The sequence below is a fragment of the Pseudarthrobacter sp. CCNWLW207 genome, from assembly GCF_037203945.1.
GTDB lineage: Bacteria > Actinomycetota > Actinomycetes > Actinomycetales > Micrococcaceae > Arthrobacter.
In genome coordinates this window covers 285,206-339,782 of sequence record NZ_JBBCBS010000002.1, presented here as the reverse complement: position 1 = coordinate 339,782, position 54,577 = coordinate 285,206, and the positions used below count along the sequence as shown (strand labels likewise).

The 54,577-nt window shown below is 65.2% G+C and carries 56 protein-coding genes (1 of these 56 only partly in view); 29 read left to right on the top strand and 27 right to left on the bottom strand.

The genetic code is table 11. The features are described from left to right. Positions 1-76: 76 nt before the first annotated feature. The 7 genes from V9L17_RS04625 to V9L17_RS04595 all read left to right on the top strand — a co-directional run bounded on the left by V9L17_RS04625 (position 77) and on the right by V9L17_RS04595 (position 7,028). Positions 77-661, top strand: a complete 585-nt coding sequence (locus tag V9L17_RS04625; protein WP_337350641.1) for a histidine phosphatase family protein — start codon at positions 77-79, stop codon at positions 659-661. A gap of 143 nt (positions 662-804) precedes the next feature. Next, positions 805-1,803 carry a LacI family DNA-binding transcriptional regulator gene (locus V9L17_RS04620; protein WP_337350640.1) on the top strand — a complete coding sequence of 333 codons (999 nt, stop codon included), beginning with the start codon at positions 805-807 and terminating at the stop codon, positions 1,801-1,803. A gap of 142 nt (positions 1,804-1,945) precedes the next feature. After that, on the top strand, positions 1,946-3,235 hold the full coding sequence (locus V9L17_RS04615; RefSeq protein ID WP_337350639.1) for an ABC transporter substrate-binding protein: 1,290 nt from the start codon (positions 1,946-1,948) through the stop codon (positions 3,233-3,235). A gap of 2 nt (positions 3,236-3,237) precedes the next feature. Continuing rightward, complete coding sequence (locus V9L17_RS04610) at positions 3,238-4,185, top strand: carbohydrate ABC transporter permease (RefSeq protein ID WP_337350773.1); 948 nt, start codon at positions 3,238-3,240, stop codon at positions 4,183-4,185. Next, the gene (locus V9L17_RS04605; RefSeq protein ID WP_337350638.1) at positions 4,182-5,096 is read left to right on the top strand and encodes a carbohydrate ABC transporter permease; all 915 of its coding nucleotides are present in this window, start codon (positions 4,182-4,184) and stop codon (positions 5,094-5,096) included. The genes V9L17_RS04610 and V9L17_RS04605 overlap by 4 nt, the downstream gene beginning before the upstream one ends. Positions 5,097-5,184: 88 nt before the next feature. Next, positions 5,185-6,279, top strand: a complete 1,095-nt coding sequence (locus tag V9L17_RS04600) for a Gfo/Idh/MocA family protein (protein WP_337350772.1) — start codon at positions 5,185-5,187, stop codon at positions 6,277-6,279. Continuing rightward, positions 6,279-7,028, top strand: coding sequence for a ThuA domain-containing protein (locus V9L17_RS04595; RefSeq protein ID WP_337345412.1), 750 nt, complete (start codon positions 6,279-6,281; stop codon positions 7,026-7,028). Before V9L17_RS04600 ends, V9L17_RS04595 begins: the two co-directional genes overlap by 1 nt. A gap of 103 nt (positions 7,029-7,131) precedes the next feature. Here the strand turns inward: V9L17_RS04595 and V9L17_RS04590 are convergent, their stop codons facing one another. Next, positions 7,132-7,992 (bottom strand): HAD family hydrolase, encoded by an 861-nt coding sequence (locus V9L17_RS04590; RefSeq protein WP_337350637.1) that lies wholly within the window; start codon positions 7,990-7,992, stop codon positions 7,132-7,134. Positions 7,993-8,252: 260 nt separating this feature from the next. Here V9L17_RS04590 and V9L17_RS04585 point away from each other — a divergent pair, with 260 nt between their 5' ends. Further along, a complete protein-coding gene (locus tag V9L17_RS04585; RefSeq protein ID WP_337350636.1) occupies positions 8,253-9,275 on the top strand; it encodes a hypothetical protein in 1,023 nt (340 codons plus the stop codon). Between the two features lie 38 nt (positions 9,276-9,313). Here the strand turns inward: V9L17_RS04585 and serS are convergent, their stop codons facing one another. Further along, the gene (serS, locus tag V9L17_RS04580; RefSeq protein WP_337345409.1) at positions 9,314-10,594 is read right to left on the bottom strand and encodes a serine--tRNA ligase; all 1,281 of its coding nucleotides are present in this window, start codon (positions 10,592-10,594) and stop codon (positions 9,314-9,316) included. 89 nt (positions 10,595-10,683) lie between these two features. On the opposite strand from serS, the gene V9L17_RS04575 reads away from it, so the two are divergent. Beyond that, positions 10,684-11,745, top strand: coding sequence for a diacylglycerol/lipid kinase family protein (locus V9L17_RS04575; RefSeq protein WP_337350635.1), 1,062 nt, complete (start codon positions 10,684-10,686; stop codon positions 11,743-11,745). Positions 11,746-11,778: 33 nt separating this feature from the next. Here the strand turns inward: V9L17_RS04575 and V9L17_RS04570 are convergent, their stop codons facing one another. The 3 genes from V9L17_RS04570 to V9L17_RS04560 all read right to left on the bottom strand — a co-directional run bounded on the left by V9L17_RS04570 (position 11,779) and on the right by V9L17_RS04560 (position 13,453). Beyond that, complete coding sequence (locus V9L17_RS04570; protein ID WP_337345407.1) at positions 11,779-11,979, bottom strand: hypothetical protein; 201 nt, start codon at positions 11,977-11,979, stop codon at positions 11,779-11,781. Positions 11,980-12,064: 85 nt separating this feature from the next. Then, positions 12,065-13,045, bottom strand: a complete 981-nt coding sequence (gene pheA, locus V9L17_RS04565) for a prephenate dehydratase (protein WP_337350634.1) — start codon at positions 13,043-13,045, stop codon at positions 12,065-12,067. An 81-nt stretch (positions 13,046-13,126) separates the two neighbouring features. Beyond that, positions 13,127-13,453: a rhodanese-like domain-containing protein gene (locus tag V9L17_RS04560; protein WP_337345405.1), complete on the bottom strand. Its 327-nt coding sequence runs from the start codon at positions 13,451-13,453 to the stop codon at positions 13,127-13,129. A gap of 110 nt (positions 13,454-13,563) precedes the next feature. Here V9L17_RS04560 and V9L17_RS04555 point away from each other — a divergent pair, with 110 nt between their 5' ends. The 5 genes from V9L17_RS04555 to V9L17_RS04535 all read left to right on the top strand — a co-directional run bounded on the left by V9L17_RS04555 (position 13,564) and on the right by V9L17_RS04535 (position 16,905). Further along, a complete protein-coding gene (locus tag V9L17_RS04555; protein ID WP_337350633.1) occupies positions 13,564-14,307 on the top strand; it encodes a peptidase E in 744 nt (247 codons plus the stop codon). After that, entirely contained in the window at positions 14,300-15,748 is a 1,449-nt protein-coding gene (locus tag V9L17_RS04550; protein WP_337350632.1) for an amidase, read from the top strand. The genes V9L17_RS04555 and V9L17_RS04550 overlap by 8 nt, the downstream gene beginning before the upstream one ends. Positions 15,749-15,901: 153 nt before the next feature. Continuing rightward, positions 15,902-16,120: a hypothetical protein gene (locus V9L17_RS04545; RefSeq protein ID WP_337345402.1), complete on the top strand. Its 219-nt coding sequence runs from the start codon at positions 15,902-15,904 to the stop codon at positions 16,118-16,120. A gap of 96 nt (positions 16,121-16,216) precedes the next feature. Next, entirely contained in the window at positions 16,217-16,420 is a 204-nt protein-coding gene (locus V9L17_RS04540; protein WP_337345401.1) for a hypothetical protein, read from the top strand. Positions 16,421-16,545: 125 nt separating this feature from the next. After that, positions 16,546-16,905, top strand: a complete 360-nt coding sequence (locus tag V9L17_RS04535) for a hypothetical protein (protein WP_337350631.1) — start codon at positions 16,546-16,548, stop codon at positions 16,903-16,905. 19 nt (positions 16,906-16,924) lie between these two features. Here the strand turns inward: V9L17_RS04535 and V9L17_RS04530 are convergent, their stop codons facing one another. Then, positions 16,925-17,557, bottom strand: a complete 633-nt coding sequence (locus V9L17_RS04530) for a DUF4190 domain-containing protein (RefSeq protein ID WP_337345399.1) — start codon at positions 17,555-17,557, stop codon at positions 16,925-16,927. Positions 17,558-17,628: 71 nt separating this feature from the next. Continuing rightward, a complete protein-coding gene (locus V9L17_RS04525; RefSeq protein WP_337350630.1) occupies positions 17,629-18,516 on the bottom strand; it encodes a nuclease-related domain-containing protein in 888 nt (295 codons plus the stop codon). A 238-nt stretch (positions 18,517-18,754) separates the two neighbouring features. Here V9L17_RS04525 and pgm point away from each other — a divergent pair, with 238 nt between their 5' ends. After that, positions 18,755-20,413: a phosphoglucomutase (alpha-D-glucose-1,6-bisphosphate-dependent) gene (gene pgm, locus V9L17_RS04520; protein ID WP_337345397.1), complete on the top strand. Its 1,659-nt coding sequence runs from the start codon at positions 18,755-18,757 to the stop codon at positions 20,411-20,413. Positions 20,414-20,487: 74 nt separating this feature from the next. Here pgm and V9L17_RS04515 read toward each other — a convergent pair whose 3' ends face one another. After that, positions 20,488-21,162, bottom strand: coding sequence for a metal-dependent transcriptional regulator (locus V9L17_RS04515; RefSeq protein ID WP_337345396.1), 675 nt, complete (start codon positions 21,160-21,162; stop codon positions 20,488-20,490). Positions 21,163-21,453: 291 nt separating this feature from the next. Between V9L17_RS04515 and V9L17_RS04510 the strand changes: the two genes are divergently transcribed. Next, positions 21,454-21,876 (top strand): response regulator transcription factor, encoded by a 423-nt coding sequence (locus V9L17_RS04510; RefSeq protein ID WP_337345395.1) that lies wholly within the window; start codon positions 21,454-21,456, stop codon positions 21,874-21,876. Between the two features lie 28 nt (positions 21,877-21,904). Here the strand turns inward: V9L17_RS04510 and V9L17_RS04505 are convergent, their stop codons facing one another. Beyond that, complete coding sequence (locus tag V9L17_RS04505) at positions 21,905-22,510, bottom strand: malonic semialdehyde reductase (RefSeq protein WP_337345394.1); 606 nt, start codon at positions 22,508-22,510, stop codon at positions 21,905-21,907. A 272-nt stretch (positions 22,511-22,782) separates the two neighbouring features. On the opposite strand from V9L17_RS04505, the gene V9L17_RS04500 reads away from it, so the two are divergent. Beyond that, positions 22,783-24,135 (top strand): uracil-xanthine permease family protein, encoded by a 1,353-nt coding sequence (locus tag V9L17_RS04500; protein ID WP_337345393.1) that lies wholly within the window; start codon positions 22,783-22,785, stop codon positions 24,133-24,135. Positions 24,136-24,152: 17 nt separating this feature from the next. On the opposite strand, the gene V9L17_RS04495 is transcribed toward V9L17_RS04500, so the two are convergent. From V9L17_RS04495 to V9L17_RS04480, 4 genes are all read right to left on the bottom strand, one after another. After that, positions 24,153-25,022: an SGNH/GDSL hydrolase family protein gene (locus tag V9L17_RS04495; RefSeq protein ID WP_337345392.1), complete on the bottom strand. Its 870-nt coding sequence runs from the start codon at positions 25,020-25,022 to the stop codon at positions 24,153-24,155. Beyond that, positions 25,019-25,837, bottom strand: coding sequence for a GAF and ANTAR domain-containing protein (locus tag V9L17_RS04490; protein ID WP_337345391.1), 819 nt, complete (start codon positions 25,835-25,837; stop codon positions 25,019-25,021). The genes V9L17_RS04495 and V9L17_RS04490 overlap by 4 nt, the downstream gene beginning before the upstream one ends. Positions 25,838-26,016: 179 nt before the next feature. After that, positions 26,017-26,523 carry a hypothetical protein gene (locus V9L17_RS04485; RefSeq protein ID WP_337345390.1) on the bottom strand — a complete coding sequence of 169 codons (507 nt, stop codon included), beginning with the start codon at positions 26,521-26,523 and terminating at the stop codon, positions 26,017-26,019. Positions 26,524-26,572: 49 nt separating this feature from the next. Beyond that, positions 26,573-27,472, bottom strand: coding sequence for an SDR family oxidoreductase (locus V9L17_RS04480; RefSeq protein WP_337350629.1), 900 nt, complete (start codon positions 27,470-27,472; stop codon positions 26,573-26,575). A 219-nt stretch (positions 27,473-27,691) separates the two neighbouring features. Here V9L17_RS04480 and V9L17_RS04475 point away from each other — a divergent pair, with 219 nt between their 5' ends. From V9L17_RS04475 to V9L17_RS04465, 3 genes are all read left to right on the top strand, one after another. Next, positions 27,692-28,186 (top strand): DUF6328 family protein, encoded by a 495-nt coding sequence (locus tag V9L17_RS04475; RefSeq protein ID WP_337350628.1) that lies wholly within the window; start codon positions 27,692-27,694, stop codon positions 28,184-28,186. Positions 28,187-28,259: 73 nt separating this feature from the next. Then, the gene (locus V9L17_RS04470) at positions 28,260-28,922 is read left to right on the top strand and encodes a DUF6766 family protein (protein ID WP_337350627.1); all 663 of its coding nucleotides are present in this window, start codon (positions 28,260-28,262) and stop codon (positions 28,920-28,922) included. A 60-nt stretch (positions 28,923-28,982) separates the two neighbouring features. Further along, a complete protein-coding gene (locus V9L17_RS04465; protein WP_337345386.1) occupies positions 28,983-29,309 on the top strand; it encodes a LuxR family transcriptional regulator in 327 nt (108 codons plus the stop codon). A gap of 30 nt (positions 29,310-29,339) precedes the next feature. Here the strand turns inward: V9L17_RS04465 and V9L17_RS04460 are convergent, their stop codons facing one another. Genes V9L17_RS04460 through V9L17_RS04410 form a run of 11 tightly spaced genes read right to left on the bottom strand, consistent with a single transcriptional unit; the run spans position 29,340 to position 40,914 of the window. Next, complete coding sequence (locus V9L17_RS04460; RefSeq protein ID WP_337350626.1) at positions 29,340-30,326, bottom strand: 3-hydroxyacyl-CoA dehydrogenase family protein; 987 nt, start codon at positions 30,324-30,326, stop codon at positions 29,340-29,342. Positions 30,327-30,328: 2 nt separating this feature from the next. Beyond that, complete coding sequence (locus V9L17_RS04455; protein ID WP_337350625.1) at positions 30,329-30,817, bottom strand: ribose-5-phosphate isomerase; 489 nt, start codon at positions 30,815-30,817, stop codon at positions 30,329-30,331. Continuing rightward, positions 30,814-32,583 carry a dihydroxyacetone kinase family protein gene (locus tag V9L17_RS04450; protein WP_337350624.1) on the bottom strand — a complete coding sequence of 590 codons (1,770 nt, stop codon included), beginning with the start codon at positions 32,581-32,583 and terminating at the stop codon, positions 30,814-30,816. Before V9L17_RS04450 ends, V9L17_RS04455 begins: the two co-directional genes overlap by 4 nt. Positions 32,584-32,629: 46 nt before the next feature. Then, on the bottom strand, positions 32,630-33,628 hold the full coding sequence (locus tag V9L17_RS04445) for a sugar phosphate isomerase/epimerase family protein (RefSeq protein ID WP_337350623.1): 999 nt from the start codon (positions 33,626-33,628) through the stop codon (positions 32,630-32,632). 2 nt (positions 33,629-33,630) lie between these two features. Then, a complete protein-coding gene (locus tag V9L17_RS04440; RefSeq protein WP_337350622.1) occupies positions 33,631-34,755 on the bottom strand; it encodes a Gfo/Idh/MocA family protein in 1,125 nt (374 codons plus the stop codon). After that, entirely contained in the window at positions 34,740-35,438 is a 699-nt protein-coding gene (locus V9L17_RS04435) for a ThuA domain-containing protein (protein WP_337350621.1), read from the bottom strand. The genes V9L17_RS04440 and V9L17_RS04435 overlap by 16 nt, the downstream gene beginning before the upstream one ends. A 49-nt stretch (positions 35,439-35,487) precedes the next feature. Next, complete coding sequence (locus V9L17_RS04430; protein ID WP_337350620.1) at positions 35,488-36,492, bottom strand: sugar phosphate isomerase/epimerase family protein; 1,005 nt, start codon at positions 36,490-36,492, stop codon at positions 35,488-35,490. A 27-nt stretch (positions 36,493-36,519) separates the two neighbouring features. After that, positions 36,520-37,710: a Gfo/Idh/MocA family protein gene (locus V9L17_RS04425; RefSeq protein WP_337350619.1), complete on the bottom strand. Its 1,191-nt coding sequence runs from the start codon at positions 37,708-37,710 to the stop codon at positions 36,520-36,522. Positions 37,711-37,740: 30 nt separating this feature from the next. Then, positions 37,741-38,646: a carbohydrate ABC transporter permease gene (locus V9L17_RS04420; protein ID WP_337345377.1), complete on the bottom strand. Its 906-nt coding sequence runs from the start codon at positions 38,644-38,646 to the stop codon at positions 37,741-37,743. Between the two features lies 1 nt (position 38,647). Then, entirely contained in the window at positions 38,648-39,586 is a 939-nt protein-coding gene (locus V9L17_RS04415) for a carbohydrate ABC transporter permease (RefSeq protein ID WP_337350618.1), read from the bottom strand. After that, positions 39,583-40,914 (bottom strand): extracellular solute-binding protein, encoded by a 1,332-nt coding sequence (locus tag V9L17_RS04410; RefSeq protein ID WP_337345375.1) that lies wholly within the window; start codon positions 40,912-40,914, stop codon positions 39,583-39,585. The genes V9L17_RS04415 and V9L17_RS04410 overlap by 4 nt, the downstream gene beginning before the upstream one ends. Positions 40,915-41,146: 232 nt before the next feature. On the opposite strand from V9L17_RS04410, the gene V9L17_RS04405 reads away from it, so the two are divergent. After that, positions 41,147-42,187, top strand: coding sequence for a LacI family DNA-binding transcriptional regulator (locus V9L17_RS04405; protein ID WP_337350617.1), 1,041 nt, complete (start codon positions 41,147-41,149; stop codon positions 42,185-42,187). A gap of 50 nt (positions 42,188-42,237) precedes the next feature. Here V9L17_RS04405 and V9L17_RS04400 read toward each other — a convergent pair whose 3' ends face one another. Continuing rightward, positions 42,238-42,981 carry a FadR/GntR family transcriptional regulator gene (locus V9L17_RS04400; protein WP_337350616.1) on the bottom strand — a complete coding sequence of 248 codons (744 nt, stop codon included), beginning with the start codon at positions 42,979-42,981 and terminating at the stop codon, positions 42,238-42,240. 111 nt (positions 42,982-43,092) lie between these two features. On the opposite strand from V9L17_RS04400, the gene V9L17_RS04395 reads away from it, so the two are divergent. The 6 genes from V9L17_RS04395 to V9L17_RS04370 are packed head-to-tail and all read left to right on the top strand — an operon-like array spanning position 43,093 to position 50,084. Further along, on the top strand, positions 43,093-44,355 hold the full coding sequence (locus V9L17_RS04395; RefSeq protein ID WP_337350615.1) for an ABC transporter substrate-binding protein: 1,263 nt from the start codon (positions 43,093-43,095) through the stop codon (positions 44,353-44,355). Next, a complete protein-coding gene (locus V9L17_RS04390) occupies positions 44,352-45,338 on the top strand; it encodes a carbohydrate ABC transporter permease (RefSeq protein ID WP_337350614.1) in 987 nt (328 codons plus the stop codon). The genes V9L17_RS04395 and V9L17_RS04390 overlap by 4 nt, the downstream gene beginning before the upstream one ends. Continuing rightward, on the top strand, positions 45,338-46,171 hold the full coding sequence (locus tag V9L17_RS04385; protein ID WP_337345370.1) for a carbohydrate ABC transporter permease: 834 nt from the start codon (positions 45,338-45,340) through the stop codon (positions 46,169-46,171). The genes V9L17_RS04390 and V9L17_RS04385 overlap by 1 nt, the downstream gene beginning before the upstream one ends. A gap of 7 nt (positions 46,172-46,178) precedes the next feature. Beyond that, the gene (locus V9L17_RS04380) at positions 46,179-47,366 is read left to right on the top strand and encodes a mandelate racemase/muconate lactonizing enzyme family protein (RefSeq protein ID WP_337350613.1); all 1,188 of its coding nucleotides are present in this window, start codon (positions 46,179-46,181) and stop codon (positions 47,364-47,366) included. Between the two features lie 31 nt (positions 47,367-47,397). Further along, positions 47,398-48,867: an aldehyde dehydrogenase (NADP(+)) gene (locus V9L17_RS04375; RefSeq protein WP_337350612.1), complete on the top strand. Its 1,470-nt coding sequence runs from the start codon at positions 47,398-47,400 to the stop codon at positions 48,865-48,867. Then, positions 48,864-50,084, top strand: a complete 1,221-nt coding sequence (locus tag V9L17_RS04370) for a fumarylacetoacetate hydrolase family protein (RefSeq protein ID WP_337350611.1) — start codon at positions 48,864-48,866, stop codon at positions 50,082-50,084. Before V9L17_RS04375 ends, V9L17_RS04370 begins: the two co-directional genes overlap by 4 nt. 49 nt (positions 50,085-50,133) lie before the next feature. Here the strand turns inward: V9L17_RS04370 and V9L17_RS04365 are convergent, their stop codons facing one another. Continuing rightward, a complete protein-coding gene (locus tag V9L17_RS04365) occupies positions 50,134-51,258 on the bottom strand; it encodes a glycerate kinase (protein ID WP_337350610.1) in 1,125 nt (374 codons plus the stop codon). Between the two features lie 153 nt (positions 51,259-51,411). After that, the gene (locus tag V9L17_RS04360) at positions 51,412-52,389 is read right to left on the bottom strand and encodes a LacI family DNA-binding transcriptional regulator (protein WP_337350771.1); all 978 of its coding nucleotides are present in this window, start codon (positions 52,387-52,389) and stop codon (positions 51,412-51,414) included. Positions 52,390-52,623: 234 nt separating this feature from the next. Here V9L17_RS04360 and uriH point away from each other — a divergent pair, with 234 nt between their 5' ends. Together uriH and uriT are read left to right on the top strand one after the other, a co-directional pair. Further along, a complete protein-coding gene (gene uriH, locus V9L17_RS04355; RefSeq protein WP_337350609.1) occupies positions 52,624-53,685 on the top strand; it encodes a uridine-preferring nucleoside hydrolase UriH in 1,062 nt (353 codons plus the stop codon). After that, positions 53,686-54,577, top strand: partial view of a uridine transporter UriT gene (gene uriT / locus V9L17_RS04350; protein WP_337350608.1) — the 5' portion only. Its footprint extends 536 nt past the window's final position; only the first 892 of its 1,428 coding nucleotides appear in the window; the start codon lies at positions 53,686-53,688; its stop codon lies beyond the right edge, outside the window.

Genomic DNA, 54,577 nt, shown 5'->3' with positions numbered 1-54,577 from the left:
CGGATGCCGGGCGGGAAGCACCGCCGAACATGAGGCAGTTTCCAGAGCCCGCACTTCGTCGGGGACAATGGAGGGCATGACCCTTACGACCTTCGCCCTCATCCGCCATGGCCAGACAGACTGGAATGCGCAGCGCAGGCTGCAGGGATCTACCGACATTCCGCTGAACGACGTCGGCCGCGGCCAGGCGCGTGACGCCGTCGCCGTTGTGTCCGGTCATGAATGGGACGCGATTGTGTCCTCGCCGCTGAGCCGCGCCGCAGAGACCGCAGACCTGATCGCCGCCGGACTTGGGCTCACCGTGGCCCGTCGGCTCCCCGAACTCAGCGAGCGCAGCTTTGGGCCCGCGGAGGGCCTGCAGGCGGGCCCGGAACTGGACGCATTGCGCATTGACGGCGGCTTCCGGGGCGCCGAAAGCGAGGACGAGGCAGCGAGCCGTGGACTGGCCGCCCTGGAAGCACTCGCCGAGGAGTTCCGCGGCGGCCTTGTGCTGGTGGTCGCCCACGGCACGCTCCTTCGCGTCAGCCTCAGCCGCGCTATCGGCCGCACCCTTCAAAGCGTGGACAACGCCGTACTCAATCTGGCCCACCACCACGCGGTTGACGGCTGGCAGCTCAAGTACTTCAACGGCGAACCGGTCATGGAAACCGCTGACGCCTGAGCGCGTGACCGGCTGAGGGCCATCGGCAGCAGGACGGCGCGCCGGCCGGGGTGCGGCTATGCTGAGGAAAACCTGGCCGCAGCACGGCCCGGTAGGGGCATGGCGGCAACGGCCATCAGCACTGGTCGCGGAAGGACAACCGAATGGCGCGAGCGACAGTCCAGGACGTCGCTAAGACAGCAGGAGTGTCCGTAGGGACAGTGTCCCGCGTCTTGAACAAGAGTCCGGCCGTCAGCGAGTCCAGCAAGGAAAAGGTCAACGCGGCCATCCGCCGCCTCAATTACCGTCCCCTGGCCTCTGCCCGCGACCTTCGGCGGGACCGGACCATGCGGATCCTGGCCCTAGCCAAGAACCTGAACTCGCCCGTCATCAGCGAGGCCTTCCGCGGCGTCGGCGACGCCGCGGCACTGTCAGGCTATGTCAGCCTCATCGCACCGACCGCCGGGGACCCGGAGCGGGAACAGCAGCTGGTGGATATGCTGCGCAACGGGTCCGTGGACGGGCTGATCATGTTTTCGCCGACGATGCCTGACGACGACGTCCAGGAAATGGCCGAGCAGCTCAGCGTTGTCCAGGTCTGCGAGATCGCCGACTCCGAGGCGGCGTTTGGCGTCTCCATCGATGACCGGCAGGCCGCATTCGACATCACTCGGCACCTCATTGAGACCGGCGGACGGCGGTTGGCGATGATCGGCAACCGGGCGGCCCGCTCTGGCAGGCTGCGCGAAAAAGGCTTTCGCGAGGCGGCCGACGAAGCGGGTTTGGCACCGGAGCAGATGCTGTTCGTTGAAGGTGAATTCGACTTCCACACCGGGCGAAGCCTCACCAGGAAACTGCTGGCGTCCGCCCCCCTCCCCGACGCCGTGTTCTGCGGCAGCGACACCGTCGCCGCCGGGTGTGTCCGCGAAATCACCGACGCCGGGCTGCGTGTGCCGGACGACATCGCCGTGGCAGGCTTTGACGACTCCGTGCAGGCGGAAATGTGCGTTCCGGAACTGACGACGATCAGGCAGCCGGCCTACGAGATGGGACGGTTGGCCTTTGAAGAGCTCCTGGCGCGGATGACAGTGCCGGGGGTACACCGCCGCGGCCGGACGTTCCTTCCCCACGAGCTCGTGGTGCGGGACTCGACGAGGAACTAACGCAGGGGGTTGACAGCTCCGTGTGGCGGCTGACACACTTTTGGAATCGATTCCAAACATTCCATCGCACTCATTTTGGGTCACATTTGGAATCGATTCCATCCGCACTCGAAAAGACGCCGGCAAGGCAAAGGAGCCACTTGTGGACTTAACTCGACGTACTTCACCACGACCCACTGCTATGGCGGCTGCGGCCATGGCCGCCGGCCTGCTCCTGAGTGGATGTGGTGGCGGCGCGGCCACCCAAGGCGCGGACAACGCCGCGGCTGCCGATCCGGCGTCGGCCGCCAACGCTGCCGGCAGCATCAACGTTTGCGGCGGCAAAGACGCCTCCGGCATCTACAAGGGCACGGCAGAGGCCTTCACCACAGCGAACGGCAAGGTCACCGCCAAGTACACCGAGATCGGAGCGACCACCGACGAGGCCCGCACGCAGGCCGTGCAGCGGCTCGAAGGCAAGTCCACTGAATGCGACATCTTCGTCACCGACGTCATCTGGACCTCAGAGTTCGCCTCCCAGGGCTGGCTGCTGGACCAGACCAAACTCGTTGAAGCCAACCGGGACCGTCTCATCCCCTCCACCGTAGAAACGGCAAAGTACGAGGAAAAGTACTGGGCTTCCCCGTTCTTCACCAACGCGGGACTCGTGTACTACCAGAAGGACAAGGTAGCCAGGCCGGAGACCTGGCAACAGCTCTACGCTGAAGCGGCCGAGGCGCCCGGCAACAGCTTCGTCTACCAGGGCAAACAGTACGAGGGCCTCACCGTCAACTTCCTGGAGATGCTCTACAGCGCCGGTGGAGAAGTACTGGACGAAACCGGCGAGATCGCGATCGACTCGCCAGAGACCCGTGAGGTGCTCGACTTCATGAGCAAGGGCCTCAAGGACGGCTCGGCAGACCGTGCGGTCCTGACCTACAACGAGGACCCGGCCCGGTTGGCCTACGAGTCCGGCAACTTTGGCTACCAGCGCAACTGGCCGCATGTCTACCGCCTGCTCAATGCCACCCCGCTTGCCGGCACCTTCGGCGTCGCTCCGCTTCCGGCCTGGGAAGGCGGCAAGGCCTCCGGCGTCCTGGGCGGCTGGAACTTGGCCATCTCTGCCCACTCCACGAACCAGGCCGGGGCTGTAGCCTTCATCGACTTCGCCACCACACCGGACTGGCAGAAGCACGTGGCCATGGACTTCTCGCAGGCCCCCGTCAACGAGGCCGCCTACGCCGACCCCGCTGTCCTGGCGAAGATGCCATTCGCGTCCGAACTGCTCGCTTCGGTCAAGGGCGCCAAGCCCCGCCCGATCTCCCCGGTCTACCCGCAGATCTCCCAGGCGATCTACAAAAACGTCTACGCTGTCCTTTCCGGCACCGCCTCCACCGAGGACGCGGTGAAGACAATGGCCGAAGAGATCGCCGCCGCAAAGGCGAGTTTCTGATGATGGCTATCAAGTCCCTTTCCCCTGGCCGCGGGGTGAAGAGACGCGGGGTGAACACTCGCGACCGGGCCGAGCGACGGCTGGCGTTCAGGATGACCGCCCCGTCCCTGGTCCTCATGGCCCTGGTGGCGGCCGTCCCCATCGGCTACGCGCTCTGGCTGTCGCTGAACCAGTACAGCGTCCGCACCGCAGGCCTGTCCCGCTTCGTCGGCCTGGAAAACTACATCACCGCTCTTAGCGGGCCGCACTGGTGGGCCGCTTTCGGCCAGACCTTCCTTTTCGCGGGGCTCTCGGTCTCACTCGAACTCGTGCTCGGCACCGCTATGGCGCTGTTGCTCAACCTCGCGTTCAAGGGCCGGGCGCTCCTGCGCACCGTGGTCCTGCTGCCCTATGCGGTGGTCACCGTGGTCAGCGCCATCACCTGGGAGACGATGTTCCAGCCCAACCTGGGCCTGGTCACCAATGTCCTCTCGACGCTGGGCCTGCCAGGTGGCGACGTGGTCTGGCTCGGCGAGCATGGCTACGCGATGGCCGTCATCGTCCTCGCCGATGTCTGGAAGACGACGCCGTTCGCAGCCCTGATCATCCTGGCCGGCCTCCAGGTCATCCCGGCCGAGACCTACGAAGCGGCGGAACTCGACGGCGCGAACAAGTGGCAGGCGTTCGTCAACATCACCCTGCCGTTGCTCCGTCCTGCCATTGTGCTCGCGGCGATTTTCCGAACCATGGATGCGCTTCGTGTGTTCGACCTGCCGTTCGTGCTCACCCGCGGGGCCAACGGCACAGAGTCCATGTCGATGCTTGCCTACACCCAGCTCCGCGAAAACCGGCTCGTGGGCGAAGGATCGGCCCTGTCCATCCTGACTTTCCTTACCGTCATGGCAGTTTCGGTGGTCTACATCCGCTTCGCCGGGGGCAACATTCGCGAAGTCGCCAAGGAGGAACAATGAGCACGCTGACTGCACAGCGTACGACGGCGGCACCCGCCGCCAGCGGCAGGGCACCGAAGCGTCGGTCACCCAAGCGCAGGCTCCGGGGGGAGGCCAAGCTGCACCCAGTGGTATGGGTGTTCGTGATTGCCGTCATGGGCTTTTCGCTCATTCCGTTCTACTGGCTGGTCAACACCTCCTTGAAGAAGGGCGTGAGCCTGTCCAAGGGCGAACTCTTCCCGAGCCAGCCCACGTTCGAGAACTACTTGGTGGTGTTCCAGAACCCCGAGTTCCTTCTGGCCCTGCGCAACTCGGTGATCATCGCCGTCGTCACCACGACGGTGGCGCTGGTGTTCGCTTCCTTCGCCGCCTACGCCCTGGCCAGGCTCAAGATGCGCCGCAAAGCCCTGATCCTGACGCTGATCCTCTCGGTCACCACGTTCCCGGCCATCGCCATCGCAGCCCCCATGTTCTCGATCTGGCGCGAAATCGGCCTCTATGACACGCTCCTGGGCCTCATCATCCCCAAACTGACTTTCGCCTTGCCGCTGGCCATCTACACGCTGACGTCCTTCTTCCGGGAGATCCCGCGTGAGCTTGAGGAATCGGCATATATGGACGGGGCCACGCCGTTCACTGCTTTCCGCAAGGTCATCCTGCCCCTGGCGGTCCCGGGCCTTGCCACGACGGCGATTCTCGTGTTCATCTCAGTGTGGAACGAATTTCTGCTTGCCGTCACACTGACCACCTCACCGGAGGCCCGTCCGGTCCCGGTTGCGATTGCGTTCTTCAGCGGAACCAGCGAGTTTGACCAGCCTTTGGGCACCATCAGTGCCGCGTCCGTGATCATCACGGTGCCGCTCGTCATTCTCGTGCTCGTCTGCCAGAAGCGCATCGTTTCCGGCATGACTGCCGGCGCCGTCAAGGGCTAACACTCAACCAAACCAACGAAGTCGCCAACCAAATGAAAAGGAAAAATCAGTGAGTAACGAGCAGTCCCCAGGCCAGCAGGCTTCCGCCTTGGAAAAACCACAAGCCGAGGAACTGAGGGTGGGCGTTGTCGGCATTGGCTGGGCGGGACAGCAGCACCTGAAGGCCTACGATTCCCTGGACGGCGTCCGCATTGTGTCGCTGGCAGGAATGGAACAGGACCTGCGTGACTCGCTGCAGGCCGAATACTCGATTCCGAACGCCTTTGCCGGCTGGGAAGAGATGCTGGAGCACGGCGGCCTGGACGCGATCAGCGTGGCAGTACCCACCTTCCTGCACGCACCCATCGCCATCGCCGCACTGGAGCTTGGGCTGCATGTGCTGAGCGAGAAGCCGATCGCGCGCAACGCCGTCGAAGGCCAGGCCATGGTGGACGCCGCCCGCGCGGCAGGACGGGTCCTGGACATCGCCTTCAACCACCGCCGGCGCGGTGACATCAAAGCGCTCAAGGAAGTAATCGATGCCGGCGGCGTGGGCCGCCCGTACTATGCCAAGGCATCCTGGCTCCGCCGCTCCGGCATCCCCATGCTGGGTAGCTGGTTCACCAACCCCGCCCTCGCCGGCGGGGGCCCGCTTGCCGACATCGGCGTTCACGCCCTCGACTACGCCCTGCACCTGCTCGGCGAACCGAAGGTGGTGGCTGTGTCCGCCACTACCCATTCGGAGCTGGGTCCCCGCGGCCGGGGCGGCAACGACCGCTACACCGCGATGGCCACCAGCCATGCGTTCGAGGTGGAGGACTTCGCCTCCGCCTTCCTGCGCCTGGAGGGCGGCGCCACGCTGCTGATCGAGGCAGGCTGGGCCACGTACCGGGAAACGGATGACTTGCTGGACTTCACGGTCTACGGGACCGACGGCGGCGCCGAGCTCAAGGTCCAGGGGGCACCGTTCGCGCCCGTTGGCCAGCTGAGGGTCTTCACGGAAAAGGACGGAGAAAATGCCGACTATGTGCCGTCGGCGCTGCCCGGCCGCGCGCACGATGGTGTGGTGGAAGACTTCGTGACGGCCGTTCGGGCCGGTGCGAGTGTCTGGGGCGAGCACGACGGATCGCTGGCGCTCTACCGCGCCCAAATTATCGATGCGTGCTACCTCTCGGCACGCGAACAGAGGGAGGTTCGTCTCTAATGAACGACAAGCTGAGAATCCGGGTCTGGAACGAGGGCGTCCATGAGGCACTCAATGAGCCTTCCCACATCGGGGAGATCTACCCTGACGGCATCCACGGTGCCATCGCGGCCGGCCTGCGCTCCTACTACCCGGACGCTGAGATCACGACGGCGGTCCTGGCCACGGACGACGACCACGGCCTTGACGAGGAGATCCTCGCCGACACCGACGTCCTGTTGTGGTGGGGCCACATGGCCCACGGCGAAGTGAGCGAAGCCGTCGTCGAACGCGTCCAGCGGCACGTCCTGGGCGGGATGGGGCTCATCGTGCTCCATTCGGGGCACTTCGCCAAGGTGTTCACCAGGCTGCTGGGCACGAGCTGCTCGCTGGCGTGGCGGAACGACGGCGAGCGCGAGCTCGTGTGGACCGTCAAGCCCTCGCACCCCATCGCCGAGGGTGTGGACAGCCCCATTGTCATTCCCGAGCAGGAAATGTACGGCGAGCTGTTCGACATCCCGGACCCGGACGACCTGATCTTTATCAGCTCCTTCGCCGGCGGTGAGGTGTTCCGGTCCGGTGTGACGTTCACCCGGGGCAAGGGCCGGATCTTCTACTTCAGCCCGGGTGACCAGGAATACCCTGTGTACCACCACCCGCAGATCCAACGGGTCCTCGCAAACGGCGTGCGCTGGGCGGCCCAGCCGGGCTTGCACCGTTCCGTTCCGGAGGTCAGCAATCCTTCACGGGGCTGGTTCGAGGACGCCTAGCCCAGGACCCTCGCGAGGTTTTGTCCGGATAATGCGCGTTTGAGGGCGCTTAGCCCGCATTATCTGGACAAAACTCCTGGCCGGGGAGGGGCGACAGCAGCCCCTACGACAGGAGGCTGCGCAGCACGTGCGCGGCGCCGTCGTCGTACACCGAGTGCGTGACCTCATCGGCTGCGGCGATGACCTCTTCCGGGGCCTGGCCCATGGCCACCCCGCGACCCGCCCAGCCGAGCATCTCGATGTCGTTCCGGCCGTCCCCCACCGCCACGGTGAGGTGCTGCGGCGTACCCAGCCTGCCCCGCAGCGCCTCCAGGGCGCTGGCCTTGGTGACGCCCGCGGCGGCGATATCCAGCCAGGCCGTCCAGCCCACGGAGTAGGTTACGCCGGCCAGGCCGATCTGGCGGATGGTGGTGGAGAATTCCTCCGGCGTGTTCTCGGTGCTGAACACCACCAGGCGGACGGCGGTGGACTCCAGCAGGGTCTGGAAGTCGACGCCAACCGCCTCTACGCCGAAGCTGGCGTCCTGGAAGCGCTCGGTGGACAGGAAGTTCCCTTCCTCGTCCTCGAGTGCGTATTTCGCGGTGGGGAGCTTTTCCCGCAGTGCGCGGAGGGCGGGGGCGGGGTCAAACGTAGCCTTGTGGATAACCTCGTACCCAGCAGAGAGGGCCGGGTCCAGGCGAAGGGTCACACCGCCGTTGCAGCACACGGCGTAACCACGGTCCAGCCCGATCTGCTCAATCACGGGCAGCGTGGCGTTGAGCGAACGCCCGGTGGCAATCAGGACGTCGTGGCCGTCGGAAACCACGGCGCGGGCGGCTTCACGGACTCCGGGGGACATGTGGCCGTCGTGGTCCACGAGCGTGCCGTCGACATCCAGGGCAACCATGAATTTGGTAGTGGCATCCGGGTTGTTGTTTCGCTGGTCATCGTTGCCAGCGACTGTGCGTTCAGTCAGTGTTGTCATTCATCCAGTAGAGCAGATGCCCCCGGACACCTGCTAGGACGCACGCCACAGCACTAGTGAACAAGCGGTAAATACTCACAGCGTTATCCCCGGTGTGAGTGTTAACCTTTCCGGCGGGCTGAGCCGTTCTCCCCGCCTGGTGGTCAATTCCCCTCCGCGTTTCACAGGGAATTGTCCACCCAAAGGGGAAATGCGTGGACTTATCCACACCCGGGCGGCCGCCTCTGGATACGCCCTGGGGAGCAGCCCAGCATGGACCTATGCAATCCGAACCCCTTGTCCTGATCCTTGCCAGCCGCAGACGTGTCCTCACCGGCAGCAGCCGCAGTCTGAGCCGCGCCTACGCCAACGGCGAGCTGGTCCGCGTCCGGGCGGGCGTCTACTGCAGCAAGCCTGCATGGCTGGCCGTCAAGGCCTGGAAACGCTACTCGGCGACAGTTGCAGCAGTTGCTGCGATGGAGCCCGCAGCAGGCTTCTGCTATCTGACCGCTTTGCGTCTATGGCGATTACCCTGCCCGGGCGTGCCGGACCACGTCCACATGATCACGTCGTCCCCGCACAAGGCAGGCAAACTCCCATCGACCACCCGGGCCGCAAAGGACCCCAAGACTGGCTTCACCGGCCTGGAAAACGTGCGCGGCTACGGAGTCGCCCGGCATCACTGGGAAGCCAACTTCGTCCAGGTCCGCGGGTTCGCCGTGACATCGCTCGTTCAGACGGTGATGGATTGTCTTGTCCGTCTGGAACTTCCTGAGGCTGTGGCCATTGCAGACAACGTGCTGGGGCGCCGGCGCATTGAAGGCGAGAGCCTCACCCGAGTTGACCTGGAGCAGGCATCGGCGGGCCTTGCGTCGGCTGCCAAACGCCGCCGGGTTTTGGAAGTATTGTCACTCGCTGACGAAGCAGCGGAGTCGGTTGGGGAATCCCGCAGCAGGGCACTCATCCATGTGTTGGGGTACCCGCCTCCGGTCCTGCAGCACTCCTTCTACGACCACGAAGGATTCATAGCGCGGACCGACTTCTTTTGGCCCGAATACGGCGTCGTTGGGGAGTTCGACGGCGACGCCAAGTATCTCGACGACGAACTTCTGGGCGGTCGCAGCACGCGGGAGGCCATCCTGGCGGAGAAAAAGCGCGAGGACCGGCTACGGGCGCTCGGCTACACGGTTGTCCGCTGGGACTGGAAAGCTGTGACTGACCCGGAGGTGCTGCGGCGAAAGCTCGAAGGTGCCGGACTTAGCAGGAGAAAATCCCCGCCGCGTGGACCACTCCCCCTCGCGTAGACGGGGGAATGGACCACTCGACGGGGAATTCCCGGAAGCTAGAGGACCGGGAGGACTTCCAGGCCGCCGATGTACTTCTGCAGTGCTGCCGGGACGTTGACCGAACCATCCGCATTCTGGTGGTGCTCCAGGATGGCCACGATCCAGCGCGTGGTGGCCAGCGTGCCGTTGAGGGTGGCTACCGCCCGGGTTCCCTTCGGCGCACCATCCTCGTTGAAGACCCGCTCGCGGATGTTGAGGCGGCGGGCCTGGAAGGTGGTGCAGTTGGAGGTGGACGTCAGCTCACGGTAGGCGCCCTGCGTGGGGACCCAGGCTTCGCAGTCGAACTTACGGGCCGCAGACATGCCGAGGTCACCGGCGGCGGTGTCGATCACGCGGTACGGGAGCTCGCATTTGGCCAGCATCTCCTCTTCCCAGGCGAGCAGGCGTGCATGTTCCGCGGCAGCCTCTTCGACAGTGGTGTAGACGAACATCTCCACTTTGTTGAACTGGTGCACACGGATGATGCCGCGGGTGTCCTTGCCGTGCGAGCCGGCCTCGCGACGGTAGCAGGAGCTCTGGCCGGCGAACCGGATGGGCCCTGGCGTGAGGTCCAGGATCTCGTCCGCGTGGTACCCGGCCAGGGGCACCTCGGAGGTTCCCACGAGGTAAAGGTCGTCTTCAGCGAGACGGTAGATCTCGGCGTCGTGCTTGACGTCGAAGCCGGTGCCCTGCATGGTCTCGGGACGCACGAGGGTGGGGGTGATCATGGGGATGAAGCCAGCCTCGATTGCCTGCTCCATGGCCATCTGCAGCAGCGCCATCTCAAGCCGGGCACCCACGCCACGCAGGAAGTAAAAGCGGGAGCCGGACACCTTCGCGCCGCGCTCCATGTCAATCGCGCCGATCAGCTCGCCGATTTCGAGGTGGTCGCGTGGTTCAAAGTCGGGGAACTCGCGGGGAGTGCCAACGGTCTTGACCACAACGTAGTCGTCCTCGCCGCCTTCGGGCACTCCATCCTCAATGAGGTTCGGGATGGCGCGCAGCAGTTCGTCCTGCTTGGCCTGCGCGGCGTCAGCCTCGGCGGAAGCAGCCTTGACCGTGTTGGCGAGCTCCTTGACCTCCGCGAGGAGCGCCTTCTTCTCCTCGCCCTTGGCCTGGGCGACCTTCTTGCCGAAGACGTTCTGTTCGGCGCGGAGGTTTTCGTACCGGATCAGGGCCGCACGCCGGGCGGAGTCTGCGGCGATGATCGCGTCCACCACGGATTCGTCCGCGCCGCGGGCGCGCTGGCTGGCACGGAACTTGTCCGGATTTTCGCTGAGGTCTTTTACGTCGATCACCAGACAAGAGTATCGAATCCCGCGGCGGCAGCGCGGCCAAGGAAAGGGCGGGAACGCGGACCCTCCTGCCGGGATACTGTTGAACCACCATGAGCGACTGGCTGCTTTACCTCCTGAGTGCCGCGGCACTGGCCTTCGCCGTCTCCAGTTGGTGGGGCGTGCGCAAGCTCAAAGCCCTTCACATCCGAAGTGCAGTCGCCGAAGATTCGCACGAGGCGGGCCTTACCCACCAGCGGGTGGCGGTGATCCTCAACCCTGTCAAAGCACGCGCCCCGGAGGCCAAAGCAGCCATCCAGCGGGCCTGCCTTGCCGCGGGCTGGGACGATCCCCTGTTCCTCGAGACGACCGCCGAGGACCCGGGCCACACCCAGGCCCGGGCGGCACTGGACTACAAGCCCGACGTCGTCCTGGTGGGCGGTGGCGACGGCACCGTGCGGGTGGTGGCAGAGTCCCTCGCCCGCACCGATATCGCCATGGGCATCGTCCCGCTTGGCACCGGAAACCTGCTGGCCCGCAACGTGGACCTGGACGTCAACGACCTCCAGTCCAATGTACAGACGGCGCTGTTCGGACAGCAGCGCTATATCGACACAGCGCGAATGGGCATCGAGAACTCCCGCACTGGACACTCCTCCGAACACGCGTTCCTGGTGATCGCGGGCATCGGCCTGGACGCGGAAATCCTTGCAGACACCAATGATGGCCTCAAGAGAGCGGTGGGTTGGCTGGCGTACACCGAGGCCGGCATGCGGCATCTTCCCGGCAGGCGGCGGAAAGTGTCCATCACCTTGGACGACGGCCCTGAACAGGCCCGGAACATCCGCAGCGTCCTGTTTGCCAACTGCGGGCTGGTGCCCGGGGGCATCGATTTCATCCCGCAGGCCATGATCGATGACGGCATGCTGGATGTGGTTGTCATGAGCCCGCGGAGCGCGCTTGGCTGGATCATCATGTACGGCAAGGTCCTGCTGAGGCACAGGGGGAACCTGCCGATCATGACGATGTACCGGTCCGGGAAAATCGTGATCAAGTGCCCCGAGCCGATGCCCACACAGCTCGACGGCGACACCGCCGGGGAAGCCACCAAGGTCACCGTGCGCGTGGAGCCGAGGTCCCTCCTGATCCGGGTGAAGGGCCAGCCGCAGGCCTGAGCGCCGGCGGCCCGTTGGATATTTGGTGGCGCCTTAGGCGGTGGCCTTCTTGGCGGCCTCGGCGGCAGCTTTGGCAGCCCGGGCCTCGGACTGTTCACGGATCATTGCCTGCTCTTCTTCGAAGCGCAGGCGGTCAGCGCGGTCTGCATCGTCGCCGTCCCAGTCCTGGTTATCGGCAGTCGGTTTGGGATTGACAATCATTCCCTGGCCGTCATTGTCAGTAGTGCTGCTCATGACCCGCTCCCTTCGTTAGGGGCCGTCCCCCAATGTGGATCAAGTAAGCATACGCATTGTATTAACTGCGCGGTAGTACTTGGACCTACGCTGTGGGCGAAGCCCCGGAAACGGTTTCGGAGCGGGATGCCTGCCCGCGAACGATGGCCCCCACCCACTCGTGGGCAGCCTGGAATGCTTCGTCGGACGTATGCGGGGCAACGTACGCGGCTTGGGCATCCGCCCGTTCATACGAACCCAGAAAGCGTGTGGCGGGACTGATCCGGTGGAGCCCTGCCAGCGCATCGGCAACTCGAGCGTCGCCAATGTGACCGTCGGCGTCAATGCTGAAGAAGTAGTGGCCCAGGTACTGCCCGGTAGGCCGGGATTCGATCCTGCTGAGGTTGACTCCCCGCGTTGCGAACTGATCCAGGATTTCCATCAGCGCACCCGGGTGGTCCTCCGGGAGGGGCACCACCACAGTGGTCTTGTCCGCGCCGGTGCGCTCCGGCAGCGCTCCCGGCCGGCTGACCAGGACAAACCGCGTCACGGCGCCGGGGTTATCGCCGATGTTCTCAGCCAGCACGGTAAGCCCCGGCTGCTCCTGGGCAACGATGGGCGCGCAGATGGCGGCGTCGTAGTGCGCGCCGCCCTCCAGCAACCCCATGGCGGAAGCCGCGGTGGACGATCCTGGAACATATTCGACGCCGGGAATATTGGCATCAACCCACAGCCGGCACTGTGCCCAGGCATGCCCATGGGTCGAGACCCGACGGATCTGGGAGACGGCAACTCCGGGCCGTGCCACGAGGACAAAGCTGATGGGCACCAGGACTTCCCGGATGATGCGTAGTTCCTGCCCGCTGGCGATGGCATCCAGAGTGGCGGTCACACCGCCCTCTACGGAGTTTTCGATCGGCACCATGGCGGCATCGGCGGAGCCCTCCCGTACCTTGTCCAACGCCGCGTTGACGTTCGAGGCCGGGATGCGGATTGCCGCGTCAGCCCCGGGAACCTGCAGCAGCGCCGCCTCGGTGAAGGTACCTTCGGGCCCGAGGAAGGTGTACGTAACGGGGGACGCGGGCATCGAATATTCCTTAGGGGTTATAAATTGGCGGAACCAGTATCCCGGCCGCTCGATCAACTCAGCACCGGACAGGCGGGCTTGCTAGAGAACCAGGGGCTTCAGTCCGTTGTCCGAAACGAGCGGCCGGCCGGACTCAAGCCACTGGTCCATTCCGCCTGCCACGTTGATTGCCGTGTAGCCCTGTCCGGTCAGCCACTGGGCCGCACGGAAGGAGCGGCCGCCGGTCCGGCAGATCACGAACACGTCCTCATCGGGATCAAGTTCACCAAGCCGCGACGGGAGCTGGTCCAGCGGAATGTGGAGGGCGTCCTCCGCGTGTCCGGCTACCCATTCGTAGTCTTCGCGGACGTCCAGGATCACGGCGTCGGCCGGGATGTCGTTGACTGGCACGGAATCGAAATCGCTCATGGGAGTCCTCTTTCGGAGAATCAGGGTCTCCTTCCAGCCTAGCGCCAGCCGCTCGCCGCGTTCCCGAAGCCAGGGACAAGTTACGCTGTTGCTGACCCGTAGGAGGATCCTTGCCCGCTGAACAGCCCACCATCCTGGCCACCTCTGGAGGCTTCAAACCCGGAGTCCGGACCCGCTTGGAATTTGCCCGCCTGATCCATCACGCCGCCGATCTTTCCGGGGTCAGCGGGCGGCCACCGCGAGTGACGTACCTGGGCACGGCTTCAGGGGACCAACGCTGGTTCAGCGCGGAAATCGACGAGGCCGCGCGGGTTGCGGGCTTCGACTTCAGCCACCTGAATCTCTTCACCATGCCCAACCACCCGGATCCGGAGGCGCACCTCCTCGAGCAGGACGTGGTGTGGGTGGGCGGGGGCTCCGTAGTGAACCTGCTGGCTGTCTGGCGCGCCCACGGGCTGGACAGCGTCCTCCACCGGGTGTGGCAGCACGGCGTGGTGCTGGCGGGGGTTTCGGCCGGATCCATCTGCTGGTACCGGGGCGGCACCACCGACTCCTTTGGACCGGAGCTGCGTGCCGTCACCAACGGACTGGCCTTCCTGCCGTTCGCCAACGGCGTGCATTATGACTCCGAGGAAAGACGACGGCCGCTGGTCCACCGTCTCGTGGCTGATGGGACCTTGGGGGAAACGCACTGCACTGACGACGGCGTGGGTCTGGTCTATCACGGAACGGAACTGGTGGAGGCGGTAACCGAAGTCCGCGGCAAAGGCGCGTACATCGTCACTGCTGAGACTGACGCCTCTGGCGCCAAGGCCGCTTCCGAGAAGCGCCTGGAGCCACGTTTCCTTGGCTGAAATCCACGAGCTGTCCGCCGTCCAGCTGCGGGACTGCCTGCGGTCCGGTGAACTCTCGGCCCGGGAAACAGCTGCCCACTACCTGGCCCGGATCGAATCAGGCAACCGGCTCCTGGGCGCCTTTATCAACGTGACTGCCGAGCAGGCCATGGCCGACGCCGATGCCGCCGATGCAACCTTCGCGCGGCTCCGGCGCGGGCCGTCCGCGTCGGCGTCCGGGGCAGGGGCCGGTGAAGGGTTGCCCCTGCTCCACGGCGTGCCGGTCGCGTTCAAGGACCTGACCGACGTCGCGGGAGTGGTGACCACCCACGGCAGCGCCGCCCTGGACCACAAACCCGCAGTGACTGACGCAGCCCTGGTCACCACACTCAAGGCGGCCGGCGTCGTATCGCTGGGCAAGACCCAGGTTCCCGAGTTCGGCCTGACCGCGTACAGCGAAAACCGCATCGCCCCGCCGTCGCGCAATCCGCACGCCCCCAGCCGGAGTTCCGGCGGTTCCTCCGGAGGCAGCGCCGCCGCGGTTGCCGCGGGGCTGCTTCCGTTTGCCCCCGGGTCCGACGGCGGCGGTTCAGTCCGCATACCAGCCGCGGCTTGCGGACTGGTGGGCCTCAAACCGGGCCGTGGAGTGGTAGCTTCCGGGGAGAGTTCCGGTGATCCGGCGCGGCTGGTGGCGACCGGTCCGCTGGCACGCAGCGCCGCGGACGCAGCGTTGCTGATGGATGCGCTGTCGGCAACGCCCGGAGATACTTACCTCGACTCTGTGGCGCACGAGCCGCGCCCCCTGCGAATTGGCATGACCTTGGACAGCCCCTGGTCCACTACCTTCCCGTTCACCCCCGAACCCGAAGCCCTCGACGCCCTTCGGGTGGGCATGGAACTCCTGGAGCGTGCCGGCCACCGCGTTACCGAAGCTGCCGTCCGGTACGACAACCGCTACCCCGGTGCGTTCACCACTGCCTGGACCGCCGCCGTCGGCACCGCCAAGATCAGCCCGCACCGCGAGGCGCTGCTGGCCCCGCTGACGCGGACGTTCCGGCGGCGGGCGCAGCAGCGCAGTGCGGCCAAGCTCAATGAGGCCCTGGCATTCCTGCGGCAATTCGAACGCGACACCCTCGCCCAGTACGGGCAGTGGGACCTGATGCTGATGCCCACGCTCGCGCAAACTCCCCGTCCCGTGGGCTGGTTCACCGGTGCAGCCCACGGCGACGACCGCTGGCCTGCCGCCGAATGGGCCGGGGACGCCGACGGCGACTACCGGAAACAGTGCGAATACGCGCCATGGTCCTCCATGGTCAACGTCTGCGGATTGCCGGCCATCACCATACCCGTGTACTGGACAGGCGGCGGCCCGGGACAGAGCCTGCCGATGGGCATCCAACTGGTGGGGCCCGCGGGCTCCGAACGGCTGCTCCTCCAGGTGGCGGCACAGCTGGGGTTCTAAGGGCGAAGCACCAGGCTTTGCGATGCCCCACCCTCAACTTCCCAAAAAAACTGGCGCCGACGTAACCCATTGGTAACCGGCCAGGAGCACAATAAAGGGTAGGTCTCACATCAGCGGCAATCGCCGACGGCAAGCACTCAAAGAGGAGCTGCAATGGACATGAACGCTGAGCACCCATTCACCGGCGCTGGGGAAACGGGGGCGCTCAGGTCGGACCTGAGCAATGTCAATGTCCGGGAAGATCTGGCCCGCGCTGGCCGTTGCGCCAACGTCCACTTGGCGACCGGCCGGACCTGCCTGCTGCCGCTCCGGCATCACGGACCCTGCGAGTTCCACAAACCCCAGGAGGCGGACGACATCCTCCGCGGCTGAACCCCACCCACGGAGTGGAATAGCCGTGCATAGGGGGTCGACTGATGGCTGCGACCGGAGGACGATTAAAGGGCAGTCACTATGAGGAGGTCTGTGATGTGCTATTCATCGAGCAAGGACTTCGGGTGGGGCTATAAGAAGGAAGCCGACCGGAAGCCCGAAGCGCGCCAGGAAACACCGCCGGACCGTCCCGAGCCGCACTACACGGCGCAGGACTTCAAGTTCTGGGCCTTCCCGCTCCGCCGGAAGACACCCGCAGCTGAAGAACCGGTTGCTGACCGCACGCACGAGAGAGTCTGACCCCCGCGGGGCCGGAACTCCCAGAAGAAAGGCCTCCCCCGGGGAGGCCTTTCCGCTGGGCGCTCACCTTAGAATCAGGCGGGCATCGTCCATCCGGAAGCTCATCCTGCTGGGATAATGGCTGCATGCTGGGACACTTCGTGCACGCGGCTTCAGTTCGGATGGACCCCGACGCCGACGCTGGAGCGCCGGGCGCCGCCGTCACCCTGGAATTGTGCGGAAGCTGGAGCCACGAACCGCCCTGTCCGCTGGCCCCGCACCACACCAGCCCTGAGCGGAACGGTGCCGCGGTGGACCTGCGGATCGTCTTCGCCGTTGAACCGGCGCGGGAAGCCGAAGTTCGCCGCCGGATAGATAAGGCCCTGGCTTCGGGCTCCCTCACCGGTCCGGACGGGATGAGGACGAACTGGTCCCTGCGGGACAGCCACGCAGGGGTGCTGAGCGCTGCGGAAAGCGAGCAGGCGAAGCGGATCGCCACGTCCTAGGCCGCGCTGGACCGGGTGGTCAGTAAGAATACCCGGACGTGCTGTACATGGCCCCGAACACGGCGACCAGCAACCAGAAGCCGCCGTATCCCAGCAGGCAGAGGTAGCCCAGGACAAGCCCGGTGATGGACAGGCCCTTGCTGGAGGGTTCACGCTTGAGCGCCAGGTGGCCGGTGATGATCGCAGCGACCTGTGGCAGCAGGAACCACCCGAGGATGACCGAGGCGATCCCGCACACCATGCTGGCGATGCTCAGCCCCTTGGGCTCGGCCGGCGCGCCGTAGTAAGCGGGCTGCCCGTACGGATTGGACTGAGCGTAGGGGCTGGAAGGCTGGCCGTAGACACCGGGCGGCTGGCCATACGGGTCGGCAGGCTGCGCGTACGATCCACCGTATTGCCCGCCGGGCTGGCCATATTGGCCGGCGCTGTATTGGTTCTGGCCAAACTGCGGCGGCTCGGACTGTGGCTGGCCGTACTGGCCCGCACCATACTGGGTCTGGCCGAACTGGTTCTGGCCATAAACGGGTGGGGCGGGGATCTCCGTGCCCTGCGGCGGCACAAATTGCGGTGGCTCGTAGCCCGCCGGCGAATCTCCCGAACCGTGGGTGCCGGACCCCTGTGAATCCGGGCGCGGCGTTGGCTGTTCACTCATGATTTTCCCCCTCAAAAGTCTTTGGTCCCAGCCTACCGCCGACACTATGGCGGGACTACCGGCTGACGGGACTACCAGCCCCAAAAAGGCAGGACGTACACGGCAAAGATCACAAAGGCGCCCAGGAGGACGAGCCTGGCCGTGCTGCCGGCAGCGTGATCGTGTGCCCTGGCCTTGCGTCCGCCCGTCCGCGTGGTTCCCCTGCCGCCGTGGCCGGCGGCCACAGGCCGACGAAGCGCGGTCCTGCCTGACTGAACCCGGCCTGAGTGAATCCGGCCCGTCTCTTCCGGTCCCGTCCCGGCGCGCCCATCAGCTGACGCCGCAGTCGCTGCCCTGGTGACAGCCGCGGCACTCATCCCCAGCAGCGCACTTTCGGCCTGCTCCTGAGTCAGCATCTGCCCCAAGTGCGCGTAGAGGCCGACTACGGTCTGCTGGTCCAGGACGGTCGGGAGGGCCCTAACCGCCGCAACAACGCGATCCACCCCGGCCACTGCCACGTCAGAGCTTGTGATGCCGAAGAGACGAGGCTGTGCAGCCATGCAGATCAGTGACCGGACCAGCCGCCTGTGCGGAGGCGCCAGCACGGAGGCTACGGCCGCGCACTGGGCCAGCGCGCCCTCCACGGATTGCGTCCGTGAATAGCGTCCCTGCCAAAGAACGCCCGACGAAACCCGGACCTCGCCGGTCCAGTTCTTGGCATCCACCACCACGATGCCGCCCGGGCCCACGAGCACATGGTCCAGGTTGGCCTTAGGCCGCCCGGGCCAGTGCACGTCATGGAGTACGTACCAGCCGTGCGGGATCAGCTGGCTCAGCCTGTCGGCGATGATCCTTTCGCCCACCGCCCCCGCGTCCCAGGATTTGGTTTGCCGCTCCGCCTGGTCGAGCTGGCGCCTGAGCCGTGCCACCCGTTCCGCAGCCAGCCTGGACTGCTCGGCTGCGCCGTCGCCTGCCGCCATGACCCTTCCCCCACTCTTCCGCCACCCGACGCTGCGGTGAGTCCCGCCGTCGTCCTTGTCCTTACGAGTTTTTTGAAAGTAACAGCGTCGCGGGTGGCCGGTATATAAGTACTTTTAGGCCTGTGTACTCAGGCTGACTACTTGCTTCGCGTCCGTCGCAGCAGATTTTCTTTCGTCATAGGGGCCGGATTTTGGACCCGGCGTTTGGACTCCAGCCCCCGTCTGGCATGCTGGTGCCATGGCTAGCCGCGCGGGCACAGTTGCCCAACCCCAGGACCTTGTTGACATCACTGCGCTCCTTGACGCGTATTACGACATCACACCGGACCTGGGGGACCCCGGCCAGCGCGTGGCGTTCGGCACCTCCGGGCACCGGGGTTCCAGCCTCAAGGCATCGTTCAACGAAAAGCACATCGTCGCCATTACGCAGGCCATCGTGGAGTACCGCGCGGGCCAGGGCATTACCGGCCCCCTCTTCCTGGCCAAGGACACCCACGCCCTGAGCGAGCCGGCGCAGAACTCGGCGCTTGAGGTGCTGGCCGCCAACGGCGTCCACGTCCTGATCGACGCCCGCCACGGCTACACGCCTACACCCGCCCTGAGCCACGCCATCCTGACCTATAACAAGGCTCGGCTGCCCGGGGCGCCCGAGGCCGATGGCATCGTGGTCACGCCCAGCCACAATCCCCCGGCCGACGGCGGCTTCAAGTACAACCCTCCGCACGGCGGACCCGCCGACTCCGACGCCACGGGCTGGATCGCCAACCGGGCCAACGAACTGCTCGAAAATGACCTCCGGGGCGTGAAGCGCATCCCGCTGGCTGACGCCCTCGCCGCAGACAGCACAGGGAAATTCGACTTCCTCAGCAGCTACGTTGACGACCTCCCGTCGGTGCTGAACCTGGACGCCATCCGCGACGCCGGCGTCCGCATCGGCGCGGACCCCATGGGCGGTGCCGCAGTGGACTACTGGGGCGAAATCGGCGAGCGCCACCACCTGAACCTCACCGTAGTGAACCCCACCGTGGATCCGCAGTGGGCCTTTATGACCCTTGACTGGGACGAAAAAATCCGGATGGACTGCTCGTCACCGTCCGCGATGGCCTCGCTGATCAAGCGGATGTCCGACGGCGGTGCTGCCGCCGCCTTTGACGTCGCGACCGGCAATGACGCCGACGCCGACCGCCACGGCATCGTGACCCCCGATGGCGGGCTGATGAACCCGAACCATTACCTCGCCGTCGCCATCGATTACCTCTACCGCAACCGCAGCGGCTGGAACCCGAACTCGGTGGTGGGCAAGACGCTGGTCTCTTCCTCCATCATCGACCGCGTGGCCGAGAGCCTGGGCCGCAAGCTGGTGGAAGTTCCCGTGGGCTTCAAGTGGTTTGTGCCCGGCCTGCTGTCCGGAGAAGGCGCATTCGGCGGCGAGGAATCGGCCGGCGCTTCCTTTAACAAGAAGGACGGCAGTGTCTGGACCACCGATAAGGACGGCATCCTGCTGGCGCTGCTCGCCTCGGAGATCACCGCAGTCACCGGCAAGTCCCCGTCCCAGCTCTACAAAGGGCTAACGGACCAGTTCGGCGCCCCGGTCTACGCGCGCATCGATGCCGCGGCCACACGGGAGCAGAAGGCGGCACTGGGCAAGTTGTCGCCGTCGGACGTCACGGCCACCGAGTTGGCCGGCGAATCCATCATTGCCAAACTGACCGAGGCGCCTGGCAACGGTGCGTCCATCGGCGGGCTGAAAGTGGTCACCGAGAACGCCTGGTTCGCGGCCCGCCCGTCCGGGACCGAGGACGTTTACAAGATCTACGCCGAGTCCTTCAAGGGCGAGGAACACCTCAAGCAGGTCCAGGCAGAGGCCAAGGCCCTGGTGGACGGCGTCATCGCCTAGCGGACAGTCGAGGCTGCGTGCGCTACGTGGCTGCGGCAGTGGGAGCCGGCCGGCGATATGTCGCGGGCCGGGCCCTAGACTGCCACCACCCAGATCGCGTCAGAAGCCGAGGCCCCCAGGTCGATGTCCCGCTCGGGTTCGTGCACCCGGACGGTGGTCACGTCAGCATAGGGGCGGTGCTCCCTGACGGTGAGCCTGGTATCCGGTGCGAGACCCAGCTCGGTGAAATAACGCAGCATCTGCGGATCCGCATCCGAAATGCGCGTGATGGCCACCGTGTCCCCCGCGGCGGTTGCTGTGAGCCGGGTCCCCTCCGGCAGGCTGGGCCGGCCGTCGGCGCCAGGGATGGGGTCGCCGTGCGGATCCCGGGTGGGATGGCCAAGCTTTCGGTCCATCCGCTCGATCAGCGTGTCTGAGACGGCGTGCTCGAGGACCTCTGCTTCATCGTGGACCTCATCCCAGCTGTACCCCAGCACGTCCACCAGGAACGTCTCGAGGAGGCGGTGCCGGCGGACCATCGCGACGGCATGTGCCCGCCCAGCGTCAGTGAGCTCGATACTGCCGTAGGGCGCGTGCGTCACCAACCCCTGTCCGGCCAGCCTCTTGATCCCGTCCGACACGGTGGAGGGCCGCACACCGAGCCGTTCGGCCATCACGCTGACGGTTATCGGGGCCGGGGACCACTCCGTTGCTGACCAAATCAACTTCAGGTAGTCCTGGGCGGCGGAGGATAAATCAGAGACCGGCATGACGCCCATGGTATCAACGCGCAGCCGAATGTTAGGCACACCGAACAAATTTGTTTTGGCAATGAAGCATCCACAACACCACCGAGGGCCTGGCAAACGTCACGCCGGGTTACGGCCTACCAGCCGTCCCTCTCTGCCTCCTGCTTGGCATCGGCGCGCGGCGGTAATGTTCGCCACCGGCCTGCTGGTCCAGGCGTAACCCCACGTCACGGGCCTAGTCGGCGGCGATGTACCCGTCCTGGGGAAACTTGGCGCCCCTATACTTGTCGTAGCAACGGCCGGGGGGCTTCCATGGAAAAACGACGCATCTGTCTTGTCATTGAGGACAATGACGACATCCGCGGATTGATCGGGATGGTGCTGAAACGCGCCGGTTTTGAGATCCGTTCGGTGGCCACCGGCACTGAAGGCATCGCCGGGGCAGCAGATCCGGCCGTCTCCCTCATCACCCTGGACCTGGGGCTGCCGGACATGGACGGCCACGTCGTGGCACGGGCAGTTCGGGCGCTGAGCTCCGCGCCGATGCTGTTCATCACTGCCCGGGCGGAGAACGATGACCTGCTTGCAGGAATGGCCTCGGGCGCCGCCGCCTACCTGACCAAGCCCTTCCGGGCCCAGGAACTTCGGGATGTCGCCAACCAGCTCTGCCCTGACCCCGCAGGCGCCCTGGTAATCACGGGCGACCAGGGGGAACTGGCGAAGCGACGCACCTAAAAGTACCTCTTGCGTCGCTGCCGGACTGCTAGACGGTGCGGACGACGTCGTCGTAGCTGAACTTGGGCTTCGCGGCACCCCAGGCGCCCTCACCGGGCTGCCCGATATTGACCACCAGGAAGCTCTTCTGGTCGCCGGCAGGGAAGAAAGCGGCGTCGATGGCGCCGAAATCCGCTCCGGTCATGGGTCCGGCTGCGAAACCAAGCGAGCGGACGGCCAGGATGAAGTAGCCTGCCTGGAGGTGGGCGTTGTTGTTGCCGGTGGAAGCTGCAAGCTCCGGTGAGGCGTCGTACATGGCCTTGGGCGCGTTGTAGCCGGGGAGGAAGTTATCCCACTGGCCGGCCCAGTCGGTGTCATAGCTGAGGATCGCCACAAGCGGCGCGGAAGCGGTCTTGGCCTTGTTGCCGTTGGACAGCGCATCCACGAGCTTGGCGCGGGCTTCATCGGAGCGGACGTAGGTGACGCGCAGCGGCTGTGAGTTGAAGGCGGTGGGGCCGAACTTGGTGAGCTCATAAATGGCGCGGGCCTGGTCCTCGGTCACCTCACCGGTGAAGGAGTTGGCGGTGCGGGCCTCGGCAAAGATGGCGTCGACGGCGGCCGAATCGATGGCCGCTTCTTCGTGGGCAATAGTCATTGGCTTACCTTTCGCTGCGCAGCCTCGCCGGACGGCGGCTGTCTGTTCCTCTTCCTATGGTTGCAACTTCAAGCGATTGGGTCCTCTTCCCGTGACCCCACGTGACGTTGCACACAGCATGGCACGCGGGCCTGGAACCAAGGGTTGTTCGAAGATCCTGACGTTGACGGCAAGGAACCGCGGACACGCTTAGGAACCGAAGGCAGCGCGGTATTCTTGCAGCGGAAGATCCCTGCCACCTTGCGGCAACCCCCCTTTGAAAGGCCCACGCCATGAGCATGCTTGGAATGAAATGGAAGCTCCACGGCACCGGCAAGTCGATCCGGCCCGGCCACGTAGTTGGCCCCGATGAGCGGCTGGCATGGCCCTTGACCATCGGGGTGGGGATGCAGCATGTGGTGGCCATGTTCGGTGCCACGTTCCTGGTCCCCATCATCACGGGCATGCCGCCGGCCACCACCCTGTTCTTCTCCGGCATCGGCACGCTGCTGTTCCTGGTCATCACCAAGGGCCGTGTGCCCAGCTACCTCGGCTCCAGCTTCGCCTTCATCGCCCCCATCATGGCGTCCCAGCAGCAGTTCGGCGTGCCCGGCGCGCTGGGCGGAGTGGTGCTTGCCGGCGTCGCACTGGCCCTGATCGGTGCGATTGTGCAGAAGTTTGGCGCGGGGTGGATCAACCGGCTGATGCCGCCGATCGTCACCGGTGCCATCGTGGCGCTGATCGGCCTGAACCTCGCCCCCGCCGCCAAAATGAACTTCGACGCCGCCCCCATCACCGCCGTCATCACACTGGCCACTATCATCCTGGTCAGTGTCCTTTTCCGCGGAATTATTGGACGGCTCAGCATCCTGGTGGGCGTTGTTGTGGGCTACCTGGTAGCCATGCTGCGCGGCGAAGTGAACTACGAAAAGATGGACGCCGCCGCCTGGGTTGGCCTGCCGCAGTTCCAGACGCCGGAATTCCACTTCGGCGTCCTGGGCCTCTTTGTTCCTGTGGTGCTGGTACTCGTGGCTGAGAACATCGGCCACGTGAAGTCCGTGGCAGCCATGACGGGCCAGAACCTCGACGGCGTCTCCGGCCGCGCGCTGATGGCCGACGGTGCGGCCACTGTCCTGGCCGGCCTTGGTGGCGGATCCGGCACCACCACCTACGCAGAGAACATCGGCGTTATGGCCGCCACGAAGGTCTATTCGACGGCGGCGTACTGGGTTGCCGGGGCCTTCGCCATCGTCCTCAGCTTCTCGCCAAAGTTCGGCGAACTGATCGCCACGGTGCCGCCCGGGGTACTGGGCGGTGCTGCCACCATGCTGTACGGGATGATCGGTATCCTGGGCGTCAAGATTTGGGTGCAAAACAAGGTCAACTTCTCCAACCCCGTGAACCTGACTACGGCCGCCGTGGCCCTGATCATCGGCATTGCCGATTACACCTGGACCATCGGGGAGCTGAAGTTCACAGGTATTGCGCTGGGCTCGGCAGCAGCCCTGGTCATCTACCACGGCATGAAGGCGATCGCGAAGGCCAGGGGCACGGCAGCGGAACCGGAAACGGAGCAGTCAGGGCTGCCGCCGGCCGTCAAAGCAGCGGTCAATGCGGCGGCCAAGCGGGCACCGAAGAAGCGCTGACCCGGGCAAGGCTCCAGTTAGGCGGCGCTGCTCCCGCCGATGAACGGTCCCGGCGGGCTGCCGATGCCAAAGACCGGGCCGGGTTCGGGCCGTTTGGCGTGCAGCCCTTCGTCTTCAGCCGTGTGCGGCCTGAGCTGCCTGAGCACCCACGGAACCAGGTACTCGCGTGCCCAGATAAGGTCCTCCGCCCTGGCCTGGCGCCAGCTGCGCGGCGGCAACTGCTTGGGCTGCAGCGGCATCAGGGTGTGCGGGACACCCAGGGCATTCAGCACAGCCGCCGCGATGGTGTGGTGCCCGAGCGGAGAAAAGTGCAGACGGTCAGGATCCCACATCCCCGGATTTGAGAGCTCACGGAGGAACCACAGATCCACCATCACGGCATCGTGGCGGGCGGCTACGGCATGGAGATTTTCATTGAAGATCGCCACTTTCCCCCGGATCTGCCCGAAAACCGGAGTGGCTCCCCAGTCCGGTCCGGCGAAGAGGACCACTGTGGCGCCGGATCTGGCCAACTGGCCAACGCCGTCGTCGATTTTTTCCGCCAGCCGGTCAGGGTCACTCCGCCGGAAGACGATGTCGTTGCCGCCGGCGGACAGCGTCACCAGGTCCGGTTTTAGAGCCAGGGCAGGTTCCACCTGCTGGTCGAGGATCTGCTGCACCAACAGGCCCCTGACGGCGAGGTTGGCGTAGGCGAAATCCGGCTGGTTGGTGCTGAGTTCTTCGGCCACGCGGTCTGCCCAGCCGCGCAGCCCTCCTTCACTGAGCGGTTCAGGGTCCCCCACTCCCTCGGTGAACGAGTCCCCGAGCGCGACGAACCGGTGCCAAGGATGCGGTGCAGGGTCCGCAGGGCCATCCCGGGATGGCCGTTCCTGCTTCCAGACGTTCATGCCGAACTCCCTGTCTTGTAGGGCCCCTTTTTGCGGGCCGGTGATTCCACTGCCATGAGTCCGGCGAAGCCTGCATCGTCCAGGCCCGGGGTTACCGGGTCCCGGCGCGAGGCCGCCACAATATTCAAGGCAGCGTCGCGAAGCCCCTGATTGTTGTGCTTCGCGACGGTTCGGAGGTACTGGAGCGCTACTTCACGGCTGAGCCCGTAGTCGGCCATCAGGGCGCTGATGGCGAGGTCCATCAGCACCATGGAGCTTTGGGCTACGGCAAGTTCGGCACTGGCCTCCGCGCGTTCGGCTACCCGCAGCACCACGCGAAGCGCCCTGGCTACTTCCCGTGCGTACGCGCGCGTCAGGACGATGTCCTCGCTGGTGAAGGCATGCGGTGTGGAGGCGTAAAGGTTGATCGCTGCGCTGGATCCCGCCGTGGATACGATCGGCATGCAGAGCAGGGACCTGACGCCGTGGTCAGCAGCGGCGGCGGCGTAGCCTGGCCATCTCCTGTCCCGCGCGGTGTCGGCCAGGTGGACAAATTCGCCTGAACGTATGGCCTCCAGACCCGGTCCGTCCTCGAACGAGCATTGCTCCTGGTCTGCGGCCCTGGCCACGTCGCTGCCTGCAGCGATGGTATGCGCGTCCCCGTGGCGGAAAAACGTGGCGGCCCAACTGATGCCGCGGCGGTGGCCATCGATGCGCCGCATGAACTCATGGGTGACCTCACCAAGGAAGCTCTCCACTTCCTTGCTGTCGAACACCACATCCTGGGAGGCCGGGAGTGACTCCCAACCTGCATCCCCCGGGGTCTCCGCAACCATGGTCCACGCCTCGCTACGATACGAGCCGGCCCACTTCAAAGCCTGTTACTAGGATACGTCCGCGAACGGCCCTACAGGCCGGTTCCAGACTGAAAGTAACTGGTGTGCGGCACGAAAAAGGGTGCCGTCCGGCACGGAGCCGGACGGCACCCAGGCAGACGCCGGGCGGCACCGGCAGGTTAGCCGGCGTCGAAACTCTCGTCGTCGTCGTCCTTTGGCGCCTTGTCCGCGGGCAGATCGTTCCCGCTTCCGTCCGGAAGGCCGGCCGCCTCCTGCCCGGACTCAGACGAGAACGGCTCGGAGCCTTGCTCATCAGCGTTGGATTCGTTGATCTCGGCCTCCGCGGAGGGCACGTCCGCATCGCGGGGTACCGGCGGCTCCCCGGGCTCGAATCCGGGATCGTTGGTGTCGGTTTCGGCGTGGTACTGCTCGTCCGTGCCACCAAAGCGTCCGGCGCCGGGCTCGCCGGCACTGTCCTGGTCCTCTTCGGCCAGGTGACCGAGGTTGGGCGTGCCCGTGGGGAAGGTTTCGCCCGAGGTGCTGTCCTGGTTCAGGCCCGCGGCGTCGAAGTCCTCTTCCTCGCGGGGCTGCGCGAACTGCTTGTTATCGGCACCGCCCATCTCCTGCTCCGCGGTGGGCGTGCCGTAGCCCCCGACTTCCTCTTCTGGCTGGTTGTCCTGACTCATGGTTCCTCCTGTTGTGGATGTGGATGAATCTGACGTGCAAACTTCTTCGCTATAGCCCCTTGCCGCCGGTCACTGGCAGCACGGCACCCGAAATGTAGGACCCCTGGTCGGAGGCGAGCAAGACATAGGCCGCTGCGAGTTCGGCGGGCTGGCCCGCGCGCTGCAGGGGGGTGTCCTGACCAAACTTGGGCAATTTGTCCGGCCACTCGGTGGCCGGGATCAGCGGCGTCCAGATAGGACCCGGGGCCACCGCGTTCACGCGGATCCCCTTTGGTCCCAGTTCCTGGGCGAGCGCCTTGGTAAAGGCCACCTGCGCCGCCTTGGTCATCGCATAGTCGATCAGCCCCGGCGAGGGATTGAAGGCCTGAATGGAGGCGGTGGTGATGATCGAAGCACCGGCTTTCAGGTGCGGAACCGCGGCGCGCGCGGTCCAGAGCAACGAGTACAGGTTGGTCTGGAATACCCGATCGAACTCCTCAGTGGGAAGCGACTCGAAGCTCTCGCGGTTCTTCTGGTATGCCGCGTTGAGCACCACGACGTCCAGGCCACCAAACTCAGCCACCGTATCCTCCACAATCCGGGTGCTGAATTCCTCCTGTCGCCCGTCGCCGGGCAGCAGCAGGGCGCGCTTGCCAGCTTTCCGGATCCAGTCGGCGGTGTCCTGGGCGTCGTCCTCCTCCTCCGGGAGGTAGGAAATCGCGACGTCGGCCCCCTCACGGGCGAAGGCAATGGCCGCCGCTTTGCCGATTCCGGAGTCGCCGCCGGTGATGAGCGCAGCTTTGCCTTCAAGTGCGCCATGGCCTTCGTAGCTGTGCTCGCCGTGGTCCGGCCGCGGGTCCATGGGTGCCGTGAGGCCGGGTTGTTTTTGTTCCTGCTCCGGGAAGGGCCCGGAGTGGTAGCCGCCCCTGGGGTCGGTGGGCGGGTCGGTCTGTTTCTGCGTATCGCTCATAGTCCACCTACTCACGTCAATCGGTTTTCGAAGGGCTCCTGCTTGCGCCGGTTCTTCGAAACTATCCCGCTGGGCGAAGCAAAGTCCACCGTTCAGGCTGAATAATCAGTAAACTTATCAAACGTTGATCTTGGCGCAACTTCAGCCTAGTTTTGGAGCACGCGGCGCCGCAGGAGGATCCCCGCGGCGAGGCAGCAACCAGGCGGAGAGGGAGAAGGCATGTCTGACGTGGAGGACTACACCGGAAGCACAGGCCGCAACGAGACCCGGGAGGAGCAGCTGGACCGCAACTGGGCCGAACTCCTGCAAGAGCTCCGCGTGCTGCAGACCGGTGTCCAGATTCTCGCAGGCTTTCTTTTGACCCTTCCTTTCCAGGAGCGATTCGAACACCTCGACGATTTCCAAGTCACCCTCTATCTTGTCAACGTGGTCATCGCCGCGCTCACCACTGCCTTTATCCTGCTTCCCGTCAGCGTGCATCGCCGGCTGTTCCGGCAGCGCCTCAAGGCGACGCTGGTCTCAAGCGCCGATTCCATCACCAAGATCGCGCTGGCTGGGGTTGCCATGCTCAGCGTTGGAACGGCAGCCCTGGTCTTTGATGTCACTGCGGGCCGCTCAGCGGGCCTGACTGCCGGCGGAATCCTGCTGGCCATCCTGCTGGTGCTGCTGATCTACGTCCCACTGCGGCTGAACCACCGCGCCAAGGGACGCTAGCCAGGCTCCTAACCGCGCTAAGCCAGTCCCGGCAAGACCAGACGATCAGCAAACCTCAGAAGGTGGAGCAACAATGCGCACATGGGCCAAAGAGCACGGGTTGCTGCTCGCCAACGCCGGCTTATTCGTGGTGTTCTTCGGCGGGATGATCCTGTCCGGCGCAGCTGCATACAGCGAGGAACAGGCGGCGCATGGCCAGCAGGCGGTGACCACCCTTGAGTACCTGTCCACTGGAAACTTCGTGGAGGCCACCTTCGAAAACTGGGAATCGGAATTCCTGCAGATGGCCATGTACGTCATCCTGACGGTCTTCCTGTTCCAGAAGGGCTCCTCGGAGTCCAAACCGATGGGCAAGAAGGCGCCGCAGGACCAGGATCCGCGCGATGCGACCATCAAGGACGCCACTCCCTGGCCGGTGAAGCGTGGCGGCCTGGTGCTCAAGATCTATGAGCACTCACTGTCACTGCTCCTCCTGGCCCTCTTTGTCTTCTCCTTCACCATGCACGCGCTGGGCGGCACGTCGGCGTACAACGAGGAACAGCTCAGCCATGGAGAGTCCACCGTTACGGTCTTGGAGTACTTGGGAACCAGCCAGTTCTGGTTCGAGTCCTTCCAGAACTGGCAAAGCGAGTTCCTCGCCGTAGCCGTCCTGGTGGGAACGTCCGTGTACCTCCGCGAGAAGGGCTCCCCGGAGTCCAAGCCGGTGGCCGAGCCGCATTACGAGACCGGGGCGTAAGCCGCGCTTTCGGACCTTTGGAAACACCCATCCCGAACAGGACCTGGACAGGAGAGTTCCATGCGAAGAATGCTGAGGACCATCATCGTGGCGCTGGCAGTGCTGACCGCTGCACCGCTGGCCGCGGCGGCCTATGCCACGCCAATGGCAACCCAAGGGGTTGAGGCCAAAGCCCTGGAGGCGCAGGCAGCAGTACCTGCTTCCACCGCCAGCCCCTCCCCCACCGATCCGGCCTCAACCGGCCCGGCCAACCCGGGCACGGGTGAAACGGGCGACGCCGAAGCGACGCGGGTGGACTACGCACCGTGGGTGATCGGCGCCGTCGCCCTGGTCACCCTGGTGGTGGTCCTGATCTGGCGCCGCCGGAGGAACACCACCATCGTCTAGCGGCGTCTCCGGTCAGAGGCCTTTCGCTTTTCATCCAATAGGCGCCGGACCCAGCTCATCAAGCAGCTTCTGCATGGCCACATAGGCCTTGTTGCGGTAGGCGATCAGCTCTGGTGTGCGCTCCGCGGGGACGTTGAGGAAGCCGGCGCCGGTCTTGGTGCCAAGCTTTCCGGCCTCCACCAGGTCGCTCAGGATCCTCGGGGTGGCGAACCGTTCAGGGAACTCCTTCTGCAGGGATTTGTAGCAGAAGTTGTACACGTCCAGGCCGGCCATGTCGGCGATGGCGAACGGGCCGAAGAATGGCAGCCGGAAGCCGAAGGTGGTGCGGACCAGGGTGTCCACGTCGTCCGCCGTCGCAATGCCCTGCTCCACCAGCTGCGCCGCCTCGTGGAACAGCGCATACTGCAGGCGGTTGAGCACAAACCCGGTGGTGTCCTTGACCACGGCGGTCTGTTTGCCGGCTGCGTGGACCAGCTCACGGACCGCGCCCACGGTGGAGGCGGATGTTCCGGCGTGCGGGATGATCTCCACACCGGGAATGAAGGGCGACGGGTTCGAGAAATGCACACCCAGGAACCGCTCCGGGTTGCTGACCGGCCCGGACAGTTCGGCGATGGAAATGGTGGAGGTGTTGGAGCCGATGATGGCGTCCGGCCGGGCCGCTGCACTGATGCGGGCCAGCGTCTGGTGCTTGATGGCCAGGATTTCGGGGACCGCCTCTTCGATGAAGTCCGCGTCCGCCACCGCTTCCTCGATGTCCTTCGCGGCCCACAGGTTCTGCTTCAGGATCTCGGTGGAACCTTCTGGGAACAATCCATCGGCCACGAACTGGTCGGACTCAACCAGGAGCCGGTCGTAGTTTCCCTGGGCCACCTCGGCGGACACATCGGAGAGAGCCACACGGGCCCCGCCCAGAGCCAGGACCTGCGCGATCCCGCCGCCCATGTAGCCGGAGCCCACGATGGCGATCTTCCGGGCGCCGCCGGTGCTGGTTGGGTGGGATGAATTCTTGGTCATGATCAGACTGCTTTCGTGGATTCGGGTTCGTAGGAGCAGATGGCGTCCACCTTCGCGGCGGAGGCCGAGGTCTCGTCAAACCGGTAGCCGAGCCATTCGCCCACCAGTTTCTTGGCCAGTTCCAGGCCGATGACGCGCTGGCCCATGGTGAGGACCTGCGCGTTGTTGCTCAGCACCGAGCGCTCCACCGAGTACCCGTCATGGGCCGTGACCGCCCGGATTCCCGGGACCTTGTTGGCCGCGATGGCCACGCCCAGTCCGGTGCCGCAGATCAGCAGGGCGCGGTCCGCCTCACCCCTGGCCACCTTGCGGGCTGCGTCGACGGCGACGTGTGGGTACGCGGTATTGTCGCCGGCACCAACGCCCACGTCCAGAACGGACGCAACGCGGCTGTCAGCTTCGAGCAGCGCCTTCAGCGCGTCCTTGTACTCGACGCCGGCCTCGTCGTTCCCGATAACGATCCGCCATCCTGCCGCATCACCGGCGCTCATGCCTGAGCCCCGTTTCCGGCCACCAACGCGGCCGCCCTGGGAGAAGACAGGGGTGGTGGCGACTCGAAGTAATCAGATACCCGGGTGGCGATCAGGGCAAAGGACACCGCTCCGGGATCCGGATGGCCCAGGCTCTTTTCGGCCAGCGGCCGCGCCCTTCCCTTCAGCGGGCGCAGGGATGCGGTGGCGTCGGCCGCCTGCCGGGCGGCGGTCACCGCGGCGGTCAGCGCCCCGGTCACTGGCGTGCCGTCGTCGAACGCGGTCACGAAGGCGTCCCGGAAGGGAAGCAGTGCGTCCACCATGGTCTTGTCGCCCACATCAGCCTTGCCCAGCGTGGTGACGGCGTCTGCGAAGGCGGTCACTGCGGCCGCTGCGTCCCCGCCGCTGTAGGAGTCCTTGTTGCCGAGGGCCCGCCCGGCCGCCGTCAAGGCGGATCCCCAGAGCGCCCCCGAGGTGCCGCCGGCGCGCTCGCTCCACGCTTCGCCCGCCGCGGTGAGGACGCGGTGAACCGACAATCCCGCGCCAACAGCTTCCCCGGCCGCTGCCACCGCGGCGTCCACGCCCCGGCGCATGCCGACGCCATGGTCGCCGTCGCCGGCAATGGCATCCAGCCTGCCCAGTTCGCGTTCATGGACGACGACGGCGTCCCTCGCCTGGGCGAGCACGGCGGCTGCCAGCCGGCCAAGCCCGGCTGCTGCCGCCGTCGTATCTTCCTCCTCGGTGGCCAGGGCACCTTCCGGTGCGGCCAGTTCCCGCCGAGACCGCGGTGCCAGGCTGCCCTTACGGTACCCGGGGGTGTCGGCCGGGGCAGTCCAGAAGCGCTCCAGTTCGTCATCCAGCCACAGCAGTGTGAGGGACAGGCCGGACATGTCCAGGCTGGTGACCAGCTCGCCGCATTCCGGCTCCACGATGGTCAGGCCGGCGGCGGTGAGGAGCTTGTCGATCTTGCCGAACAGCAAGAACAGTTCCTCGTACTTCACCCTGCCGAGGCCGTTGAGGATGGCCACTACGCGGTTCCCGGCATCATCGGGCCTCTCCCGGAGCAGGCCTGAAACGAGCAGTTCGGCCAGTTCGGACGCCGTAGGCATGGGATGGTCGGAGATCCCGGGTTCACCGTGGATGCCCAGCCCGAGCGACATCCCGTCGGCCGGCACGTGAAACAGCGGTTCGGCAGCGCCAGGCAGGGTGCAGCCGTCGAAAGCCACGCCGAGGGACCGCGTGCGGTGGTTGGCCAGCACGGCGAGCCGTTCGACGGCGTCCAGGTCAAGTCCCGCTTCGGCTGCTGCGCCGGCGATCTTGAAGACGGTCAGGTCACCGGCGATCCCCCGGCGCTTGTCGATCTGGTCCAGCGGGGCGCTGGCAATGTCATCCGTGACCAGGACGGTGCGGGTCTCGATGCCTTCGGCGTTGAGCCGCTGCTGCGCCTCGCCGAAATGGATCACGTCCCCGGCGTAGTTGCCGTAGCTGAACAGCACGCCGCCGCCTGCGTTGGCCGCCTTGGCCACCCGATACGCCTGCCCGGCGGATGGCGACGTGAAGATGTTGCCGCACACGGCGCCTGCGGCGAGGCCTGGCCCCACCAGGCCGGCGAAGGCCGGGTAGTGGCCGGAGCCGCCGCCCACCACCACGGCCACCTGGCCGGCGGGCACCTCGGTGGAGCGGACCACGCCGCCGTCCACCCTGGCCACGTAGCCGCGGTTGGCTGCCACGAGGCCGTCCAGTGCCTCCTCCGCAAAGTCGGCGGGGTTGTCAAAGATCTGGGTCATGGTTTCCTCATCGAATCCTTGGGTTGAAAACGCCGTGATGCCGCGCCTACACGCGGGCGGGCTGCGCCGGCTGCTGCCGCCCCTGGGCCACCTGGCTGCTGCCCAGGGCGTATCCGCCGGTCTTGGGGAGGACGTGCCGGCGAAGGTAGTCCTGGTTGGTGGCCGAAACACTCAGTCCGTCCCCGCCGTAGTGTTCGGTGCACAGGATCCCCTGGAAGCCGGCGGACAGTGCCATCTTGAAGGCCTCCCGGTAGTTGATGAGGCCGCTTTCCATGGGGGCCGGCATGGCCACATACATGTCGCGGGCCACGTCTTCGTCGCGGAGGTAGTTCTTCATGTGCCAGAAGTTGGCGTACGGCAGGGTTTTGGCCACCAGTTCCCGCCAGTCCTCCACCGGCCGGTGCAGCCGGATCAGGTTGCCAAGGTCCGGGTTGAGGCCCACATTGGGGAGCCCAATGTCCTGGACAAGGCGCACGGAAGAATCTGCGGTGCCCAGGTACGTGTCCTCGTACATTTCGAGTGAGAGCAGGAGGCCCACCTCAGCGGCGTGCCGGCCGAGTTCCCGGAGGCGTGAAACGGCGTTGCCCCAAGTTTCCCGGTCTCCCTCCGGGTCCTTGTGGCCTTCAACCGTCCAGAACCAGAGCTGTTTCTGCTGCTCCGGCGTGATGGCCTGGTGGAGGCCAAAGGAGACAACCTCGCAGCCCAGCTCCGCGGCCGCGTCAATGGTCCGGTGGCTGTACGCCAGGTTGGCTTCCCAGTTCCGCCCGTCAATGACGCTGCGGCGGATGGCGGAGATGGCAGGGGTGCCGATGCCCACGTCCTGTGCCGTCTGCCTGAAGTCAGCCAGCCGGTCCGGGCTGAGGTCGCCGGGCCGGACCCAACTGTCGGTCAGGTCCGCGTTGGCGAACCCGGCGTCCTTGACCTCGGTCAGCACCTCTGCCCAGGCGGAGGGATCAGCATCGTTGATGTGGGTTCCCTGCGCGCTGGTGCCCGGGAAGGGCAGCAGGGCCGCTGTGATGGGCCAGTTTTCGGCGGTGTAGGCCATCCCTAGACCGCTTCCTGCGTCTGGAGCCTGTCCAGATCCTCGGCAAGGACGGTCAGCTCGACGCCCGCAGGCCGTTCCACGGTGCTGCGGATGGCTACCGCCGCGCCGCAGTGGGCTGATTCGAGGACGGATTCCATGACCTCAAGGGCGTGGTAGGCCATGGCGCCGCCCGCGCGGGGTTCGGCACCCGCCGGGGTGGACGCCAGGTCCGCGATGCCGAAGCCGCGCCCGGAGTCAACGTACCCGGCGGACACCGGAAGGGTTTCCCAGTCCTCGGCCCCGAGGGAAAACAGCTGGACGTCGCCGTCGAAGTAGTTGGGATCGGGGACCACCAGGGATCCGCGCTCCCCGTGGATTTCGATGTTCGGCGACTTGGATTTCACGGCGTCGAAGCTCATGAAAAGGGTGGAGAGCGCGCCTGAGGCGTGCACCAGGACGCCCGTGACGTGGGAATCGATGGCAACAGGGACCTTCTCGCCCAAGCGCGGGCCGGAACCGATGGTGCGTTCGTTGCGGGTATGGCTGGCGGCGCCGATGACCGAGACGACGGGACCCAGCAGGGTGACCAGAGCGGTCACGTAGTACGGGCCCATGTCAAGGAGCGGGCCGCCGCCGGGCTGGTAGTAGAAGTCCGGGTTCGGGTGCCACCGCTCGTGGCCCGGGGTCACCATCGTGGCGGAGGCCGAGATAGGTGCGCCGATCAGACCGTCATCGATCGCCTTGCGCGCGGTCTGGATGCCGGTCCCCAGTACCGTGTCAGGAGCGCAGCCGACGGCGACGCCCGCCTCGCGCGCCGCATCCAGCACCTGGCGTGCCTCGGCCGTGGTGGCGGCGAGGGGCTTCTCCCCGTACACGCTCTTGCCGGCGGCGATGGCCTTCAGCGCCACCTCGGCGTGGGCAGCGGGGATGGTCAGGTTCAGGACCAGTTCGACGTCGTCCGCGGCAAGGAGTTCCTCGACGGAAATGGCGCGGACACCTTCGTAGGCATCCGCCACGGCCTGGGCACGTGCGGGGTCCAGGTCCGCTACGGCCACGAGGTCGATCTGTCCGAGTTTGCGGAAGTTCGCCAGGTACTGCGCGATGATGGCTCCGCAGCCAATGATTCCGACTTTCAACGGCTTGCCCACAGCAGGCCCCTTTCGATGATGGTGCGGACATTGGTGTCCTGGAGGATTTCGACCCGGTGGCCGGGGGTGGCAACGAAGATGCGGCCTTTGCCCCACTGGCGGGTCCAGATGGCCGGTGAGGTGACTTCGCGGTTCCACGGGTCCCACTCGCGGACCTTCTGGGTGGTGGTGGCCAGGACGTCGATGTAGTCGTCGGAGAGCACCCAGTACTGCTCGGTGACAAGGTCGAAGTCGGAGATGCCCTGGGTGATGGGGTGCTCCGCGGCCGCCGGAAGCATGTTGACTGTGTAGGGAACGTAGTTGTCCGACTGCTCGCCGACGCACTCGTCCGGGTGCTTGCCGGGGTGGCAGGCGAACTGGCCGCCGATCAGGTGCAGGTAGTCCGAGTTGTTGCGGTACGAATCGGCGATGCCGCCGTGCCAGCCGGCCAGGCCGGTGCCGTTTTCGACGGCGGTCCGCAGCCCGGCGAACTCGTCCTTTTCGATGGTGGTCATGGTCATGCACTGCATGACCAGGTCTACGCCGGCCATGTACTCGGCGTCGGCATAGACCTTGGGGGATTCCTCGACGCGGACGTCGTAGCCGTTGTCCTTGAGGTAGGGGATGAAGAGTTCCGTGGCCTCGTACGGCTGGTGGCCGTCCCAGCCGCCGCGGACCACCAGGGCGTTCTTGCGTTCTGTCATGTCGGGGTTTCCTTTTGTTTGGCTGCCGGCCGGGGCCGGAAAGTATGGGTCAGCGGCTGGAGAAGGCGGCGTCGAAAGCGGCTGCCGGCGGGGCGATGCGGGCGAGGTCCTTGACCAGGGCCAGCGCCTGCGGTGCGCCGACGAGCCGGTCCATGCCGGCGTCCTCCCACTCGATGCTGGTGGGCCCGGTGTAGCCGATGGCGTTCAGGGTGCGGAAAATCCGGTTCCACTGGACGTCCCCGTGCCCGGCGGTGACGAAGTCCCAGCCGCGCCGGGGGTCCGCCCAGGCCAGATGGGAGCCCAGGCGGCCGTTGCGGCCATCGAGCTGGCGGACTGATTCCTTGACGTGCACGTGGAGGATGTGGTCCGCGAAGTCCTGGAGGAACATCACCGGATCCAGGTCCTGCCAGATGAAGTGGGACGGGTCGAAGTTCAGGCCGAAGCTCTTGCGGTGCCCGATCGCCTCCAGGGTGCGCTTGGCGGTCCAGTAGTCGTAGGCGATTTCGGACGGGTGGACCTCAAGGGCGAAACGGACGCCCACCTCGTCGAAGACCTCCAGGATAGGGTTCCAGCGGTCCGCGAAGTCCTGGTAGCCGGCGTCGATCATTGCCTCGGAGGCGGGCGGGAACATCGCCACCGCCTTCCAGATGGACGAGCCGGTGAAGCCTGTCACTGTCTTGACTCCCAGGCGCGCGGCGGCCCGTGCTGTGTCCTTCATGGACTCCGCGGCCCGGCGGCGCACACCCTCTGGGTCGCCGTCGCCCCAGATCTCCGAGGACAGGATGCCCTGGTGGCGTTCGTCGATGGGGTCATCACACACGGCCTGGCCGGTGAGGTGGTTGGCGATGGCGAAGACCTTCAGGTGGTTCTTCTCCAGGATGTCCAGCCGGCCCTGGAGGTAGTTGTCGTCCTCCGCCGCCCGGCGGGGGTCCAAATGGTCGCCCCAGCAGGCGATCTCGAGCCCGTCGAAGCCCCACTCGCCGGCGAGCCGGGCCACCTCCTCGAACGGCAGGTCGGCCCACTGGCCGGTAAAAAGCGTGATTGGTCGTGTCATGGCGTTCCTTCTCCTGTGTTCACGTTCCTAGACCTTCTGCCATTGGCTGGAGTTGGCGGCGCTGGCCTCCACGGCCGCCAGGACCCGCTGGACCTGCAGGGCGTCGGCGAAGGACGGTTCCGGCTGGCGGCCCTCACCGATTGCGGTGACCAGGTCCACCACCTGGTGGGTGAAGCCGTGCTCGTAGCCCAGGCCGTGGCCGGTGGGCCACCAGTTGCCGACGTACGGGTGCTCCGGTTCGGTGACGAAGATTTTCCGGAAGCCGGCGTCCGGGGACTCTGCCGCGTCATAGAAGGACAGGACGTTCATGTCCTCGAAATCGAAGGCGAGGGAGCCTTTGGTGCCGTTCAGTTCCAAACGCATGGCGTTCTTCCGGCCCAGCGCGTACCGCGTGGCTTCAAAGACGCCGATCGCACCCGCGGAAGCGCCGCCGTCGAACTTTGCACTGAAGATGGCGGCGTCATCCACGGTGACCTTCCCGCGGGGCGCATCGCCGCTGAGGTCGCCGTGGCCGCCCAGGCCCACGAGGTCGCCGGCCAGCGGGCGTTCCGGGACAAACGTTTCGAGCAGCGCCGAAACGCCTGTGATGCTCTGCCCGGCCACCCACTGGGCGGCGTCGATGCTGTGCGCACCGATGTCGCCGAGGGACCCGGACCCTGACTTGCTCTTGTCCAGCCGCCAGGTCATGGGGGCGTTGGCATCAGAGAGCCAGTCCTGCAGATACTGCGCCCGGATGTGGCGGATCTCGCCCAGCCGGCCCTGCTCCACGAACCGTTTAGCCAGCGCCAGCGCCGGGGTGCGGCGGTAGCTGAAGCCGCACATGGACATGACTCCCTGCTTGGCGGCGGTCTCTGCAGCGAGGGTCATCCGCTCGGCTTCCTCCACGGAGTTCGCCAGCGGCTTCTCGCACAGCACGTGCTTCCCGGCTTCGAGGGCTGCGATGGCGATCTCGGCGTGGGTGTCGCCGGGTGTGCAGATGTCGATCAGGTCGATGTCGTCGCGCTCGATCAGGCGGCGCCAGTCCGTCTCCACCGAGTCCCAGCCCAGCTTGTCCGCGGCTGCCCTGGCGGCATCGGCGTTCCGGCCGGCGACGGCGGTGAGCTGGGGCTGCAGCGGCAGGTCGAAAAACCGTGGTGCGGTGCGCCAGGCGTGGGAGTGTGCTGCGCCCATGAAGGCGTAACCCACCATGCCGACGCGAAGGGGCCGTGCGGAGGTCATGTGTCTGTCCTTTCGTGAAGTTCCTGGTTGTTACTTGCTGAATCCGGCGGTCAGGCCGCTGAGCAACTGACGGCGGCCCACCACGTACAGCACGAGGATTGGGAGGGTGCTGAGCACCACCGAGGCAAGCACGGCCGGAATGTTGACGCTGTATTCCCCTTGGAAGGTCCACAGACCCAGGGGAAGGACGCGCAAGCCGGGGCTCTGGGTAAGGATCAGCGGCAGCAGGAATCCGTTCCATACGTGCAGGCCGTTGTAGATGGCGACAGTCACGATCGCAGGGCGGGTCAGCGGCAAGGCCAGGCGCCACATGGTCTGCCACTCACTGCAGCCGTCCAGCCGCATGGACTCGAACAGTTCGTTCGGCACATCACGGATGAAGTTGGACAGGATCAGGACCGTCAACGGGATAGCGAAGGCGATGGAAGGGAGCATGAGCGCCAGCAGGCTGTCGTACAGGTTGAGCCGGATGATCATCAGGTAGATCGGGATGATCGTTGCCTGCAGGGGTATGGCCAGTCCCATCAGGAACATGCCGTTGACCATCTTCAGGAACCTGCCCTTGCCCCGGACAATGGCAAATGCGGCCATGAAGGAGACAAGCACCGTGGGGATGACGGCACCGAGTGTGACGATGGTGCTGTTCATGAAGTACTTGGCGAAGTCTTTCTCAAGGACCAGTTGGTAGTTCTCCAGGGTTGGCTCTGTGGGTAGGGCCAACGGATTCTGGCCGAAGTAGCCTGCCTGCGTCTTCAGGCTGGTGATCACTACGTAGTAAACCGGAATGATGATGATGGCCAGCCAGAACCAGCCGCCCAGGCCAGCAGGGACGTTGAGCCGCCTCATCCGGGAACCGAACCCCCGCTTGACGGCGGACGGGTTGGCCCGGGAACCGGCGGGAGTTTCCTCCGCGCTGCTTTTCAGTACAGTGCTCACCCTACATACCTTCCAATTGGCTGCCCTGCTTGTCCTTGCCTCCAAGGCGCTGGAGGAACAGGGCGAGTGCAAGGCCGATGAGTACGAGAATGACGGCGATGACGCTGGCAGGACCCATAAGGTTGGCCCGGAACCCCCGCAGGTACATGTCCAGGGCCAGGATCCGGGTGGAGTTGCCCGGGCCGCCGCCAGTCAGGACGAAGATCAGGTCGAAATACGTCAGGGATCCCACCACCATCAGGGTGGACGAGGTGATGATGGTGTACTTCAACTGCGGGAGGGTGATGTGGAAGAACTGCTTGATAATCCCCGCCCCGTCGATCTCCGCTGCTTCGTACAGTGACTTGGGAATCTGCCGCACTCCACCCTGGTAGATGAGCGTATGGAACGGCACGAACTGCCACGCAATCACAAAGATCACCAGACCCAATGCCAGATGCGGGACTCCCAGCCAGTCCTGGGCCAGGAACGGCAGTCCCAGGCCTGTGGCCAGGCCGAAATTCGGGTCCAGCAGGGCCTTGAAGGCGATCGCGACGGCGGCCGACGAGAGCAGCAGCGGCAAAAAATACAGCACCGCCAGGGCGGCCCGGTAGCGCTGGCTTCCCGCGGTGAAGACCCCCAAAAGGAGGCTGATGGGCGTCTGGACCAACCACGAGGCGATCATGATCAGGAAAGTCAGTCCGAGGGAGCTGTACAGCCCCGGGTCCGCAAGCACCGAGAACCAATTGCCCAGCCCCGCTGAACCGATGGCACCGATGCCGTCCCAACTGGCGAAACTCAGGATAAGGACACCGGCCAGCGGGACGACGGCGAAGACCAGGAAGAAGACCAGGGCAGGAATTGCCAGCCACGCTAGGGCCGTATTTCGCTGTCCGCTTTGCCCAGCTTCAGTTCTGGCGTTGGCCCCGGTCCCACGGGCGGTGGAGACGGCGTTACTCATTTCCCGAGGGTGGCATTCATGTTCTCAGCGAACTGCTGGGGCGTGATCGACTTGAGGAACAGCTGGTCGATGTTGTTCAGCAGGGCTTCGGCGGCGGTGGGGCTCAGTGCCTGGTCCCACGACTGCTGGAAGTTCGGCGCGTTCTTGGCCAGATCGTAGACGAAATTCAGGAAATCCTTGTCTGCCGACGTGTTGAGCTTGTCTTCGATGCCGTTGACAATCGGAACGGATCCGGAATTGATGTAGGTATCGATGACCGTCTCGGTCAGGATGCCGTCCTTGAAGAACTTCTTCGCCGATTCCTTTTCCTTGTCTGTGGCCTTGGAGGAGATCGACATGTACTGCGCTGGGTTCCCCACACCGTTCTTAGGGTCGCCCTTGCCGCCGGCAACGGTCGGGAACTGGACAAAGCCCAGCTTCCCGTCCTGGACGAAGTTCTGGCCGCCCTTCTTCATGGCGCCATAGGTCCACGAACCATGCAGCATCATGGCTGCCTTGCCCGTGAACAGAAGCGCCTGGTCAGCATTGGAGTCAGCGGCGATGGAGGAGAAGCCCTTGATGAAGCCGTCTGCCGAGACGAGCTCCTGGATCTTTGTGCCCGTCTCGATCACGGCCGGATCCTTCCAGGCATTGGGCTTGCCTTCGAAGATCGCCTTGAATACCTCGGCGCCGCCGATTCGGTCGAGCAGGTATTCAAGCCACATCATGGAGGTCCAGCGCGACTGCCCACCAAGGGAGAACGGCGCCACCCCCATGCCATTGAAGGTCTTCACCAGGGACATGACGTCATCCCAGGTCTTTGGCGGCTGGACGCCGGCCTTCGCGAACAGTTCCTTGTTGTAGAACAGGACGATCGGCGCGACGTACTGGTTGGGCAGCGCATAGATTTTCCCGTTGACGGTGGCTGCACCGAAGGAGGCCGGGAAGAACTTCTTCTTCAGGTCCGGATTCTCTTCAAACCAGCCGGTCAGATCGTCTACCTGGTTGGCCTCGGCATAGGTCTTCAGCGTCCCGCCGCCCCAGCCGTAGATGATAGTGGGCGCCTGGCCGGCGCCGATCGCGGTTTTGATCTTGGTTTTGTAGGCATCGTTTTGGAAGTAGGTCACCGCGATCTTGTCGTTGGCGTTGGCCGAACTAAAGGCGTCCACCGCCTTCTGCATCGTGGTCTGGTTCGGTTCGCCGGACAGGTACCACATGGTGGCACCGCCTCCGCCGCTGTTGGAGGTCCCCGGTCCTGACGTTCCACAGGCAGTCGCCGCCATGGCAGCAAAGGGAGTAAGGGCAGCAAGGGCGAGGAAAGAGCGCCGGGAGGACTGGGGTTGCTTCATTGCTTCTCCATCTGAAAGTGCTTCTTTGAGCCATCCGACGGGCGTGGGCCGCCTGATGTGTTTCGAAATGTTTCGGACCCGTGATTTAGGTCACGGTCTAAACTAAGTCCATAAAAGCTGCGCCGTCAAGAGGTTTCGGAAAGTTTCGTACGATCTGTGCAAGTACGCTTGACCCTGACAGCGACGTTCTGAAGAATGCAATTACCGAAACTATCGAAAGGTTGCGAACCTCATGGCACAGAAGACGCGCCAGGCTAAACCGACGCTGGCCACCGTGGCGCGGCAAGCCGGGGTCTCAACACCTACAGTCTCGAAAGTCGTGAACGGCCGTGAGGACGTTGCGCCGGCCACACGCGCCCGCATCTTGGCCGCGCTGGAACAGGCAGGGTACCAGTCGCCACTGCAGCGACGTGCAGCCGGAGAGACAGGCACGGTCGTTGAGGTGGTCATCGACGTGCTCGATTCCGCCTACATGGTTGAGGTTCTCAATGGCGTACTGCAGTTTGCTGCGGGTGCCGACGTCGAGATTTTGGTAAGCGTCACAGGCGCGGCGCCGATGGGCCAGCGCAGCCCCGAACGTCGCGCACAGCGCATGCTGGACGAGGGCAGGGCGGGAATGATCGTGGTGACGTCCGCTTTCAGCGAGGCCCAGCTGCATGCGTTCCGGCGCCGGCATATTCCCGTCGTCGTGATTGATCCGCTCAATGCGCCCTCGGCCGACGTGGTCAGCGTAGGAGCGACCAATTGGGCCGGTGGCAAAGCAGCGACAGAACATTTGCTGGAGCTGGGGCATCGCCGCATCGCCTACATAGGCGGCATCGAGGGGGCGGAATGCAACCAGGCACGGCTCCACGGCTACATGGCCGCGCTAATGGCCCGGGGCGTGCCCATTGATCCCCAGTACATTATTTCCGGGGGTAGGTTCCGAAGGGAGAGCGGCATAACGGGGCTCAGGGCGCTGCTCAAGCTGGACCATCGCCCCACGGCAATCTTTGCCGGAAGCGACAGCATTGCGCTGGGTGTTATCAGCGAAGCAGGCCACCACGCCATAAATATTCCTGAGGACCTCAGCCTTGTGGGCTTCGACGGAACAAAGCAAGGCGAGGAATCCACACCGGCGCTGACATCAGTTGCCCAGCCACTGGAGGAAATGGGGCGCGCAGCGCTGCGTGCCCTGCTCCGCCAGGCCCGCGGGGAAGTCCCGGATTCCCACCGCGTCGAACTGGCTACCCATGTAATCGTCCGCGATTCAACGGCACCACCCCCGGCGTAAGCGCCGCACCAAGCCACAGGGGGGCCTCAGCGCATCAGGGGTCGGGGTCACTAACGGTCTGTTGATCCGTCAGTGCTGAAGCTGGGGCGGGCAACCGGCTCATCAAACACGGGCTCTCCGCTGGTGAGGTCTACGTCGGACTCCCGAATCGCATATTTCATGGCCGCTTCTGCCGCTTGGGGGTCGCCCGCTTCGACCGCATCGAGCACCCGACGATGGTCCGGGACCGGATCGAGCCAGGCCGCGCCGGGATGGTGCTGGATCCTGTTTCGGGCATTAAGGGCGTGCACAATGACCACGTCAAGACGCATCATCAGTTCGTTATGCGTCGCCCGCAGCAGGTGCAGGTGGAAGTCCTGGTCCGCCGCAGCGAGCCGTTCGACGTCATGCCCCGCCATCTCGAACTCGGCGAACGATCGCCTCAGCGCCTCAATATCTTCCGGCTTCCGATACTGTGCAGCCAGCTTCGCTGCGGCCGGTTCAATGACGTCCCGCAACTGCGAAAGCTCCGCCAGGAGACGGTCATCGTCCCGCCGTGCGGAGCGCCGCCACATAATGACGTCGCTGTCCAGCAGCTTCCAAGCCTTACGGTCGTTCACGATCGTTCCGCGCTTTGGCCAGGAGTCGATAAGCCCCTTCTCGCGGATAACGCGCAAGGCCTCCCGGATAGCGGTTTTGCTGACCCCGAACTCGGGCTCGAGGGAGTCGACGTCGATCCGGGTTCCCGGAGGGTAGTCGCCCCGGACGATGCGGAGCCCAAGCATGTCAACGAGGCCCGAGTGCAGATTGGTCATGCAGACAACTTTACCCCGCTTCGCGTCCACTATTGCCTTTATACCTATTATTAGTAATATAAGTATTGATGTGGCGAAGGTCACCACACGATTGCTTACGAAGGAGTAGCTATGTCATCACGCCTATCCCGCCCCTCGAGAACGATTTCGATCCTTGCCGTCCTGGCAGCGGGCGCCACGGCACTCGCTGGATGTTCGCCGGCATCCAACGGCTCGTCGGCCAGCCCGGAGCCTGCAACCATTACCTTTGCGGCTTCGACGCTCGGTGACCCGGGCCGTGGGCCCGGCCTGCAGAAGCTGATTGATGAGTACAACGCCAGCCAGGACACCGTCACGGTAGAACCGGCATCAGTGCCATACCCCAGTTTCGGCCAGACCGTACTGACACAGATGGGCGGCGGTGAAGGTCCGGACCTGGTCCGCTTCGACATGCCGGAATTCTCGACGGCAGCGTCCTCCGGCCTGCTCGAGTCCCTCGACGACAAGATCGACGCGGAAAAGTTGAAGCTCATTCCCGGCCCGGACAAGTACCTGACCGTCGATGATCACCGATACGGCGTGGTCTTCGAGAACTCGAACTACGGCATGTTCTACAACAAGGACCTCATCCCCGAAGCCCCAAAGACATTCGAGGAGTTTGTCCAGACGGCCAAGGACACCACCAAGGGCGATGTCTACGGTCTCGCCTTCCGGCAAACTCAGGCGGAAGAGGCCGGCGTCTGGCAGGACATCTTCAACTACGTCCTTGGCTTTGGGGGTGACTGGTCAGACGGCGAAAAGCTCACCCTCGACTCGCCGAAGGTGATTGATGGCCTGGAAGCGTACAAGCAGCTCTACGACGCGAACGTCATTCCGAAGGGCGCCGACGCCGCTACGTTCCGCAAAATGTTTGCCAACGGCAAGGTCGGGATGGAACTCAACAACGGCGGCTACGTGACGGCCACCAAGTCTGCCAACGCGAACCTCAACTTCAGTGTGGCCCGCATTCCGTTCCCGGAAAAGAAGCAGGGGGCATTGCTGGCTCCAATCACCGTCAATGCCAACAGCAAGCACAAGGATGCGGCGCTTGACTTCATCAACTGGATGCTCCAGCCCGCACAGCAGGTCAAGCTCCAGGAAGTGCTCGGCGCCAGCAGCGTGGCAACGCCGACAGAGCGCAGCGCCGAAAGCCTCCAGAAGTTCCCGTTCCTTCCGACGCTTGATGAGCTGACCGACTCGGGAGTCCCTCAGATCGTGAACGGTTTCGGTCCGCAGACTGCAGACATCCGCCACATCGTGGTAACCGAAGTGCTGACCGCACTCCAGGGCCAGCAGGATATGGCGACTGCGATGGAGAAGGCACAGAAGCAGGCGGAGGAGCTGGTCGGGCGATGACAGACCAAAGCAAGGGTCCGCGCCTTCTGGCGCGGCCCCCTGGGCCGGCTGGGACGCCGGCCCCCGACACCCGTCGCACAGGAAGCAAGCGACGCCGCAGGAGCCCGGCCGGGAGCCCTTGGACCCCGTACCTCTTTCTTGCCCCCGCAGCCCTTTACATCATCGTCTTCCAACTGGTCCCGCTCCTGCAGGAGGTTTGGCTCAGCTTTACGAGGACCACCCTGCTCAACCCAAACAACAACATCTGGGTCGGGCTGGCGAACTACCAGTCCGTCCTGGCAGACCCCGGGTTCCGCCAGACCCTGCTCACCACGCTCATCTACGTCACGGCATGCGTCATCGGCGCAGTGGGCCTTGGCCTGCTCGTAGCCCTCCTGCTGAACGGCCGGTTCCCTGGCCGGGCGGTCGCCCGCTCGCTGGTCACCGTGCCCTGGGCGGCACCTGGAATTGCCGTCGCACTCATTGCGACATGGATGTTCAACCCGCAGTTCGGCATCCTCACACGCCTACTTCGGGGACTAGGAATCGACCCGGGTCCCAACGGTATCCTCGACAACCCCAGGCTGGCACTCGCGGCAATCCTTGTCACCACAATCTGGCAGCTGGTGCCGTTCGTGGCGGTCGTGCTCCTCTCGGCCCTGCAAGGCGTTCCGCAGGAGCTGGTGGAAGCCGCCCAGGTCGACGGAGCAGGACGCTGGATGATCTTCCGGGTGGTGACCTGGCAGGTTCTGAAGCCGACGATCGGTTTGGTCGCGGTACTGATGACCATCTGGTCACTGCGCCGCTTCGAGCTGATCTGGCTGATGACCCGCGGCGGACCCCTGGGCTCTACGCGCACCCTCGTGATCGACCTCTACGCCCAGGCGTTTGAATCAAAGCAGCTGGGGACGGCCGCGGCCATCGGCATGGTGGGCATTGTCATCTCCCTGATCGTCATCGCCGGCAGTCGATTCGTCGCCCGCGCGGCCGCCAAGGAGGCATAATGCGCCGCATACGTTTGGGAGTGACGGCCCGTACCCTCGCCGTTCTCTTCGTCCTCGGGATTTCAATTTTCCCCATCTACTGGATGTTTGTGACCGCTCTGGCCCCTGACGAGGCCCTTTTCGGGTCATCATCAATAAACCTGCTTCCCGACTTCTCCCGCTTCGGCGTCTTCGCAGATGCACTGGCGGACGGCCAGGTGGTCGGCTGGCTGCTCAACAGCTTCATCGTTGCAGCCGGGACAACTGTCCTGTCTATCGGACTGGGTATCCCCCTCGGCTATGCCCTGTCGAGGTTCACTTTCCGCGGCAAGGCCGTAGTTGGGCTGGCGCTGCTGTTCACGCAGATGCTCCCCGAGGCGCTGCTGGTTGTTCCGTTGTTTGCTATCTTCCGGCGATTCGACCTGCTGAACTCGCTGCACGGGCTGATCCTGGCCGACACCGCATTCACACTGCCCGTGGTGGCACTGATTCTCAAGGGGGCCATAGATGGCGTTCCCCGCGAGCTGGACGAGGCCGCGAGGGTCGACGGCAGCCGTCCGCCCACCGTCCTCGCCCGCATCATCCTGCCACTGATAGCCCCGGCGATAGCCGCCGCCGCAGTGATCGCCTTCTTCAGCGCCTGGAACGAGTACGTCTTCGCGGTCACCTTCGTGTTCGACAAGTCCCTGCAGCCGGCCTCAGTCGGTGTCGCCGGGTTCATCGGTGAGCAGGACACCTCTATCCAGACCATCATGGCCGTCGGCCTCCTGTTCACGCTGCCGGCCGTCGCCTTCTATCTGTTCGCACAACGATATGTCGTCAGCGGGATGACCGCGGGCGCTGTTAAAGGATGATCCACGAATGAAAATCACCAACCTCGACACCGTCGTTGTCGACTTTTACCGGACGAACCTCATCTTCGTCCGGCTCAGCACCGACGAGGGACTCACCGGCATCGCCGAGGCAACCCTCGAAGGCCAGGAACACGCGGTCCGCGGCGCCGTCGCCGTGCTCGCCGACGCGGTCCGCGGCAAGGACCCCACCCGGATCTCCCAAACCATTTACGAGCTCAACCGCGATGCCTACTGGCGTGGAGGGCCCGTCTCGATGACAGCGCTCAGCGCCCTCGAAATGGCGATGTGGGACGTCTCTGCCCGCGCGCTTGGCGTCCCTGTCCACCGCATGCTGGGTGGACAGGTCCGCGACAGAGTTCGGGCCTATGCCAACGGCTGGTTCTCCGGAGCCAAAACGGCTGAGGACTTCGCCGAGGCCGCCGTCCAGACGGTCGCCCAAGGCTTCCGCGGACTCAAGTGGGATCCATTCGAAGCCGCTGACCTCACCCTCGAACCGCGGGATCTGCGGCGCATGCTCGAGCCCGTCGCCGCTGTCCGCGAGGCAGTGGGGGACGACGTGGAGCTGTTCATTGAAGGACACGGCCGGTTCGATGTCCCGACAGCCATTCGGGTCGCACGCGAAATCGAGCAGTTCCAGCCGGTGTTTTTCGAAGAACCATGCCCGCCGGACGGGATCGATGCGCTCCTGGAGATACGCTCCAAATCGCCGGTACCGATCGCTGCCGGGGAACGCTGGTTCGGACGCAACACCTTTGTCCCCGCCCTCTCACGGAACGCGGTGGACTACATCCAGCCCGATGTCACGCACGCCGGCGGGCTCCTGGAGCTGTCGTTCATCTCTACGCTCGCGGCGGCCCATTACATTCCGTTCGCACCGCACAACCCGAGCGGACCACTCAGTACCGCGGCCACCCTGCAGTTGGGCGCGATGCTGCCCAATTTCCGCTACCTGGAAATCATGGCCTCGGACGTGCCGTGGCGCAGCGAGATCTCCAACGAGCGCCTCCAGCTGACCGGGGAGGGTGACATCCTCATCCCCGAAGGCATCGGCCTGGGCATCGAACTCGACTTCGAAGCGATCGCCGAACACCCGTACACGCCGCACCCGATGCGAATCTTCCATGATGCCGTCGCGGACATCCGCCCTCCGGATGCCCGCTCCTACTTCAACCTTGAGCGCACACCGGCCATCTGAGCAACGGGAGAACCCCCGGAAGGAACAAGCGATGACCACATCACGCGATGAGACACAGAACCGTATCGTTACCGCCCACAGCGCCTATGAGCAGGCCAGAGACCTCGCGCCGCAAGTACGCGCCCGCTGGCTGGAAGAGGTCGCCTCCGCGTTGGAAGCCCACGCTGACGAGCTGGTCACCTTGGGACGCCAGGAAACGCACCTGGAAGAAGGACGGCTCCGCTCGGAGCTCAGGAGGTCCGTGTTTCAACTTCGGCTGTTCATGGCCGAAATCACCCAAGGTGAACACCTTGAAGCAACCATTGATCACGCCGACCCATCGTGGGGTATGGGCCCGCGACCGGACATCCGGCGACTTTCCGTGCCGCTGGGTGTGGTTGGTGTTTTTGGGGCCTCAAACTTCCCGTTTGCCTTCAGCGTCATGGGCGGCGACAGCGCATCTGCCCTGGCAGCGGGCTGCGCCGTCGTACACAAGATCCATGAAGGACATCTGCACTTAGCCGTGCGGACCGGTGCCGTAGTTCAGGAAGCGCTCGAACGGGCCGGCGCGCCCGTTGGCCTTTTTTCCACGGTCGTAGGCCGCGAGGCAGCGGAACTGCTCGTTGACCATCCACTGGTGAAGGCCATCGGATTCACCGGATCGACGGCCGGCGGGAGGGCCCTCTTCGACCGGGCCTCCAGGCGCCCTGCTCCCATCCCGTTCTACGGCGAACTGGGCAGCATCAACCCGGTCTTTGTCACCGAACGGGCATGGAGCGCCAGGCGCGAGGAGATCCTTGCCGGCTACGCCACGTCCTTCACCATGGGCATGGGCCAGTTCTGCACGAAACCAGGGCTGCTGTTCGCACCGTTCACCGACGGCGACGAAGTCGCCGGGATTCTTCGCCGGGAACTGGCCTCGAAATCCGCACACCCCCTCCTCAGCCCGAAGTTGCGGGAGGGGTACGACAAAGCACTGAACACGGTCCGGGCTACTCCCGGCGTTGAAGTCCTGGTGCCCGGGGACGAATCGGAGGCACCCCGGCCCACGATCCTGCTCACGACCGCTGATGAAGTCCGCCGGCGCCCGGAAATCCTGGAACGCGAGATGTTCGGCCCCGCCACATTGGTGATCGCGTACAGGCCAGGGACAGACCTGGTCTCGCTTGCCCGCCTCCTGGAGGGGCAGCTGACGGCCACGGTCCACGCGGATCCCGACGAAGATGCCACTGAGTTGGTTACGGAACTGAGGGAGCGGGCTGGTCGCCTGGTCTGGAACGCCTGGCCAACGGGGGTGACGGTAACCTATGCGCAGCACCACGGAGGCCCCTACCCCGCCACCACAGCGACCACCACGTCCGTCGGAACCGCAGCGATCGGCCGCTTTATGCGCCCTGTTGCATACGACTCCTTCCCGCCCGCGCAATTGCCCGAGCCACTGCGGGACGACAACCCTTGGGGCATCCGGCGGCGGGTCGACGGACTCTACGAATCAGCCACTGCAGGTGAAAAAGCCAAATGATCAACATGACCTCACAGCAAATGGTTCCGACTGACTCCCAAGAAGCAGTCCTCATCGGCCGCGTCTGGGACCCCGCCTCCGGCGGTCCAAGAGTGGTCTGTGTCCGGAGCGAAGATGTTTTCGATCTGACCCCCGAAGTCCGCACGGTCGCTGAGCTCATGGACCACGAGAACCCACTGGAGCTTGTTCTCAATACGGCCGCCACCCGCCGTTGGAGCCTCGCGGAATTAACAGAGGCTTCGCTGGACCGGGACCGCAGCCGGCCCCACCTGCTTGCCCCCATTGATCTTCAGGTGATCAAAGCCTGCGGCGTGACGTTCGTTGAGAGCATGATCGAGCGTGTCATCGAGGAGCGCTGCGGCGGCGATTTCAACCGCGCCGCGGAAGTCCGCCAGGCTGTCGCCCAAGCCCTCGGCAGCAGCCTGGAGTCCGTACGTCCAGGATCAGAGCAGGCCCGGGAGGCCAAGCGGTTGTTGGGTGCCCAAGGCATGTGGTCACAGTATTTGGAAGTCGGGCTAGGCCCCGATCCGGAGGTATTCACCAAAGCACCCGTCCTTTCCTCCGTGGGTTTCGGTGCCGACGTAGGGATCCCCAGCTTCTCCTCGTGGAACAACCCCGAACCTGAGCTCGTCCTCATCATCGACTCCGCCGGCCAAGTCCGGGGCGCAACGCTTGGTAACGACGTCAACCTGCGGGATGTGGAAGGCCGCAGCGCACTCCTGCTCGGAATGGCGAAGGACAACAACGCATCCTGCGCCATCGGCCCACTGATCCGGCTCTTCCACCAGGACTTCACACTCGAGTCCCTACGGACCGAAGAAATCACCCTCACTGTAGAAGGCCGGGACGGCTACCAAATGGCGGGGCGCAACAGCCTGGCCCGCATCAGCCGCCCCTTCGAAGAACTCATCAGGGCAGCCCGCGGAAACCATCACCAATACCCCGATGGCTTCGCCCTCTTCACGGGAACACTCTTCGCCCCCACCCAGGACCGCGACACCGAAGGCCTCGGCTTCACACACAAGAACGGCGACATCGTCACCATCAGCAGCCCGCGGCTCGGGACGCTCGTCAACCAAACGCAGCGGACCGAGGACATAGAGCCGTGGACCTTCGGGATTGGGGCGTTGTTCAGCTATCTCTCTCAGCTGGCGACGGGCACCCCCGCAGGCGTTGCCGGCGCAGCTCCAGAGCAGGTGGATAACGCGGCCCGGTGAACGACTCGACCCGGCACGAGGGCAGCCATCCAGTCCTGGCGTTGGACTGTTAGGCCCCTTCGAGCACCTGTGTGGTGGCCCAGGTGAGGTACTTGGCGGCATTGGCGAAGGCGTCTTCCGGGCTCGCCGCGACATCGAGGAGCTGGGCAGCGGCCACCACGCCGTGCTTGGCGAGGTCCTCCTGCGTCACCAGGATGCGTCCGGCCACCACAATGACCGGGATGCCAAGTTCACGGGCGGCGTCGGCAAGCGCGATGGGCGCCTTCCCGGTCAGGGACTGGGAATCCATGGAACCCTCACCGGTGATCACCAGGTCCGAGACCCCCAGCTGCTCGGCGAGACCGGTGAGCCCGGCCACCAGCGCGAAGCCGCCTTCCAGCTTGGCGTCGGTGAAGGCCAGGAACGACGCCGGAAACCCGCCTGCCGCGCCCGCGCCCGGAATGTTGACGTCCCGGCCGGTCGATTCCCGCAGCACTGATGCCCAGTTCCGCAGGCCGGCGTCGAGCAGTTCAACGGCGCCTGCGTCGGCGCCCTTCTGCGGGCCGAAAACGTGGGCGGCACCCTCGGGCCCGTACAGCGGGTTCCGGACGTCCACGGCGATCCGAAACTGCACTGCGGACAAACGGGGATCCAGCTCTGAGGTATCCAGAGCGACCACGTCGGCGAGCGACCCGCCACCGAGCGGCACTACGTTTCCGGCGGAGTCCAGCGGCTTGAGGCCGAGCGCGCGCAGGGCGCCGCTGCCGCCGTCGGTCATGGCCGAACCGCCAAGGCCCAGCACGATTTCCGTGGCCCCGGCATCCAGCGCCGCAGCCACCAACTGCCCGCAGCCGTAGCTGTGGGCCCGCAGCGAGTTCTCGGGGGTGGGCTCCATTTCGGCCAGCCCGGACGCTTGCGCCGTCTCGATCACGGCGGTGGCGCCGCCGAAGGCGGTTTTGCGGACGGCCCACGCTGCCCCGACGGGAGCCAGGATGGGGCCAACCACTGCGTTAAGCCGCTCTTCGTAGCCCGCCGAGACGGCCGCCTCCAAGGTTCCCTCGCCGCCGTCGGCCACGGGGAACTGGGTGGCCACTGCGTCCGGGTAGACGCGCAGCGCCCCTTCGGCGATGGCGGCGGCCGCCTCGGCGGCCGTCAGCGAGCCCTTGAACTTGTCCGGAGCAATGAGAATGCGCATGCGGTCCATCATGCCAGCCACGCTCCGGAACGCGCTTGCCAGATCCGTAATACGGACGCGTACTCGGCCGGCTCCCCAACTAGGTAGCAGCAGATGTCGTTTTCAGGGCTCAAAACGACATCTGCTGCTACCTAGTTGGGTGGGGGGGAACAGTCAGGCCGTGGAGCCGCGCACCACGAGGGAGCTCGCCAAGGTCAGCTGGGCCTGTTCCAGCGGCCGGCCCTCCATGAGGGCCCGCAGCTGCTCCCCTGCCTTCTGGCCCAGCGGCGTCGCAGGCAGGTGCACGCTGGTAAGGCCGGGATTGCTCGTGGCGGAATACGGGAGGTCGTCAAAGCCGGCAACGGCAAGCTGGTGGGGAATGCGGACGCCTGCCACCCGGGCCTCCTGCAGCACACCGTAGGCGTGGGTATCGGTACCGCAGACGACGGCGGTCACCCCGGCCCGCTGCCAAAGCGGCCACGCCTGCGTGAAGGCGGCCGCTGCCGCACCGACGTCGATCGTGGTGCTGATTATGCAGCCGGAAGGCACCGAGATCCCCCGCAGTGCGGCTTCTTCCAGGAAGGCAGTGCGCCGGACATCGAAGGTGGCGGTGCCGGTCACGCTGTCCACGTAGGCCACCGTCCGGTGCCCGGCCTCGGCCAAATGGGCTGCCAACTGGCGTGCCCCGGAGGCCACGTCAAGGTTCACTGAGGGCGCGTACGACTCCAGCCCGGGGGCGTCGAGCAGCACCAGCGGCCCGGCAGCCGAGAGGTCCTCAAGGAAGTCGGAGTTCGGGGCGTCCACGAGAAGGCCGGCCGGGCGCAGTGCCATCAGCTTGCGGACGTCGTGGGCCTGGGGAAACTCGCCTGCATCCGTCACGGACAAAAGGAGCTGGTAGTCCGCGCCCAGGGATTCCCTGACTCCGGCGATGACCTTGGCGAAGAACGGGTTGGAGATATCCGGCGCCACCAGGATGACAATGGAGCTCACGCCCTTGGCGAGCGAGCTGCCCACACTGTCCACCACATAGCCAAGCTCAGCGATCGCGTCCCGCACGCGCGTGATGTTGTCCTCGGATACGCGGCCCCGGGTTTTGCCATTGGCCACCAGGGAAACAGTCGCCGTCGAGACGCCGGCCCGGGCGGCAACCATGGCTGCCGTGACCCGCGCTCCCCGGCCCGGCTGCTGCTGGGTGTGCTCCGCGGTTTCCATACCTCGATGGTAGTCGGCGCTGGCGGCCCACTCGGCGTCACCAGACACCCCAAGGCATCAAGCGCTTGACTCAATCTACGTTAAGCGCTTGACGCACTGGCGTCGCGGATGCCATGATCTCTCTTGATTGCTTTAGCGCCCTGCCGGTGCCCCGCCCTGGCAGGCCCCAATGACGTGGAGACAAACGTGGACCCCAACCCCGCCACCCCCGGCCGCAAAAAGATCATCCTGGATTGCGACCCGGGCCATGACGACGCCGTGGCGATGCTGCTCGCGCACGGCAACCCGGATATCGAGCTCCTGGCTGTTACCACCGTGGTGGGCAACCAAACCCTCGAAAAAGTCACCCGCAACGCCCTGTCCGTAGGGACTATCGCCGGCATCACGGGTGTTCCGTTCGCCGCCGGCTGCGACCGGCCGCTGGTGCGCACCATCGAAACAGCGCCGGACATCCACGGCGAAAGCGGCATGGATGGCCCCGCCCAGCCCGAGTCCGCCATCGAGCTGGACCCCCGCCACGCCGTCGACCTCATCATCGATACCGTCATGGCCCACGAACCGGGCACCGTGACCCTGGTCCCCACCGCCGGACTGACCAACATCGCCATGGCTGCCCGCAAGGAACCGCGCATCGTGGAGCGTGTCAAGGAAGTGGTCCTCATGGGCGGCGGCTACCACGTAGGCAACTGGAGCGCCGTGGCTGAGTTCAACATCATCATCGACCCCGAGGCAGCGCACATCGTGTTCAACGAAAAGTGGCCCGTGGTGATGGTGGGCCTTGACCTCACCCACCAGGCACTCGCCACCCCGGAAGTCGTGGCGAAGATCGACGCAGTGGGCACCAAACCGGCGAAGTTCGTGATGGAACTGATGGAGTTCTTCACCCGGACCTACAAAGATGCCCAGGGCTTCGACTACCCGCCAGTGCACGACCCCTGCGCCGTGGCCTACGTGATCGACCCCAGCATTGTCACCACGCGCAGGGTGCCCGTTGACATCGAGCTCCAGGGCAGGCTGACCCTTGGAATGACGGTGGCTGACTTCCGCGCACCTGCTCCCGCGGACTGCAACACTTCGGTCGCCGTCGACCTGGACCACGGACGGTTCTGGGACCTCGTCACCGACGCGCTCATCCGGATCGGCGAACCGCTCACCGGCGAGAAGGGAACCAACGCCAACGCGGCCGACGTCGAACGCCAGGAACGTGCCCAGGTCACCATCGGAGGGATCAAGTAAATGACCGCCACACTCACCGAAACCAAGACTTCCCGCGGCAACGTCACCGCCCTCATGGTCGCCCTGCTGGCAGCCTGCGTGGCATTCCAGCTCAACGCCTCCATGCTCAGCCCCGCCTTGGTCACCATGGGCAACGAACTGAACACCGACCAGGCCGTCATCGGACTGTCCCAGACCTGGTTCTTTACTGCGGCCGCACTGTTCTCACTCTTCCTGCCGCGCCTGAGCGACATCATCGGCCGCAAGAAGATCCTGATCGGCATGATGCTGCTGATGGCGGTCGGTTCCGTCATCGCGGCACTGGCCCCGGACGTCACGTGGCTGTTTGTGGGCCGCATCATCCAAGGCGTCAGCGGCCCCACCGTGCCGCTATGCCTCATCATGCTGCGCTCCGCCGTCGCCAACCCGCGCAAGTACGGCACGCTTATGGGCCTCATCACTGCAGTCAACGGCGGAGTGGCGGGCGTTGACTCCTTCGTGGGCGGTTACTTCGCCGAGCACTACGGCTTCCGCAGCATCTTCTGGCTGATGGTGGTCCTTGCAGTCGTAGCCACTGCCCTGATCGCCTTCCTTGCCGGCGAAAGCAAACCGGCTGCCGGAACCAGCATGGACTGGCTGGGTGTGTTCTTCATCGTGGTGGCCGTCGGCGCACTGCTCACGGCCCTGAACGAAGGCTCCAAGCTGGTGGGCGCGTTCTCGGCGGGCACCCTCATCCTGGCCATCGGCCTGGTGGCCGTTGCCGCCGTCGCGTTTTATGCGTTCTGGACGGTGGAAAAGCGGGCGAAGGAGCCCATGGTGGAAACCGTTCACCTGCGCCAGCGCTCCACGTGGGCGCCGCTGCTGACCACTACCCTGACCATGACCGGCATCTTCGCCGTCATTAATGGCATCA

What these genes read in the sequence shown, in the direction of transcription:
- V9L17_RS04490 (WP_337345391.1), bottom strand. Translation starts at nt 25,837, where the DNA reads ATGGTTGCGGAGACCCCGGGGGATGCAGGTTGGGAGTCACTCCCGGCC.
- V9L17_RS04590 (WP_337350637.1), bottom strand. Translation starts at nt 7,992, where the DNA reads ATGACAACACTGACTGAACGCACAGTCGCTGGCAACGATGACCAGCGA.
- V9L17_RS04500 (WP_337345393.1), top strand. Translation starts at nt 22,783, where the DNA reads ATGAGCATGCTTGGAATGAAATGGAAGCTCCACGGCACCGGCAAGTCG.
- V9L17_RS04425 (WP_337350619.1), bottom strand. Translation starts at nt 37,710, where the DNA reads ATGACCTCCGCACGGCCCCTTCGCGTCGGCATGGTGGGTTACGCCTTC.
- V9L17_RS04380 (WP_337350613.1), top strand. Translation starts at nt 46,179, where the DNA reads ATGAAAATCACCAACCTCGACACCGTCGTTGTCGACTTTTACCGGACG.
- V9L17_RS04450 (WP_337350624.1), bottom strand. Translation starts at nt 32,583, where the DNA reads ATGACCCAGATCTTTGACAACCCCGCCGACTTTGCGGAGGAGGCACTG.
- V9L17_RS04360 (WP_337350771.1), bottom strand. Translation starts at nt 52,389, where the DNA reads ATGGTTGCCGCCCGGGCCGGCGTCTCGACGGCGACTGTTTCCCTGGTG.
- V9L17_RS04495 (WP_337345392.1), bottom strand. Translation starts at nt 25,022, where the DNA reads ATGAACGTCTGGAAGCAGGAACGGCCATCCCGGGATGGCCCTGCGGAC.
- V9L17_RS04460 (WP_337350626.1), bottom strand. Translation starts at nt 30,326, where the DNA reads ATGACCAAGAATTCATCCCACCCAACCAGCACCGGCGGCGCCCGGAAG.
- V9L17_RS04610 (WP_337350773.1), top strand. Translation starts at nt 3,238, where the DNA reads ATGGCTATCAAGTCCCTTTCCCCTGGCCGCGGGGTGAAGAGACGCGGG.
- V9L17_RS04535 (WP_337350631.1), top strand. Translation starts at nt 16,546, where the DNA reads ATGCTGGGACACTTCGTGCACGCGGCTTCAGTTCGGATGGACCCCGAC.
- V9L17_RS04415 (WP_337350618.1), bottom strand. Translation starts at nt 39,586, where the DNA reads ATGAGTAACGCCGTCTCCACCGCCCGTGGGACCGGGGCCAACGCCAGA.
- V9L17_RS04435 (WP_337350621.1), bottom strand. Translation starts at nt 35,438, where the DNA reads ATGACAGAACGCAAGAACGCCCTGGTGGTCCGCGGCGGCTGGGACGGC.
- pheA (WP_337350634.1), bottom strand. Translation starts at nt 13,045, where the DNA reads ATGCCCGCGTCCCCCGTTACGTACACCTTCCTCGGGCCCGAAGGTACC.
- V9L17_RS04540 (WP_337345401.1), top strand. Translation starts at nt 16,217, where the DNA reads ATGTGCTATTCATCGAGCAAGGACTTCGGGTGGGGCTATAAGAAGGAA.
- V9L17_RS04370 (WP_337350611.1), top strand. Translation starts at nt 48,864, where the DNA reads ATGATCAACATGACCTCACAGCAAATGGTTCCGACTGACTCCCAAGAA.
- V9L17_RS04595 (WP_337345412.1), top strand. Translation starts at nt 6,279, where the DNA reads ATGAACGACAAGCTGAGAATCCGGGTCTGGAACGAGGGCGTCCATGAG.
- V9L17_RS04505 (WP_337345394.1), bottom strand. Translation starts at nt 22,510, where the DNA reads ATGACTATTGCCCACGAAGAAGCGGCCATCGATTCGGCCGCCGTCGAC.
- V9L17_RS04605 (WP_337350638.1), top strand. Translation starts at nt 4,182, where the DNA reads ATGAGCACGCTGACTGCACAGCGTACGACGGCGGCACCCGCCGCCAGC.
- V9L17_RS04365 (WP_337350610.1), bottom strand. Translation starts at nt 51,258, where the DNA reads ATGCGCATTCTCATTGCTCCGGACAAGTTCAAGGGCTCGCTGACGGCC.
- V9L17_RS04405 (WP_337350617.1), top strand. Translation starts at nt 41,147, where the DNA reads ATGGCACAGAAGACGCGCCAGGCTAAACCGACGCTGGCCACCGTGGCG.
- V9L17_RS04455 (WP_337350625.1), bottom strand. Translation starts at nt 30,817, where the DNA reads ATGAGCGCCGGTGATGCGGCAGGATGGCGGATCGTTATCGGGAACGAC.
- V9L17_RS04430 (WP_337350620.1), bottom strand. Translation starts at nt 36,492, where the DNA reads ATGACACGACCAATCACGCTTTTTACCGGCCAGTGGGCCGACCTGCCG.
- V9L17_RS04465 (WP_337345386.1), top strand. Translation starts at nt 28,983, where the DNA reads ATGCGAAGAATGCTGAGGACCATCATCGTGGCGCTGGCAGTGCTGACC.
- V9L17_RS04390 (WP_337350614.1), top strand. Translation starts at nt 44,352, where the DNA reads ATGACAGACCAAAGCAAGGGTCCGCGCCTTCTGGCGCGGCCCCCTGGG.
- V9L17_RS04560 (WP_337345405.1), bottom strand. Translation starts at nt 13,453, where the DNA reads ATGAGCGATTTCGATTCCGTGCCAGTCAACGACATCCCGGCCGACGCC.
- V9L17_RS04480 (WP_337350629.1), bottom strand. Translation starts at nt 27,472, where the DNA reads ATGAGCGATACGCAGAAACAGACCGACCCGCCCACCGACCCCAGGGGC.
- V9L17_RS04385 (WP_337345370.1), top strand. Translation starts at nt 45,338, where the DNA reads ATGCGCCGCATACGTTTGGGAGTGACGGCCCGTACCCTCGCCGTTCTC.
- V9L17_RS04510 (WP_337345395.1), top strand. Translation starts at nt 21,454, where the DNA reads ATGGAAAAACGACGCATCTGTCTTGTCATTGAGGACAATGACGACATC.
- V9L17_RS04395 (WP_337350615.1), top strand. Translation starts at nt 43,093, where the DNA reads ATGTCATCACGCCTATCCCGCCCCTCGAGAACGATTTCGATCCTTGCC.
- V9L17_RS04530 (WP_337345399.1), bottom strand. Translation starts at nt 17,557, where the DNA reads ATGAGTGAACAGCCAACGCCGCGCCCGGATTCACAGGGGTCCGGCACC.
- V9L17_RS04570 (WP_337345407.1), bottom strand. Translation starts at nt 11,979, where the DNA reads ATGAGCAGCACTACTGACAATGACGGCCAGGGAATGATTGTCAATCCC.
- V9L17_RS04585 (WP_337350636.1), top strand. Translation starts at nt 8,253, where the DNA reads ATGCAATCCGAACCCCTTGTCCTGATCCTTGCCAGCCGCAGACGTGTC.
- V9L17_RS04525 (WP_337350630.1), bottom strand. Translation starts at nt 18,516, where the DNA reads ATGGCGGCAGGCGACGGCGCAGCCGAGCAGTCCAGGCTGGCTGCGGAA.
- pgm (WP_337345397.1), top strand. Translation starts at nt 18,755, where the DNA reads ATGGCTAGCCGCGCGGGCACAGTTGCCCAACCCCAGGACCTTGTTGAC.
- V9L17_RS04400 (WP_337350616.1), bottom strand. Translation starts at nt 42,981, where the DNA reads ATGACCAATCTGCACTCGGGCCTCGTTGACATGCTTGGGCTCCGCATC.
- V9L17_RS04625 (WP_337350641.1), top strand. Translation starts at nt 77, where the DNA reads ATGACCCTTACGACCTTCGCCCTCATCCGCCATGGCCAGACAGACTGG.
- V9L17_RS04470 (WP_337350627.1), top strand. Translation starts at nt 28,260, where the DNA reads ATGCGCACATGGGCCAAAGAGCACGGGTTGCTGCTCGCCAACGCCGGC.
- V9L17_RS04410 (WP_337345375.1), bottom strand. Translation starts at nt 40,914, where the DNA reads ATGAAGCAACCCCAGTCCTCCCGGCGCTCTTTCCTCGCCCTTGCTGCC.
- V9L17_RS04575 (WP_337350635.1), top strand. Translation starts at nt 10,684, where the DNA reads ATGAGCGACTGGCTGCTTTACCTCCTGAGTGCCGCGGCACTGGCCTTC.
- V9L17_RS04375 (WP_337350612.1), top strand. Translation starts at nt 47,398, where the DNA reads ATGACCACATCACGCGATGAGACACAGAACCGTATCGTTACCGCCCAC.
- V9L17_RS04515 (WP_337345396.1), bottom strand. Translation starts at nt 21,162, where the DNA reads ATGCCGGTCTCTGATTTATCCTCCGCCGCCCAGGACTACCTGAAGTTG.
- V9L17_RS04475 (WP_337350628.1), top strand. Translation starts at nt 27,692, where the DNA reads ATGTCTGACGTGGAGGACTACACCGGAAGCACAGGCCGCAACGAGACC.
- V9L17_RS04445 (WP_337350623.1), bottom strand. Translation starts at nt 33,628, where the DNA reads ATGGCCTACACCGCCGAAAACTGGCCCATCACAGCGGCCCTGCTGCCC.
- V9L17_RS04485 (WP_337345390.1), bottom strand. Translation starts at nt 26,523, where the DNA reads ATGAGTCAGGACAACCAGCCAGAAGAGGAAGTCGGGGGCTACGGCACG.
- V9L17_RS04545 (WP_337345402.1), top strand. Translation starts at nt 15,902, where the DNA reads ATGGACATGAACGCTGAGCACCCATTCACCGGCGCTGGGGAAACGGGG.
- V9L17_RS04620 (WP_337350640.1), top strand. Translation starts at nt 805, where the DNA reads ATGGCGCGAGCGACAGTCCAGGACGTCGCTAAGACAGCAGGAGTGTCC.